Origin of the sequence: Alistipes sp. Marseille-P5061, from assembly GCF_900290115.1 — a bacterium.
GTDB lineage: Bacteria > Bacteroidota > Bacteroidia > Bacteroidales > Rikenellaceae > Alistipes > Alistipes excrementigallinarum.
The window spans coordinates 62,900-120,570 of record NZ_LT985752.1 but is presented as its reverse complement, the minus strand read 5'-3'; the positions used below and the strand labels follow the sequence as shown (position 1 = coordinate 120,570).

The 57,671-nt window shown below is 64.6% G+C and carries 39 protein-coding genes; 24 read left to right on the top strand and 15 right to left on the bottom strand.

Features of this window, described 5'->3' with window-relative positions:
• The first annotated feature begins 211 nt into the window (after nucleotides 1–211).
• From C8267_RS10575 to C8267_RS10565, 3 genes are all read left to right on the top strand, one after another.
• Nucleotides 212–454 carry a DNA-binding protein gene (locus C8267_RS10575; protein ID WP_087362716.1) on the top strand — a complete coding sequence of 81 codons (243 nt, stop codon included), beginning with the start codon at nucleotides 212–214 and terminating at the stop codon, nucleotides 452–454.
• A gap of 290 nt (nucleotides 455–744) precedes the next feature.
• Complete coding sequence (gene dnaK / locus C8267_RS10570; protein WP_087362717.1) at nucleotides 745–2,667, top strand: molecular chaperone DnaK; 1,923 nt, start codon at nucleotides 745–747, stop codon at nucleotides 2,665–2,667.
• A 689-nt stretch (nucleotides 2,668–3,356) separates the two neighbouring features.
• The gene (locus C8267_RS10565; RefSeq protein ID WP_106634575.1) at nucleotides 3,357–3,677 is read left to right on the top strand and encodes an SMR family transporter; all 321 of its coding nucleotides are present in this window, start codon (nucleotides 3,357–3,359) and stop codon (nucleotides 3,675–3,677) included.
• Nucleotides 3,678–4,030: 353 nt separating this feature from the next.
• Here C8267_RS10565 and C8267_RS10560 read toward each other — a convergent pair whose 3' ends face one another.
• The 3 genes from C8267_RS10560 to C8267_RS10550 form a co-directional block, all read right to left on the bottom strand.
• Nucleotides 4,031–4,630, bottom strand: a complete 600-nt coding sequence (locus C8267_RS10560; protein WP_106634574.1) for a hypothetical protein — start codon at nucleotides 4,628–4,630, stop codon at nucleotides 4,031–4,033.
• Between the two features lie 119 nt (nucleotides 4,631–4,749).
• Nucleotides 4,750–6,060, bottom strand: a complete 1,311-nt coding sequence (locus C8267_RS10555) for an alpha-L-fucosidase (RefSeq protein ID WP_106634573.1) — start codon at nucleotides 6,058–6,060, stop codon at nucleotides 4,750–4,752.
• A 568-nt stretch (nucleotides 6,061–6,628) separates the two neighbouring features.
• Nucleotides 6,629–7,582 carry a DMT family transporter gene (locus C8267_RS10550; RefSeq protein ID WP_442778185.1) on the bottom strand — a complete coding sequence of 318 codons (954 nt, stop codon included), beginning with the start codon at nucleotides 7,580–7,582 and terminating at the stop codon, nucleotides 6,629–6,631.
• Nucleotides 7,583–7,728: 146 nt separating this feature from the next.
• Here C8267_RS10550 and secDF point away from each other — a divergent pair, with 146 nt between their 5' ends.
• The 9 genes from secDF (at nucleotide 7,729) to C8267_RS10505 (ending at nucleotide 17,579) form a co-directional block, all read left to right on the top strand.
• Nucleotides 7,729–10,761, top strand: coding sequence for a protein translocase subunit SecDF (secDF, locus tag C8267_RS10545; protein WP_106634571.1), 3,033 nt, complete (start codon nucleotides 7,729–7,731; stop codon nucleotides 10,759–10,761).
• A gap of 105 nt (nucleotides 10,762–10,866) precedes the next feature.
• Nucleotides 10,867–11,271 carry a hypothetical protein gene (locus C8267_RS10540; RefSeq protein WP_106634570.1) on the top strand — a complete coding sequence of 135 codons (405 nt, stop codon included), beginning with the start codon at nucleotides 10,867–10,869 and terminating at the stop codon, nucleotides 11,269–11,271.
• Nucleotides 11,268–11,861, top strand: a complete 594-nt coding sequence (gene coaE, locus C8267_RS10535; protein WP_374045521.1) for a dephospho-CoA kinase — start codon at nucleotides 11,268–11,270, stop codon at nucleotides 11,859–11,861. The genes C8267_RS10540 and coaE overlap by 4 nt, the downstream gene beginning before the upstream one ends.
• Nucleotides 11,851–12,675: a dihydropteroate synthase gene (folP, locus tag C8267_RS10530; protein ID WP_442778184.1), complete on the top strand. Its 825-nt coding sequence runs from the start codon at nucleotides 11,851–11,853 to the stop codon at nucleotides 12,673–12,675. Before coaE ends, folP begins: the two co-directional genes overlap by 11 nt.
• A 200-nt stretch (nucleotides 12,676–12,875) precedes the next feature.
• Entirely contained in the window at nucleotides 12,876–13,535 is a 660-nt protein-coding gene (locus tag C8267_RS10525; protein ID WP_087362416.1) for an ABC transporter ATP-binding protein, read from the top strand.
• Nucleotides 13,532–14,479 (top strand): TIGR02757 family protein, encoded by a 948-nt coding sequence (locus tag C8267_RS10520; protein WP_106634569.1) that lies wholly within the window; start codon nucleotides 13,532–13,534, stop codon nucleotides 14,477–14,479. Before C8267_RS10525 ends, C8267_RS10520 begins: the two co-directional genes overlap by 4 nt.
• A gap of 21 nt (nucleotides 14,480–14,500) precedes the next feature.
• On the top strand, nucleotides 14,501–15,214 hold the full coding sequence (locus tag C8267_RS10515) for a tRNA1(Val) (adenine(37)-N6)-methyltransferase (RefSeq protein WP_087362467.1): 714 nt from the start codon (nucleotides 14,501–14,503) through the stop codon (nucleotides 15,212–15,214).
• Between the two features lie 809 nt (nucleotides 15,215–16,023).
• Nucleotides 16,024–16,923 (top strand): DUF4831 family protein, encoded by a 900-nt coding sequence (locus C8267_RS10510; protein WP_106634568.1) that lies wholly within the window; start codon nucleotides 16,024–16,026, stop codon nucleotides 16,921–16,923.
• Nucleotides 16,923–17,579 (top strand): DNA alkylation repair protein, encoded by a 657-nt coding sequence (locus C8267_RS10505; RefSeq protein WP_106634567.1) that lies wholly within the window; start codon nucleotides 16,923–16,925, stop codon nucleotides 17,577–17,579. The genes C8267_RS10510 and C8267_RS10505 overlap by 1 nt, the downstream gene beginning before the upstream one ends.
• Nucleotides 17,580–17,880: 301 nt before the next feature.
• On the opposite strand, the gene radA is transcribed toward C8267_RS10505, so the two are convergent.
• The 6 genes from radA to C8267_RS10475 form a co-directional block, all read right to left on the bottom strand.
• The gene (gene radA / locus C8267_RS10500) at nucleotides 17,881–19,248 is read right to left on the bottom strand and encodes a DNA repair protein RadA (protein WP_087362420.1); all 1,368 of its coding nucleotides are present in this window, start codon (nucleotides 19,246–19,248) and stop codon (nucleotides 17,881–17,883) included.
• Between the two features lie 46 nt (nucleotides 19,249–19,294).
• Nucleotides 19,295–20,035 carry a hypothetical protein gene (locus C8267_RS10495; RefSeq protein ID WP_106634566.1) on the bottom strand — a complete coding sequence of 247 codons (741 nt, stop codon included), beginning with the start codon at nucleotides 20,033–20,035 and terminating at the stop codon, nucleotides 19,295–19,297.
• 18 nt (nucleotides 20,036–20,053) lie between these two features.
• Complete coding sequence (locus tag C8267_RS10490) at nucleotides 20,054–20,719, bottom strand: lactate utilization protein (RefSeq protein ID WP_106634565.1); 666 nt, start codon at nucleotides 20,717–20,719, stop codon at nucleotides 20,054–20,056.
• Between the two features lie 94 nt (nucleotides 20,720–20,813).
• Nucleotides 20,814–22,133, bottom strand: a complete 1,320-nt coding sequence (gene rseP / locus C8267_RS10485) for an RIP metalloprotease RseP (RefSeq protein ID WP_087362423.1) — start codon at nucleotides 22,131–22,133, stop codon at nucleotides 20,814–20,816.
• A gap of 16 nt (nucleotides 22,134–22,149) precedes the next feature.
• Complete coding sequence (gene dxr, locus C8267_RS10480; protein WP_106634564.1) at nucleotides 22,150–23,301, bottom strand: 1-deoxy-D-xylulose-5-phosphate reductoisomerase; 1,152 nt, start codon at nucleotides 23,299–23,301, stop codon at nucleotides 22,150–22,152.
• 5 nt (nucleotides 23,302–23,306) lie between these two features.
• Nucleotides 23,307–24,176 (bottom strand): murein hydrolase activator EnvC family protein, encoded by an 870-nt coding sequence (locus tag C8267_RS10475; protein WP_234025758.1) that lies wholly within the window; start codon nucleotides 24,174–24,176, stop codon nucleotides 23,307–23,309.
• A gap of 468 nt (nucleotides 24,177–24,644) precedes the next feature.
• On the opposite strand from C8267_RS10475, the gene C8267_RS10470 reads away from it, so the two are divergent.
• The gene (locus tag C8267_RS10470) at nucleotides 24,645–25,556 is read left to right on the top strand and encodes a nucleotidyltransferase family protein (protein ID WP_199792101.1); all 912 of its coding nucleotides are present in this window, start codon (nucleotides 24,645–24,647) and stop codon (nucleotides 25,554–25,556) included.
• A 427-nt stretch (nucleotides 25,557–25,983) separates the two neighbouring features.
• On the opposite strand, the gene C8267_RS10465 is transcribed toward C8267_RS10470, so the two are convergent.
• The 3 genes from C8267_RS10465 to C8267_RS10455 are packed head-to-tail and all read right to left on the bottom strand — an operon-like array spanning nucleotide 25,984 to nucleotide 29,749.
• The gene (locus tag C8267_RS10465; protein ID WP_087362425.1) at nucleotides 25,984–26,373 is read right to left on the bottom strand and encodes a hypothetical protein; all 390 of its coding nucleotides are present in this window, start codon (nucleotides 26,371–26,373) and stop codon (nucleotides 25,984–25,986) included.
• Nucleotides 26,374–26,404: 31 nt separating this feature from the next.
• On the bottom strand, nucleotides 26,405–28,924 hold the full coding sequence (locus tag C8267_RS10460; protein ID WP_199792100.1) for a GumC family protein: 2,520 nt from the start codon (nucleotides 28,922–28,924) through the stop codon (nucleotides 26,405–26,407).
• 9 nt (nucleotides 28,925–28,933) lie between these two features.
• A complete protein-coding gene (locus C8267_RS10455; RefSeq protein ID WP_106634562.1) occupies nucleotides 28,934–29,749 on the bottom strand; it encodes a polysaccharide biosynthesis/export family protein in 816 nt (271 codons plus the stop codon).
• A 482-nt stretch (nucleotides 29,750–30,231) separates the two neighbouring features.
• Here C8267_RS10455 and C8267_RS10450 point away from each other — a divergent pair, with 482 nt between their 5' ends.
• Nucleotides 30,232–31,518, top strand: a complete 1,287-nt coding sequence (locus C8267_RS10450) for an alpha-amylase family glycosyl hydrolase (RefSeq protein ID WP_087362427.1) — start codon at nucleotides 30,232–30,234, stop codon at nucleotides 31,516–31,518.
• A gap of 259 nt (nucleotides 31,519–31,777) precedes the next feature.
• Entirely contained in the window at nucleotides 31,778–33,691 is a 1,914-nt protein-coding gene (locus C8267_RS10445) for a glycoside hydrolase family 13 protein (RefSeq protein ID WP_234025757.1), read from the top strand.
• 333 nt (nucleotides 33,692–34,024) lie between these two features.
• Here C8267_RS10445 and C8267_RS10440 read toward each other — a convergent pair whose 3' ends face one another.
• The 3 genes from C8267_RS10440 to C8267_RS10430 all read right to left on the bottom strand — a co-directional run bounded on the left by C8267_RS10440 (nucleotide 34,025) and on the right by C8267_RS10430 (nucleotide 38,722).
• The gene (locus C8267_RS10440) at nucleotides 34,025–34,606 is read right to left on the bottom strand and encodes a LemA family protein (RefSeq protein ID WP_106634560.1); all 582 of its coding nucleotides are present in this window, start codon (nucleotides 34,604–34,606) and stop codon (nucleotides 34,025–34,027) included.
• Between the two features lie 350 nt (nucleotides 34,607–34,956).
• Nucleotides 34,957–35,886 carry a TPM domain-containing protein gene (locus tag C8267_RS10435; protein ID WP_106634559.1) on the bottom strand — a complete coding sequence of 310 codons (930 nt, stop codon included), beginning with the start codon at nucleotides 35,884–35,886 and terminating at the stop codon, nucleotides 34,957–34,959.
• 466 nt (nucleotides 35,887–36,352) lie between these two features.
• A complete protein-coding gene (locus C8267_RS10430) occupies nucleotides 36,353–38,722 on the bottom strand; it encodes an outer membrane beta-barrel protein (protein WP_106634558.1) in 2,370 nt (789 codons plus the stop codon).
• A gap of 1,669 nt (nucleotides 38,723–40,391) precedes the next feature.
• Between C8267_RS10430 and C8267_RS10425 the strand changes: the two genes are divergently transcribed.
• The 9 genes from C8267_RS10425 to C8267_RS10385 all read left to right on the top strand — a co-directional run bounded on the left by C8267_RS10425 (nucleotide 40,392) and on the right by C8267_RS10385 (nucleotide 57,503).
• Complete coding sequence (locus C8267_RS10425; protein WP_087362431.1) at nucleotides 40,392–41,117, top strand: lysophospholipid acyltransferase family protein; 726 nt, start codon at nucleotides 40,392–40,394, stop codon at nucleotides 41,115–41,117.
• Nucleotides 41,118–41,243: 126 nt separating this feature from the next.
• Nucleotides 41,244–43,118 carry a DNA topoisomerase IV subunit B gene (locus C8267_RS10420; protein ID WP_087362432.1) on the top strand — a complete coding sequence of 625 codons (1,875 nt, stop codon included), beginning with the start codon at nucleotides 41,244–41,246 and terminating at the stop codon, nucleotides 43,116–43,118.
• A gap of 75 nt (nucleotides 43,119–43,193) precedes the next feature.
• A complete protein-coding gene (locus C8267_RS10415; protein ID WP_106634557.1) occupies nucleotides 43,194–46,250 on the top strand; it encodes a DNA gyrase/topoisomerase IV subunit A in 3,057 nt (1,018 codons plus the stop codon).
• A 384-nt stretch (nucleotides 46,251–46,634) separates the two neighbouring features.
• Nucleotides 46,635–47,171, top strand: coding sequence for a shikimate kinase (locus C8267_RS10410; RefSeq protein WP_106634600.1), 537 nt, complete (start codon nucleotides 46,635–46,637; stop codon nucleotides 47,169–47,171).
• A gap of 25 nt (nucleotides 47,172–47,196) precedes the next feature.
• Complete coding sequence (murI, locus tag C8267_RS10405; protein WP_106634556.1) at nucleotides 47,197–47,988, top strand: glutamate racemase; 792 nt, start codon at nucleotides 47,197–47,199, stop codon at nucleotides 47,986–47,988.
• Nucleotides 47,989–48,572: 584 nt separating this feature from the next.
• Nucleotides 48,573–51,659, top strand: coding sequence for a DNA translocase FtsK (locus C8267_RS10400; RefSeq protein WP_106634555.1), 3,087 nt, complete (start codon nucleotides 48,573–48,575; stop codon nucleotides 51,657–51,659).
• 530 nt (nucleotides 51,660–52,189) lie between these two features.
• Complete coding sequence (locus tag C8267_RS10395) at nucleotides 52,190–52,882, top strand: hypothetical protein (RefSeq protein WP_234025756.1); 693 nt, start codon at nucleotides 52,190–52,192, stop codon at nucleotides 52,880–52,882.
• Between the two features lie 533 nt (nucleotides 52,883–53,415).
• Nucleotides 53,416–56,007 carry a DNA gyrase subunit A gene (gyrA, locus tag C8267_RS10390; protein WP_106634554.1) on the top strand — a complete coding sequence of 864 codons (2,592 nt, stop codon included), beginning with the start codon at nucleotides 53,416–53,418 and terminating at the stop codon, nucleotides 56,005–56,007.
• A 149-nt stretch (nucleotides 56,008–56,156) separates the two neighbouring features.
• Nucleotides 56,157–57,503, top strand: coding sequence for a tetratricopeptide repeat protein (locus C8267_RS10385; RefSeq protein ID WP_106634553.1), 1,347 nt, complete (start codon nucleotides 56,157–56,159; stop codon nucleotides 57,501–57,503).
• The last annotated feature ends 168 nt before the right edge of the window (nucleotides 57,504–57,671 follow it).

Sequence of the window (57,671 nt, the reverse complement as noted above, 5' to 3'; positions counted from 1 at the left end):
CACGGACCACCCGTACCACTCGCACCGCCCGAGGCCCCTTCGGCACGACTTTGGCAGTGTCGCGAGTCGGTCCGGATGCCGCAGGTCCGGCCGCTTTGCTTTGTTGCGCTTTTATGACACTTCAATTACATTTTTTGAAAGGGAAATTTTGGATTTATCCAAAAAAGTTGTAACTTAGTTGTGTAGAAATATCAACTTAAAACCAACTGATATGATAATCACATTTAACGAGCTGCGCCGAATCAAAGACAAACTGCCCAGCGGCAGCTCGCAGCGCATTGCAGATGAATTAGGACTCGACGTGGAGACGATTCGCAATTATTTCGGCGGCAAGCACGAGGCGAAGGAGTGCGTTGGCGTTCATTTCGAACCCGGACCCGACGGTGGCATCGTGACGTTGGACGATACGACGATTCTCGAACATGCAATGCGCATTCTGAACGAGAACAAATAGCCGCGCTGCGGATTTGTCATTGAGAGATGATTCAGGCCCCTCCCTGCGGAGGGGCTTCTTTTTTGCCTGCCGTTTGGTGAAGTGCCGGAGGGCTGCCGCGGCGCACGGTTTTCTGCCAAAATAACACGCTCCGGCAGACCCTTTCCCCGCGGTGCATTCACAGCCTGCCAATATTCTGCCAATTTGGCAGGACGTGTCGTTTGGTACAACCTTTGTTCAAGAAGGGGGCGTAACGCGCCGGTTGAGGCCGGCAGAGAAACCGAATAATAACAATTAAAACATATACGACTATGGCAAAGATTATTGGTATTGACTTAGGTACGACGAACTCCTGCGTAGCAGTGATGGAGGGCAACGAGCCCGTGGTGATTCCCAACTCCGAGGGACACCGCACGACCCCTTCCGTCGTAGCCTTCACGAATGACGGAGAGCGCAAGGTGGGTGACCCCGCAAAGCGTCAGGCCATCACCAACCCGAAGCGCACGGTCTTTTCGATTAAACGTTTCATGGGCGAGACCTTCGACCAGGTTACGGCCGATGTGGCCCGCGCGCCCTATTCGATTGTCCGCGGCGACAACAACACGCCCCGTGTCGACATCGACGGACGTCTCTACACGCCTCAGGAGATTTCGGCCATCATTCTGCAGAAGATGAAGAAGACGGCCGAGGACTATCTGGGCCAGGAGGTAACCGAGGCGGTCATCACCGTGCCGGCCTACTTCTCCGACTCACAGCGTCAGGCCACGAAGGAGGCGGGCGAGATTGCCGGTCTGAAGGTTCGCCGAATCATCAACGAGCCTACGGCCGCAGCGCTTGCCTACGGTCTGGACAAGAAGGGCAAGGATATGAAGATTGCCGTATACGACCTCGGTGGCGGTACGTTCGATATCTCCATCCTGGAGCTGGGCGACGGTGTCTTCGAGGTTAAGTCGACCAACGGCGATACGCACCTGGGAGGTGATGACTTCGACCACGTGCTTATCGACTACATGGCCGAGGCGTTCAAGGCCGAGCACAACATCGACCTGCGTCAGGACCCGATGGCTCTGCAGCGCCTGAAGGAGGCTGCCGAGAAGGCCAAGATTGAACTTTCGTCGTCGACTTCGACCGAAATCAACCTGCCCTACATCATGCCTGTAAACGGCATTCCGCAGCACCTGGTCATGACGCTTACGCGTGCCAAGTTCGAGCAGCTGTGCGACCATCTGATTCAGAAGACGGTCGAGCCCTGCAAGCTTGCGCTGCGTGACGCCGGTCTGCAGGCCAGCGATATCGACGAGGTGATTCTGGTCGGCGGTTCGACCCGTATCCCCGCCGTGCAGAAGATTGTCGAGCAGTTCTTCGGCAAGACGCCCAACAAGAGCGTAAACCCCGACGAGGTGGTTGCCGTGGGCGCCGCTATCCAGGGCGGTGTGCTGACGGGCGAAGTGAAGGACGTGCTGCTGCTTGATGTGACGCCGCTGTCGCTCGGTATCGAGACGCTGGGCGGTGTGATGACCAAGCTCATCGACGCCAACACGACGATTCCTACCCGCAAGAGCGAGGTCTTCTCGACGGCAGCCGACAACCAGCCTTCGGTAGAAATTAACGTATGCCAGGGCGAGCGTCCGCTGGCCCGCGACAACAAGTCGATTGGCCGCTTCCACCTCGACGGCATTCCGGCCGCTCCGCGTGGCGTGCCTCAGATTGAGGTGACGTTCGATATCGATGCCAACGGTATCCTGAACGTATCGGCCAAGGACAAGGGCACGGGCAAGGAGCAGAAGATTCGCATCGAGGCATCGTCGGGTCTGACCGAGCAGGAGATTCAGCGCATGCGTGACGAGGCGAAGGCCAACGAGGAGAAGGACCGTCAGGAGAAGGAGCGTATCGACAAGATTAACGCTGCCGACTCGAACATCTTCGCCACCGAGAAGCAGCTCAAGGAGTACGGCGACAAGCTGCCTGCCGACAAGAAGGCAGCCATCGAGTCGGCCCTCGGCAAGCTGAAGGAGGCGCACAAGAACGCCGACGTTGCGGCTATCGACACGGCCATCGCCGAGCTGAACGCCGCATGGCAGGCCGCTTCGCAGGACATCTACTCGCAGCAGCAGGCTCAGGGTGCTGCCGGTGCTCAGCAGAATGCCGGCCAGCAGGCTCAGGGCAATGCAGGCGCACAGGGCGGTGCCAACAACGGCCAGCCCGAGGACGTAGAGTTCGAAGAGGTGAAATAGTTCACGGCCTTGCATAAAGGCTGACGACGGGTCGGGTCCGGATTTCCGGGCCCGACCTTTTTATGCCCCTCCGAAGCCGCATGCGCGGCGCCTCACGCAGGGAGGCGTGCGTGCGGCGGAGGGGGAGACGACGAAGCGGTTCGAACCGGAGGTCGAACGGGTTGTGGAGCGAACAGGTTCGGACCGGAGCCCCCTCGGGGGCGGGTGGGATGGTGGGTTATGACGAGCGACGGACGACCGGGAGTGTACCATGGGTACGGACTTCCGGCCGCCCGTCGTTTTTTTTGTGCCGGGGAGCGGGGAGGGCGCGGAACGAATCGGCGGCTGTGCGGCTGGCGCGGAGGAGCGGAGGAGCGCGGCTGGAGCGTGACGGCGTGTGACGGAGTGCGGCAGGGAGCGGTCGGGGTGGGCGGCGTCGTGCGCGGTGTGCGTCCGGTCCCGGAGCCTTGACGGGTGGCGGCCGGCTGCTCGGCCGATGCTTTGGCCGGGGTGCTCGGCCGATGCGGTGGCCCGGCGTGGCCGGGCAGCGGGGGCGCGGCGGCGTGCAATCCGGTATTTTGCCGGGGCCGGAGGGGCCGGAGGGACTGGAGGGGCCGGGCGTTGTGCTGTCCTGCAATTTGCCGGGGCAGGCGATGCAGCGAATCCCGCCGGTGTATTATCTTTGCCGGTGAAACGGAACAAGATTGCTTATGGCGTGGTTGCTGCTTCTGCTGGCCGGCCTCTTCGAGATGGGCTGGCCGCTCGGATTCAAGCTCGCGGGGAGTTCTCCCCGCTATCACGGACTCTTTCTGGTCCTCTCGGTGGTGTCGATGGCGCTGAGCGGATGGCTGCTCTATCTGGCCCAGCGGAGTATCCCCATGGGTACGGCCTATGTCGTCTGGACCGGCATCGGCGGCGTCGGCACGGTGGTGCTCGGGGTCCTCTTTTTCGGCGATGCGCTCACGGTCGGCCGGATGTGCTGTCTGACCCTCATCCTCGTCGGTATCGTCGGGCTGAAGCTGCTGCATTGAGGCGCCGCAGCGCCGCGGGGGGAAGGCCTCTGCCGGAGGCACGGCCCGGCGGGGCCGATGCGGGCCGGCGTGGCTGACGCAGCCCGAAAGGTCCGGGCGCGGGGCGATGGGGCCGGCGCGGCCCGAAAGGACCGGACGCAGAGCGAAGGGACCGACGCGGCCCGAAAAGTCCGGGCGCGGAGCAATGGGGCCGACGCAGCCCGAAAGGTCCGGGCGCGGAGCAATGGGGCTGACGCGGTTCGAAAAGTCCGGGCGCGGAGCGTAGAACGCAAAAGGAAAAGCGAAAAAAGAGGCCGTTCCTTCCGCAAGGGAGGGAACGGCCTCTTTTTCTTTGTCCGGCGGCGGAAGAGCCGCTACAACCCTCCGGCCAGCTCGAAGCGAAGCCCCTGGCGCAGCGTGCGCAGGGCGCTCTCCAGCTGCAGCAGCTGGGCGAATTCCCGCTTCTTGACGGCAAAGGGTACTCCGGCGTCGTCCCGGAAGGGGAAGCACTCGGTCGGGCGTTTCACCTCGTTGTTGAACTGCACCTCCGTGCAGCGGAGCTCGACCTCGGCGGCCGCCTCCTCGCGCAGCATCCGCACGCGGCATTCGAATCTGTAGCCGAAGAGCTGGTTCGAGGCCGTGTGGGTGAGCAGCATGCGGGCGTGGAGCCGGTTCTCCTCCTCGGTGAGGAGCTCCTCGCTGCCGGGCGAACGCCACGTGTCGTGCAGGATAGTGTGGATTTTGCGGTAGAGCTCCCCGGCCGTGCGGACGCTGTCGGTCCCCTCGAAGCGGGCCCGCCACACGAGGTCGCCCTCTTCGGGGAGGCATTCGCTCTCGCGACGGAGTTCGCGCATGAGCGCCGTTTCGCGCAGTTCGTCGGCCAGGACCGTCGAATCGGCGGGAGGCTGGGGCGATGCCGCCGCGGTTGCAACGGCGAGCCACGGCAGCAGCAGAAGCAGGGTTAACTTGTTCATGGGTCGATGGGTTTTTGCGGCCGGGAAGCGCCCCGCCCGTGCGGTGGGCGCCTCTTCGGCGGCGTGAAAAAAAAGCTCCGGGGCCGACGAAAGCCGCCGCCCCCGGAGCAAGGGGCCGCCTATCGGGCGGTGGTGAGTTCGATGATGCAGTCGGGCGTCTCGGGCCGCTCGGGGAGGCGGAGCGTGATGCCCGTGTTGTCCTGGTGGTAGCGCACCTTCGTTCCGTCGGCGAAGCGCACGGCGCCCGTCACGCGCAGCTGCGAGGCCGGCAGCGGCAGAAAGAGCTCCGTGTCGGGCCAGTCGAGGATGTGGACATAGACCTTCTCCCCCTTGCGCGTGGTGACGCCCCAGCTGCGGGGCTCGACCGGTCCGGCCTGCGTGCCGTAGATGGTCTGCCCGTTGGTGCGGAGCCACGAGCCCATCTCCTCGAGCCGCTCGAGCGCCGCCGCGGGCAGCTCGCCGTCGGGCTGCGGGCCGATGTTGAGCAGCAGGTTGGCGCCGCGTCCGGCCGCCCCCGCCAGGTAGCGAATCAGCTCGTCGGAGGATTTGTAGTTCTGGTCCGTAATCTTGTAGCCCCACATGCCGTTCATCGTCTGGCAGGTCTCGAGGGGCAGCTGGCTGATTCCCTGCTCGGAGTAGCCCGCCGTATTCTCGCCCGGCAGGTCGCGTTCGAAGACCTGGGCGTCCTCACCCTCGAAGGGGTCCAGATGGTGGTTGTTGATAATCAGGCAGGCGGGCTGCAGGCGGTGAATCAACGCGTAGAGCTCGTCGAGCCGCCAGTCGAAGTCGGGGTTGCGGTCCTGGTCCCAGACGCCGTCGAACCAGATGGCCCCCACCTCGCCGTAGTTGGTCAGCAGCTCGGTGAGCTGCGCCTTCATGAAGGCGAAGTAGCTGTCGGCGTCCTCCGTCCCTTCGGGGCGTCCCGTGCCGAGCCCCGTGCGGCCGCGCGGGGCATCCTCGCGCCACCAGTCGATGAGCGAGTAGTAGAAGTGGATGCGGATGCCCTGACGGTGGCACTCGTCGCAGAGCTCCTTCAGCACGTCGCGGGCAAAGGGCGTCGCGTCGACGATGTTGTAGGGCGACTGCGCGGTGTGGAACATCGAGAATCCGTCGTGGTGGCGCGTCGTGAAGCAGATGTAGCGCGCCCCGCCTTCGCGGATGGCCGTCACCCAGGCTTGGGCGTCGAATCTGGCCGGATAGAAGCCTCCGGCGAGCTTTTCGTATTCGCGGTAGTTCAGGTCGAGGTTGGTCATCGCCCACTCGCCCTGCGCCAGCATGGCGTAGAGCCCCCAGTGGAGGAAGATGCCGAAACGGGCGTCGGCGAACTGCTGCCGCGAGGCAAGGTTTTCCGGAGTCGGACGGTAGCCGGGCTGGGCTGCGGCCGAGAGCGCGAGCAGCGCGGCGCAGCACAAGGTGCAGAGATGCTTCATTGTCTTGTTCGTTGAGTCGTGACAAGACAAATTTATAAAGATTTTCCCGGATTTCCGCCTCCGGCCGCGAAAGAATTTCCCCGGCGGGGGCCTCGGAGGGGCCTTCCGGGGCCCTTCTGAGGGGCTTCGGGGGTGGGAGCGAGGCGCGCTGGCAGGAATGGAGTGGGGCGGTGTGCTGGGCGGAATGGGGTGGGGTGGACGGGCGTGCGGGTGGAGTGCTTCGGCCGGGTTGGCCGGGATGGAGGGGGACGGACTGACGTGCGGGCGGTGAACCTCGGCTGAGGGGATATGGCGGGAGGGGCTTCGGGCGGGATGGACGGGGTGGGATAGGTGCTGGCAGGAATGAAACAGGGCGGCGGGGCGTGCGGGCGAGGCGTTCCGGCTCGGCTGGAATAAGTGGGACGAGGCGCTTCGGCCGCCTCCGGGACCGTTACCGGCCTTTTTGGCCGCCGCTTCGGGCCGCCCCTCGCCGCCTCCGGGCCGTTCCCTGCGCCCTTTGCCGCCGCCTCGGACCTCTTGCCGCCTCGGACCTCTTGCCGCCTCGGGCCTCTCGCTGCCGCCGGGGCCGTTACCGGCCTTCCTGGCCGCCGCTTCGGGCCGCCCCCTGGGGACGGAGTCCGCGGGTCCGTGCGGCGCGCCGCTCGGCAAGCCACATCCCGCAGAGTATCAGCGCCGCGCCGGCAAGCGCCGCGCCGGTGATGCGCTCCCCGATGAAGAGCGCCGCCGTGAGCATCGTCACCAGCGGATTGAGGTAGATGTAGTTGGTCATCTTGACCATCCCGATGTGTCGGGCCGAGGCGTTCCAGAGCAGGTAGCAGAGCATCGAGGCGACGATGCCCAGAAAGAGCAGGTTGCCCCAGACGGCCGGCCGTGCCAGAATCTCCCACGTGACGGCAAACGGCCGCAGCAGGAAGACCGGCAGGATGGTCACCACACCGTAGAAGAAGACCTTGCGGGTGATGAAGAGCGCCGGGTAGCGCCCGCCGATGCGCTTGAGCAGCAGCGAGTAGCAGACCCACGAGAGCGAGGCGCCCAGCGCCAGCAGGTCGCCCTTCGGCTCTAGGTGGAGGATGAAACGCCCGTTGAGCACCACCAGCGTCATCCCGGCAAAGGCGATGAGCGACCCGACGGCCTGCCGGCGCGACATCCGCTCGCTGCGGTAGAGCGAGCGGAGCAGCAGGGCGGTCCACAGCGGCGCCGTGCAGACTATCAGCGAGACGTTCGATGCCGGCGAGAACTCCAGCGCCATGTTCTCGGTCAGGAAGTAGAGCGAGCCCCCCGTGACGCCGGCCGCGGCGAGCATCGCCTCGTCGCGCAGGCTGTCGGCCCGGAGCTTCGCGTGCGACAGGGCCAGCAGCAGGATGTAGGCCGCGGCAAAGCGCATGAAAAAGATTTCGGCCGGGGTGAGCGAGTTGGCTATCAGCACCTTGGTCGACACGAAGGTGGCCCCCCACACCGTGACGCAGAAGAGCGCCGCGAGGTGGTAGCGGTATCGGGTCGTGAGCTTCATTCGGGGTTTCATGCGGGGCCAAAATTACGGTTTTTCGCGACAGAGTGCAATTCTTGAGGGGGAAATCCCCTTTTTTTATTTCTTTTTTTCTATCTTTGCGTGCTATTGTGTGTAATGACAATAATTACAACAAATAACAACAAATTTTTTTCAACCAAATGCAAAGTAAAGGCTTTATTAAACTCATCGCGGTCCTTCTGGCGCTCGCGTGCGTTTACCAGCTCTCGTTTACGTTCAAGACACGTAGCGTAGAGAAGAAGGCGGCCGAGTATGCCGCCTCGTTCGACCTCGACCACCAGGCCGAGGCCGAGCAGCACTATCTGGATTCGGTGCAGAACCAGCCCGTCTTCAACATGGGATTCAAGTCCTTCACCTACAAGGAGTGCAAGGAGAAGGAGCTCAACCTGGGTCTCGACCTCAAGGGCGGTATGAACGTCATGCTGGAGGTGCAGGTCGAGGATGTGGTCAAGGCTCTGGCCGGCGACAGCCAGAACGACCCCGCCTTCAAGGAGGCCATCGCCGAGGCGAACAAGGCGCTCCACGACGGTTCGTCGAAGGACTACATCGGTGACTTCGTCAAGGCCTACCAGCGCCTCTCGAACGGTGCGCCGCTGGCCGCCATCTTCGTGAGCCCCGACTGCAAGGACATCACGCTCGAAAGCTCCGATGCCGACGTGGAGAAGATGCTCAAGTCGGAGACCGACGCCGCCATCGCCGCCTCGTTCAACGTGCTGCGCAGCCGTATCGACCACTTCGGCGTGACGCAGCCCAACATCATGCGTCTGCCCAACTCGCACCGCATTCTGGTCGAGCTGCCGGGCGTGAAGGAGCCGCAGCGCGTGCGTAACCTGCTGCAGGGTACCGCCTCGCTCGAGTTCTGGACCACGTACGACGCCAACGAGGTATTCCCCGCGCTGAACGCCGCCGACCAGCTGCTGCGCAAGGAGCTGACCGCTGCCGCCCAGAGCACCGGGGCTGCCGAGGCAACCGAGACGACCGAGCCGGCCGCCGCCGCCGATACCACCGCCGCAAACGAGGGCCTGCTGGCCCAGGTGGCCGCCGCCGACTCGACGGCCCAGAGCGACGCCGCCGTTGCCCGCAGCCGCTTCACGGCCGAGGAGCACCCGCTCTTCGCGGTGCTCGACCCGACCTATGCGGGCGGTGCCGTCGTTGGCTCGGCCTACAAGGCCGACATGGCGACCGTCAACCAGTATCTGGCCATGCCCGCCGTACGCGAGCTGCTCCCGGCCGACATCATGTTCAAGTGGGGCGTCAAGGGCGACCCGCAGAAGGATGGCCGCTATGACCTCTACGCCATCAAGGTGGCTACGGCCGACGGCAAGGCTCCGCTCGACGGCAGCGTCGTTGTGGATGCCGTCGAGCAGTATGCTCAGCGCGGCGCCGAGGCCGAGGTTTCGATGACCATGAACGGCGAGGGCGCCCGCGAGTGGGCCCGCCTGACGGGTGAGAACATCGGCAAGTGCATCGCCATCGTCCTCGACGGATATGTCTATTCGGCACCCGTTGTCCGCACCAAAATCGACAAGGGTACCTCCTCCATCACGGGCGGCTTCTCGATTCAGGAGGCCAAGGACCTTGCCAACGTCCTCAAGTCGGGCAAGGTGCCCGCTCCGGCCAAAATCATCCAGGATACGGTCGTAGGTCCGTCGCTGGGTCAGGCCTCGATTAACGCGGGTATGCTCTCGTTCGTCGTCGCCTTCATCCTCGTGCTGCTCTACATGGGCCTCTTCTACAAGACGGCCGGCTGGATGGCCGACATCGCACTGCTCTGCAACGTCTTCCTGCTGATGGGCGTGCTCGTCTCGTTCGGCGCCGTGCTGACGCTGCCCGGTATCGCCGGTATCGTGCTGACGATGGGTATGGCCGTCGACGCCAACGTCATCATCTACGAGCGCATCAAGGAGGAGCTGCGCGGCGGCAAGGGGCTCTCGCTGGCCATCAAGGAGGGATTCTCGAAGGCCTACTCGGCCATCATCGACGGTCAGCTGACCACCATCATCACCGGTATCGTCCTCTTCATCTTCGGTAACGGTCCCGTGCAGGGCTTCGCCACGACGCTTATCATCGGTATCATCACCTCGGTATTCTGCGCCATCTTCATCACGCGCATGCTCATCGAGTGGGTGGTTGCCAAGTGGGGCTCGATTTCCTTCTCGCACAAGTGGTCGGAAAACTTCCTCAACAATACCCACTTCGACTTCCTCCGCGTGCGTAAAATCAGTTACGTGGTTACCATCGTGCTGATGCTCCTCTCGTGCATCTCGTTCTTCGTCCGCGGTCTGAACCTCGGCGCCGAGTTCACCGGCGGCCGCGCCTATGTGGTCCGCTTCGACAAGGCCGTTTCGGCCGAAGAGGTGCGCAAGAACCTCGGTGAGGTCTTCGCCCGCCAGGCCGATGCCGACGCCGCCTCCATCAGCTTCGAGGTGAAGCAGTACGGCAACGAGAACCAGATGCGCATCGTGACGCAGTACCGCTACGACGATACGTCGGACGAGGCTACGGCCGAGGTAGAGAAGATTATCTACGAGGCCATGAAGCCGCTCTACTCCTACGACATCACCTTCGAGCAGTTCCGCAACACGCAGACCGACCTGAACGGTATCCTGACGGCCGACAAGATTGGCCCCTCGATTGCCCAGGACATGACGTGGAACGCCATCTATTCGGTGCTCTTCTCGCTCATCGCCATCGGTCTCTACATCACCTTCCGCTTCAAGCGCTGGCAGTGGGCCACGGGCGCCACGGTCGCTCTGGCCGTCAATGCGCTCTTCATCGTCGGCCTCTTCTCGATGTTCTACGGCATCCTGCCCTTCAACCTTGAGGTGAACCAGGCCTTCATCGCGGCCATCCTGACCATCATCGGTTACGCCATCAACGACACGGTGGTCGTCTTCGACCGAATCCGCGAGTACATGGGCCTCTACCCGAAGCGCAACCTGAAGGAGAATGTCAACAACTCCATCAACTCGACGCTGTCGCGTACCATCAACACCTCGGGTACGACGCTCGTCACGCTGATTGCCATCTTCCTCTTCGGCGGTGAGACCATCCGCGGCTTCATCTTCGCCCTCATTGTGGGCGTGGTAGTCGGTACGGTCGCCACCATCTTCATCGCTACGCCGATGGCCTACGACCTGATGCGCAAGCGTGCCAAGATTGACAAGGAGTAACCTCCCGACCGCTCCGCGCGGCTGCAATAAAAAGGACTGTTCCCGTTTGGGGCAGTCCTTTTTATTTTTATCTTTGCAACGGGAATCCCTTTTTCGCGGAACGCTATGGAAAATTTGTGGAAACGTCTTCGCCGCTACGTCTCGCCGGTGTTTCTGGCGCTGCTCGTCGCGTCGTTCATCCTCTGGTACATCGCCAAGCTGAGCTATACCTATACCACCTCGCAGGTCGTCAGGGTCGATGTCGACGGGCAGACCTTCGACGTGACCTGCACGGTCGAGGGCGTGGGTACGAACCTCTTCGGCTACCGGGTCTACATGCGCAAGAAGTCGCGCATCCCCCTCTCGGAGCTCAAGTACGAACCCTCGCACGAGGAGGGCCACGAGGGGAAAATCATCATCGACCCCCAGTCGCTGCAGAACGCCCTGTCGGTGAAGTTCAGCGACATCAAGATTGTCTCCATCGACCACATTCCCGAAATCAACATGCCCGAAGAGGACAAGAAGCGATGATGAAGGTCGGCATAACGGGAGGAATCGGAAGCGGCAAGAGTACGGTCTGCCGCCTCTTTGCGGCGCGGGGCGTGGCGGTCTACGACAGCGATGCCGCCGCCAAAAGGCTGATGGCCGGGCCGCTGCGCGGGGCCGTCGAGGCGCGTTTCGGCGCGCAGGCCTACCGCGACGGGGTGCTCGACCGCCGCTATCTGGCCGGCATCGTCTTCCGTGACCGGGAGGCGCTGCAGGCGCTCGATGCGATTGTCCACCCCGCCGTGATGCGCGATTTCGAGGCGTGGGCCGAGGCGCAGCAGGGCGACTACGTCGTTCTGGAGAGCGCCATCCTCTTCGAGGCGGGGCTCGAGAAGTCGGTCGACCGCACAGTGGCCGTGCTGGCCCCCGAGGCCCTGCGCATCCAGCGGACCTGCCGCCGCGACGGCACCGATGCCGAGTCGGTGCGGCGCCGCATCGCCGCCCAGATGAGCGACGACGAGCTCCACGCACGTGCCGACCATACGATTGTCAACATCCGCGAAGAGGAGCTGGCGCCTGCCGTCGAGCAGCTCGACCGCCTCTTCCGCCTCGAAGCACGACACCATGACGCTTGACCTTTCGCGCCCCCGGGTGATGGCCATCCTGAACGTCACCCCCGACTCCTTCTTTGCGGGCAGCCGCATGAGCTGCGCGGAGGCCGTCGAGGCCCGCATCCGCGAGGCCGTGGCCGAGGGGTGCGACCTGCTCGACGTGGGGGGCTACTCCTCGCGTCCGGGCGCCGACGAGGTCGACGTCGGGGAGGAGTGGCGGCGCGTGGAGCTGGGCCTTGCCGCCGCGCGGCGGCTGGCGCCCGACCTTCCGCTCTCGGTCGACACCTTCCGCAGCGAGGTGGCCGCCCGTGCGCTGGAGCAGTTCGGACCTCTGATAATCAACGATATATCGGCCGGTGAGCTCGACCACGGAATGTTTGCCGTCGTCGCCGCCCACGATGCGCCCTACATCGCCATGCACATGAAGGGCGACCCCAAGAGCATGCAGTCGCTGACCGACTACCGGCGCGACATCGTCACCGAGGTGGTCGACTACCTCCGCCGGCGGGTCGGGGAGATGGAGCGGGCGGGCATCCGCGCCGAGCGGATTGTGCTCGACCCGGGCTTCGGCTTTGCGAAGACCGCCGGGCAGAACTTCGAGCTGCTGGCCGGGCTGCACCGCCTCTGCGCCGAGGGTTATCCCGTGCTGGCGGGGCTGTCGCGCAAGTCGATGATATACCGCACGCTCGGCACGACGCCCGACGAGGCGCTGCCGGGGACCATCGCCCTGGGGTGGGAGTGCCTGCGCCAGGGAGCCTCCATCCTGCGCGTGCACGACGTCCGTGAGGCGGTCGATACGGTGCGTCTCTTCGAGGTCTTCGAGCGCTGCCGGGGCTGACGCTCCGTCCGGGACCGGGGGCCGCTGCGGGGCTGCCGGGCAGCGGGGCAGTGAAGGGGAGCGAGGCCGGGGGACCGCCGCGGGGCAGTGAGGCCTGTGGAGGCAGCGGAGCCAGTGGGGCCGTGGAACTTGAGAGGCCGGCGTGGCCGACGGGGCTGTGGGGCTGCCGCTTGCCGAGAATCAGAACAGAATTTGAAACGATGATACGGGTAACGGACATACACAAGCGTTACGGAACGCTCGAGGTGCTGCGGGGCGTCTCGCTCGAGGTGCACCGCGGCGAGGTGGTGACCATCGTCGGGGCCAGCGGCGCCGGCAAGACCACGTTGCTGCAGATTATGGGAACCCTCTCGCGTCCCGACTCGGGACGGGTCGAAATCGACGGCACGGACCTCTTCGCGCTGGGCGACAAGGCCCTGTCGCGCTTCCGCAACGAGCGCATCGGCTTCGTCTTCCAGTTCCACCACCTGCTGCCCGAATTCACCGCCTTCGAGAATGTCTGCATCCCGGGCTTCATCGGCCACCGCCCCCGACCCGAGGTCGAGCGGCGCGCCGACGAGCTGCTGGCGATGATGGGCCTTGCGGAGCGTCGCGACCACAAGCCGTCGCAGCTCTCGGGCGGCGAGCAGCAGCGCGTGGCCATCGCCCGGGCACTCATCAACTCCCCGGCCGTGCTGCTGGCCGACGAACCCTCGGGCAATCTCGACAGCCGCAACCGCGAGGAGATTCACCGCCTCTTCTTCGACCTGCGCGACCATCTGGGACAGACGGTCGTCATCGTCACCCACGACGAGCATCTGGCCGAGATGTCCGACCGCCGCATCGTCATGAGCGACGGACTCATCTCCGAGGCGCTATGACCCCTTCCGACACCCCTTCCAACGCTTGCTCCGGCGCCCCGACGGGCAGCCGGCAGGAGACCGTGTCCGCCCGTCAGCCGGTTCCGGCGGCGGCTTCCGTACGGAAGGCGACCCGCGGCGATGCCCCGCAGACGGCTGCCGAGCGGCCCCTCGGCGCGGCGGAGGAGGAGCTCCGTGAGCTGCTCGAACGGCTCGCCGACCGCTACAACCGTCCCGAATTCATCGACGACGACCCCATCTCGGTGCCGCACCGCTTCACAGGGCGGCACGACCGCGAGATTGCCGGCCTGCTGGCTGCGACGATTGCCTGGGGCAACCGCCCGACGATTGTGCGCAACGGACACCGGATGATGCACCTGATGGACGACGCCCCGGCCGACTTCGTGCGCAACGCCTCGGAGCGGGAGCTCGCCGGGCTCGGCGCCTTCGTCCACCGCACCTTCAACGGCAGCGATTTGCGCGACTTTGTCCTCGCCATCCGGCGGATGGAGGAGCTCCACGGCGGCATCGGCGCCTTCTTCGAGGCACGCTACGCGGCGACCGGCGACCTTCCGACGGTACTCGCGGAGTTCCGCCGCGAGTTCTTCGCCGCGGAGCATGCGCCGCGCTGCGAGAAGCACCTCTCGTCGATTGAACGCGGGGCGGCCTGCAAACGCCTCTGCATGTATCTGCGCTGGATGGTGCGCCGCGACGCGCGCGGGGTCGACTTCGGCCTGTGGAGCACCATCCCGATGTCGGCGCTGCGCATTCCGCTCGATGTCCACGTGGGCGAGACGGCCCGCGCGCTGGGGCTCCTCACGCGGCGGCAGAACGACTGGCGCGCCGTCGAGGAGACGACCGCAGCGCTGCGCCGCTTCGATGCCGCCGACCCCGTGCGTTTCGACTTTGCGCTCTTCGGCATCGGCGTCGATGCGAAGCGCTCCCTTCACGACCTGCTGCGTTAAACCCCACCGCCGACCATGAGCATCTTCCGATTCAAACAGTTTGCCGTCCGGCAAGAGCAGTGCCCCATGAAGGTGGGCACCGACGGGGTGCTTCTGGGCGCCTGGGCGCGGGTCGGGGACGACGACCGCCGCATCCTCGACATCGGCACCGGAACGGGCCTCATTGCGCTGATGATGGCGCAGCGCGCCCCCGAGGCGGCAATCGAGGGGGTCGACATCGCCGACGTTGCGGAGGCGCGCGCCAATGCCGACGCCTCGCCCTGGGCGGCGCGGCTGAGCTTCCACCGCATGCCGGTTCAGCAGTTCCGTCCCGCGGACGGACGCCCCTATGACCTCATCCTTGCGAATCCGCCCTACTTTGTCGACTCGCTCACCTGTCCCGACGAGGGGCGGACGCGCGTGCGGCATGCCGTGGCGCTCCCCTTCGACGAGCTGCGCGACGCCGTGGTGCGGCTGCTCGCACCCGGGGGGCGCTTTGCGCTGATTCTGCCCCTGGAGGAGGCGCACGCCTTCGACGAACTCTGCCGCGGCCTGCTTGTCCCCGTGCGCCGCACCGGGGTGAGGACCACGCCGCGGCGCCCGCTCCGTCGCCTGCTGACGGAGTACCGCCATGTGGAGGCGGGGGAGCTCCCGTCCGAGCCCGAGTGCGACGAGCTGGTCATCGGCACGGGCGAGCACGAGTGCTATACGGAGTCCTACCGCGCCCTGACGCGCGACTTCTACCTCAAGTTCTGAGTCCGCACCCGGCCCCGCACCCCGGCCCCCGCACCCGGCCTCGCGCTTCGGCCCCGCACCCCGGCTCGCACTCTGGTTCTCTCGCTCCGGTCCTCGCATCCGGTCCTCGCACTCCTGTCTCCGCACTCCTGCCTCCGCACCCCGGCCCGCACTCCGGTCCCGTGTTCCGGGCGGTGCACTCCGGTCTCGCGCTCCGACCCAGACCTGCCCCCACATTCTGCCCCGCGCTTTGGGTGGCGGATTTGAAGGGCGGATTTTGGAAGGAGGCTTTCGCGTTCCGGGCTCAAGCTCCGGTCCCCGCGTTCTGGCCCTGTGTTCCGGCCCTCACAACCCGGTCCTCGCGCCCCGGCTCCTCGCATTCCGCCCTGCGTCGGCCTCGCACTTCGACCCACGCACCCCGGCTCGCACTCCGGTCCCGTGTTCCGGGCGGCGTACCCCGGTCCCGTGCTCCGACCCAGACCTGCCCCCCCACATTCCTCCCCCTTCTCTTATACACATCTCCGAGACTCCTCTCCCAGCCCCCGCGACCGGACTAGATTTCGTATGCGGTTTTCTGCTAAAAATNCGTTCCGCGTTCCCGCCCTCGCGCCCCGGCTCCTGCATTCCCGCCCCGCATTTCGGGCGGCGGTTTTGAAGGAGGGTTTTCGGGCAACATTCTGGAACGTCGCATTCCGGGCGGCTGTTTTGAAGGAGGGGGGTTACGCAGCGGTTCCTGTGTGAGGCCCCGGTGGTGTGTTTCTGAGCTCCGAATTTTGGCAAACCGACAAAATAAGGTATATTTGTAGATTGATTCTAACTTCTTACAGACAATGAAAACCAAATTGCTGGCGCTTGCCATGCTGCTTGGCAGCATGAGCGTCGTGGCTCAGAACCCCTATATCGCACTCGAAGGGGCGACCGAAGGGGCCGAGGGTGTGGTCGTGTCGCTGCCGCGTACGATTCTGGCGGTCGACGTGACGGTGGAGCATGACGTAACCCTCGCGGGTCCCTATGCGCGTTATGCCCAGAAGTTCCTGGGTGTGCGCGCCCCGCTGACCGACAAGTCGGTCTATGCGGTCAAGAGCGCCCGCGTCTCGCTGCTCGACGACGAGGAGTTCCTCGCCGCACCCCAGCTTCCCGCAGCGGCGCAGCTCAGCGAGCAGCTCTACGCCCGGGCCGAGGGTGAATTCCCGCGGCTGCAGGCCGACAAGAACTCCTCCACCGTGCGGACGCTCGAGGAGGCTGCCGAGGAGGCCGCATCGACGATTTTCTCGCTGCGCCGCCACCGCCTCGAGCTCATCACGGGCGAGGCGGGCGAGAATGTCTTCGGCGAGGGGCTCAACGCCGCCCTCGAGGAGATTGCCCGCCAGGAGCAGCTCTACCTCGAACTCTTCCTGGGCAAGCACGTGGTCACCACCTCGACCAGCCGCTTCGTGGTCTATCCCGATGCCGGCAACCGGCAGTACATCGTCTGCCGCTTCAGCGAGGGGAGCGGCCTGCTGCCCGAAAACGACCTCTCGGGCGACATCGTGCTGCTGCAGATTGAGCCTACGGGAGCCTCGATTGCCGTGCCCGAGACCTCGCCCAAGGAGAGCAATGCGGTCAGCTGCCGCGTAGCCGCTCCCGCCACCTGTGCCGTCATATGCGGCGGCCGCGAGTATTCGCGCTCGGTGCTTCCGCTCTTCGAATTCGGACGTACGGTCAAAATCGCGCTTCCGCGCCGCAAGTAATGGCCGACTTCACCTCCCGCATGGTCGCCCTTCTGGGGGCGATGCGCCGTGAGCGCAACGGCGCCGTGGCCGATGCCATGCGCTACTACGGCGCCGACTACGGCCTGAACTACGGCGTCAGTCTGCCGACCGTGCGCACGCTGGCCCGCGCCTGCGGCCGCGACCACGAATTTGCCCGCTACCTCTACGCCCAGGAGGTGCGCGAACTGCGCCTCGCGGCGCTCCACATCGCCGAGCCCGAGCGGCTCACGGCCGACGAGTTCGCCTTCTGGGGCGGCGGCATCTGCAACTCGGAGGTGGCCGAGGAGGCCGCCTTTGCGCTGCTGGGACGGATTGACGCCTTCGACGAACTCTTCCGCAGCTGGTGCAACGGCGGAACGCTGCTTGAGGGCTACGCCGCCGTGATGGCGGCCGCCCGCCGCGAGGATTCGCTCAACCACATCGATACCGCTGCCGCATGGCTGCGCCGCGTGGCGGCCTCGGAGGAGCATTCGGCCGCCCGGCTTGCCGGCCGCGGCGTGGCGACCCTCTTCGTAGCCTGCGGCTCACGAAACGAGGAGAACCGGCTGGCGGTGTTCCGCGTGACCGGTTCTCTGGGGACCTCTCCTGCCGAAGACTGCGTCCACGAGGAGGTCACCGCAATGTTGGGCGAATAGCGCCGCAGCCGTTCGGGCTGCCGTTCGTCCGTATCTCTGTCTGGCGACGGTTCCGGCATCGCTTCCCCGCTGCCCAACGGCCCCTGCGTCCCGGGCGGGCGGCAGGGGAGCGGTGAGCGTGGAACGGGGCGCGGTGAGCGGGGATGTCGGCCGTCGGTTCGGCCCCTTTGCTGCAAAGATTGTTCCGCAGCGGGGCGTCGCGCCCGAAAATATCTGAAAAACAGCCATCCGGAAGGATTGGGACCCGTGAGTCCGCTCCTTCCGGATGGCTGTTTTGTGTGTGGGGGGCTCAGCGTGCCGTCTACTCCACGAAGAGCGCCTTGGGCAGCTGCGCGACGTTGTTGATTTCGACCACCTCGATGCCTTTCGGTCGGCGGGCCGAGCGGCTCAGATAGCCCGAGACGACGATGCGGCGGAAGCCCAGACGCGCCGCCTCGCTGATGCGCTGCTCGGTGCGCGGCGCCGGCCGCACCTCGCCCGAAAGCCCGATTTCACCGGCGCAGCAGACCCCCTCGGCAATGGGCCGGTCGTAGTACGACGAGATGACCGCCGCAACGACCGCCAGGTCGAGCCCCGGGTCGGCCACCTTGAAGCCGCCGGCGAAGTTCAGGAAGACATCCTTCTGGAACATCTTCATCCCGAGCCGCTTTTCGAGCACGGCCAGCAGCATGCTCATCCGCTTGGTGTCGAATCCCGTCGCCGTGCGCTGCGGCGTTCCGTACGCCGCGCCGCTCACCAGCGCCTGAACCTCAATCAGATAGGGACGTATGCCGTCGGCCGAGGCCCCGACGGCGATGCCGCTCAGCGGCTCGTCGTAGTGCGTGAGCAGAATCTCCGAGGGGTTGTCCACCTCGCGCAGCCCCGAGTCGAGCATCTCGAAGACGCCGATTTCGAACGTGGCGCCGAAGCGGTTCTTGATGCCCCGCAGGATGCGGTAGACGTTGTTGCTGTCTCCCTCGAACTGCAGCACCACGTCGACGATGTGCTCCAGCACCTTCGGCCCGGCGATGGTGCCGTCCTTGGTGATGTGGCCGATGATGAAGATGGAGGTGCCGGTGCTCTTGGCATACTTGAGCAGCGTGGCGGCGCACTCGCGAATCTGCGAGATGCTCCCCGCCGAGGAGTCGAGCAGCTCGGTGTAGATGGTCTGAATCGAGTCGATAATCACCAGGTCGGGGCGCTGCTCCTCGATTTGCGCCACGATGTTTTCGAGCAGCGTCTCGGCGTAGACCAGGCAGTCGTCGTTGCCGATGCCGATGCGCGTGGCGCGCATCTTGATTTGCTCGGCCGACTCCTCGCCCGAGACGTAGAGCGTCTTGAGCGAGTTGGCCGCCAGGGCAATCTGCAGCGAGAGGGTCGACTTGCCGATGCCGGGCTCGCCGCCCAGCAGTATGAGCGAGCCGGGGACCAGTCCGCCGCCCAGCACGCGGTTCACCTCGCTGTTGCCCAGGTCGATGCGCCGGTGGTCGCTCTCGCGGATGTCGCGGACCCGCTGCGGGCGCGAGGCGGGGAGCCCGCCGGCCAGCGCCGAGGCGGGCGACGAGCTCTCGCGGGCGATGAGCTCCTCGGTGAAGGTGTTCCATTCGCCGCACGAGGGGCAGCGGCCGAGCCACTTCGGGGCTTCGAAGCCGCAATTCTTGCAGAAGTATGCTTTCTTGACCTTGGCCATGGTTGAGGTGTGTGATGCCTGGGTTGGGGCGTGTGATGCTTTCGCTTTAGTAGTAGATATGCGACGTCTGCTCGTAGCGCACCACCGACTGGATGTCGGCGTCGGGGTAGAGCGCGCGGAACTGCTCCGTGAGGTCCTCGCCGAAGCGCGCAAGGCGCTGACCCTCCGCGTCGGTGTAGTAGGAGAGCGTGCAGCGGCGCTCCTGGTCGCCGCCGTAGTAGAGGGTGATATCCGTCGAGCCGGGCAGCTTGACGAAGGCGCCGCTCAGCGCCTCGCCGTCGGCCGTGGGCCGCACGGTCAGCCGGCCGCCGTTGTACTCCACGTAGTCGAGCGTGTAGGAGCCTCCGACCTGAACGGGTGCCGAGGCCAGCACCGCCGCGCGGATTGCGTCGGCCAGCGGCGTGGCGCTGCCTTCGCCGCCCTCCGTGCCTTCGCCGCCCTCCGTGCCTTCGCCGCCTTCGCTGCCTTCGGAGCCGTCACTCCCGTCGCTGCCCGAGCCGCCGCCGGTTCTTGCGGACCCCTCCGAGCCGTCGCTCCCGCCGCTGCCCGAGCCGCTGCCGGTGTTGTCCGAGCCGCCGGTTCCCTCACCGTCGGAGCCGTCTCCGAGCTCGGTGCCGGGATTTTCGGGGTCGGTGGGCTCGGTCGGCGTCTCCTCGGTCACCGAGACCGCAGCCTCGATGGCCGTCACCTCGTAGCGGGTCGTGTAGTAGACCTCCGAAGGCTCCGAGCAGGCCGCTAGCGCGGCCGTCAGCAGCGCCAGCAGGCGGCAGATTGATTTGCTGTTCATGGCGTTCCGTTCGTTAGCTTAGAGCCCCATCTCCCGGTCGATGAGGATGACCTTGATGCGCCCCCGCGGGTGGCAGCGCAGCATCTCCATGCGCGTGTTGCAGATGCGGTCGGGCGAGTTGCAGTCGGCGCAGACGCCCGTTTTGGCGCAGGGGGTGCGGAAGCCGGGATGGCGGGCGATGTTGCGCGGCGCGGCGATGTCGCGGATGCGCTGCTCGGCCTCCTCGCGGCTCTCGGTGAGCTTGTTGCGCCCGGCCACGAGCAGCACCTTGCGCGGTCCGAAGGCTACGGGGGCGATGCGGTTGCCGACCATGTCGAGCCAGTGGAGCGTGCCGGCCGTCGTGACGGCGTTGATGCCCGTGATGAAGAGGTCCGACATGAGTGCCCGGCGGCGGATTTCGAGCCGTTCGGGACGCGGCATCGAGGCGTCGAATCCGTCGAGCAGCGTGAAGCGTTCGTCGCCGCGCAGCCACTCGATGATGCCCGTCTCGCGCATGGTCATCGAGTCGCCGAACGAGACCAGGCCCGGCGCTTCGCGCTCGATTTCCTCCTTCATGCAGGTGAAGGCCTCTTCGGGCGTTGCGACGACTACAGCGTCGAATCCATGGCGGCGCAGCGCCTCGGCGCAGCGTTCGAGTCGTTCGGCGGCTGCCGGTGCAGTGTTCTGTGGGGTCGTTGTGTTCATGGTTCGATGGATGTTTTTTGGGTGTTGGGCGCAGCGCTGCGGCCGTCTTGCCGGCCCGCGGTGCGGGCGGAGGCAGGGACGGCAGCGTGCGCGGTTACTTGATGAAGAAGCGGTAGATGTCGTTGCCGTTGGCGTAGAGGACGAGCGCCAGGATGATGATGAGCCCGACGTACTGGGCCGTCTCAAGCACCCGTTCGCTCACCTTGCGCCCCGTGAGCATCTCCCAGAAGGTGAAGATGGCGTGGCCGCCGTCGAGCCCCGGGATGGGGAGGATGTTCATGACGGCCAGCATGATGGAGAGGAAGGCGGTCGTCAGCCAGAAGCCCTCCCAGTTCCAGCTGCCGGGGAAGATGCTGCCGATGGCGATGAAGCCGCCGAGCTCCTCGTAGAGCTTCGTCTTGGGCTGCACGATGAGCTTCAGCTGCTCCCAGTAGGAGGAGAGCATCCGTCCCGCCTTGCGGAAGCCGGCGGGGATGGACTCCCAGAAGGTGTACTCCTGCGTGCGGAGCGTGTAGGGCGCCAGAGCCAGCACGCCCAGCTTGCCCTCCGCCGTGACGGGCAGCGTGAAGTGCAGCAGCGAGTCGCACCCCGCACGCTTGACGGCGAGCCTTACCTCGCCTCCGGCGTGGCTCTTGAGCAGCGCCTGGTAGCCCGGGAATTCGAGCCCCGTGGAGTCCTCCATTGCGACAATCTCATCGCCGTGCCGCAGCGCCGAGGCCCCCGGAACGACGACGCTGTCGACGAGGAAGGGGTGGCGCAGCGTGAAGAGGTCCTCGTAGGCCCTCTCGCGGCGCATGTCAATCAGCTCCTGGAGCGGCAGCGTCAGCGTGACCTGCTCGCCGTCGCGTTCGACGACCACCTCGCGGTCGCCCTTGGTGATGAGCAGCCCGTTGAGCAGCGTCTGGATGTTGTCCACGGGCTCGCCGTCGAGCGAGACGAAGCGGTCGCCGTCGCGGAAGCCGAGCCGGTGGCCCGTCTCGTTGAAGTTGTAGCCCCAGCGGGCATCCTCGTTCGAGAGGTAGCTGTCGCCCCAGACGTAGCAGATGCCGCAGTAGATGACGATGGCCAGCAGGACGTTCATCACAACGCCGGCAATCATCACCAGGAAGCGCTGCCAGGCCGGTTTGGCGCGGAACTCGTCCGGCTTGACCGGCTGTTTCATCTGCTCCTTGTCCATCGACTCGTCAATCATGCCGGCAATCTTCACGTAGCCGCCCAGCGGCAGCCAGCCCAGACCGTACTCCGTGTCGCCGCGCCTGAACTTGAAGAGCGAGAACCAGGGGTCGAAAAAGATGTAGAACTTCTCGACGCGGATGCGGAAGACGCGGGCCATGATGAAATGGCCCAGCTCGTGGATGCCGACCAGAATCGTGAAGCAGAGGAAGAATTGAAGCGCTTTAATCAGAATATCCATTGTGTGTCGTACTTGTTCAGAGTTTGAGGTATTCGGCGGCCAGACGGCGGGCCTCGTCATCGGCCGCGGCGTAGTCGTCGAGCGTCGGGCGGAGGGTGAATGCGGCGTGTTCGAGCGCATACTCGATGGCGCGGACAATCTCCAGCCAGGGGCACTTCCCGGCCAGGAAGGCCGCCACGGCCCGTTCGTTGGCGCCGTTCATCGTGCAGGCGGCCGTGCCGCCCCGCCGCAGGCATTCGTAGGCAATGTCGAGTGCCGGATACTTGCGCCGGTCGACCGCCTCGAAGGTGAGCTGCGGATGGTCGAGGAAGTTGAAATGCTCCTGCGGGCGGCTGGCCCGGCGGGGGTAGAAGAGCGCATAGCTGATGGGCATCCGCATGTCGGGGGTCCCCAACTGCGCCTTGATGGCCCCGTCGTCGAACTCGACCATCGAGTGGACAATCGACTGCGGGTGGAGGATGACGTCAATGCGGTCGGCCGGCATGTCGAAGAGCCAGCGCGCCTCGATGACCTCGAAGCCCTTGTTGACGAGCGTCGAGGAGTCAATCGTGATTTTGGCACCCATGTGCCACTGGGGGTGGTGGAGCGCCTGCTCGACGGTGACGTCGGCGAGCGCCTCGGCGGGCAGGTCGCGGAACGAACCGCCGCTGCAGGTGACGATGAGCCGCCGCGGCCGCGAGCTCTCGCCCGCCAGACACTGGAAGATGGCCGAATGCTCCGAGTCGACGGGCAGAATCGGCGCCCGCTTCTCGGCCGCCAGGCGCATGACCACCTCGCCGCCCACCACGAGCGACTCCTTGTTGGCCAGCGCCAGCTTCTTGCCTGCGCCCAATGCGGCGACGGTGGGGTGGAGCCCCGCGTAGCCCACCAGCGCATTGACGACCACCTGCGTGTCGCCTCCTGCGGCAACCTGACGGACGGCATCCTCGCCCGCGTAGACCTTCACGTCGGTGTCGCTCAGCGCGTCGCGCAGCGGGGCATAGCAGCTCTCGTCGGCGATGACGACCGTGTCGGCGTCGAATTCACGGGCCTGAAGGGCCAGCTGCCGCCAGTTGCGGTGGGCCGTCAGGATGCGGGCTTCGAAGAGTTCGGGATTTTCGCGGACGATGTCGAGGGTCTGCGTACCGATGGAGCCGGTCGACCCCAGAATGGCAAGGCGTTGTCTCATGAGGTTCAGAATACGATGTAGTTTTCGGGGTTGACCGGCTTGCCGTTGTTCCACAGCTCGAAGCCGAAGAGCCGCACCTGTCCGTCGACCGGTTCGGCGTTGTAGCCGATTTGCGCACCGCCGCGCACGGCCTGTCCCGTCGTGACGAGCGACTGCGAGAGGTTGCGGTAGACCGAGAGCAGGTTGTTGGCGTGCTGGATGATGATGGTGTACCCCGACTCGGGGCTCCAGAGGCTCTGGATGACCGTGCCGCTCTCGACGGCCGAGACGGGGGCGTCCGACGTGGCGACAATCCCGACGCCCAGACGACCCTGCGCCACGTCGAAGCTCTGGGTGATGATGCCCTCGATGGGGGCGAGCAGCTCCATCGATTCGCGCAGCGCGCGCCGCGAGGCCTTCTGCGAGGCGCTCAGCGAGTAGGGTCCGTCACCCTCCATCTGGGCGCGCAGCAGCGAGTCCTCGTGCGAGGGCATGACCAGCACCTTGCTCAGCCGCGAGGAGTCGCTCGAGGCGATGGTCCTCATGACGGGGGTCTTGCCCTCCATGATGAGGGCGATGTTCTGGTTGTAGGTCATCATCTGGTTCATCACGCGCTCCATCGAGTCGAGGCGGATGATGTTCTGCACGAGGCTTTCGCGCGAGCGGTCGGCCTCGGTCCGGTAGCCGGGCAGGAACTCCAGCACGGGGGAGTAGGCCACCAGCGAGAGAATCAGGATGAAGAGCAGCAGCACGAAGGCCACCAGTGCGGCGAAGATGCTTGCCGGCGAGAGGTGCAGGTGCCACTCCTCGCTGTTGTCGGTGGCGTTGAGCATGCTGAAGCGCCGCTTGCGGAAGAAGTTCCGCCACCAGGAACCTATTTTTTTCTGAATGTCCATCTTCTGCGGAGTGATAATCCCGACAAAGATACGAATTTTACGCGAAAACCCTGCGCCTGCGGCTCAATTCGCGCCTTGAGTTCGCAGCGGTCGCCTTCGCCGCCCCTGCCCCTGCCGCGCGGGTCGGTCCTGTGACGCTGCCGCGCCGCCGCCTCTGCCGTTTCCGCAGCGCCGAGCCGCGTTCCGGGAGGACCGCATGTCCGGCGCGACATTGCCTTTCGGGCGGGCCGTCGTTCCTGCCTCTGCAGCGCCGCTGCCCTTGCCTCTGCCGCGCCGCCGCTCTTGCCTTTGCCGTGCCGCCGCTCTTGTCGCGCCTGCCGCGCGGAGCCGTATTCCGGGCGGTGGCGGGCCAACCGTTTGACACCTGGCGGCTTTTCGATGCCCCGATGCGGACCGGGAAGCAAAGGTTCGCTTATTTTTATTACCTTTGCGGTGTCCATAGGATAACGATTCAAATTCGATGATATTATGGTGAAACCTACTTTATTGGTCCTCGCTGCCGGCATGGGCTCGCGCTACGGCTCGCTCAAGCAGATGGACGGGGTCGGCCCCAACCGGGAGGCCATTATCGACTATTCGGTCTACGACGCCATCCGCGCCGGATTCGGCAAGGTCGTATTCGTCATTCGGCACTCGTTTGCCAAGGAGTTCCAGGAGGTCTTCTCCGCCGAGCGGTTCGGCGGCCGCATCGCTGTCGAGTATGTCTTCCAGGAGCTCGACTACCTGCCCGAGGGGCTGACGGTGCCCGAGGGCCGCGTCAAGCCGTGGGGCACGAACCACGCCGTGATGATGGCGGCCAAGGCCATCCACGAGCCCTTTGCGGTCATCAATGCCGACGACTTCTACGGCGCGGAGGCCTACCGGACCATCGGCGACTACCTCGCACAGCTCGACGGCAGCCGCAACCGCTACTGCATGGTGGCCTACGACCTGAACCGCACCCTCTCGGAGAACGGCACCGTCTCGCGCGGCATCTGCTCGGTCGACGGCGAAGGCAACCTGACGGCGATGGTCGAGCGGACGCAGATTGAGCGCGTGGCCGACGGCCGCATCCTCTTCCACGACGGCGGGGCCGACGAACCGCTGGCCGAGGATACCCCCGTCTCGATGAACCTCTTCGGCTTCACGCCCGACTACTTCGACTACTCGGCCGCCTACTTCAAGGAGTGGTTTGCGGCCAACCGCGAGAACCTCAAGGCCGAGTTCTACATCCCGACGATGGTCAACAAGCTCATCGGCGAGGGGACGGCTTCGCTGCGGGTGCTGCGCAGCACGGCGCAGTGGCACGGCGTGACCTACAAGGAGGACAAGCCGGCGCTGATGGCCAGCATCGAACGGATGATTGCCGAGGGCAAGTATCCGCGCAACCTTTGGAAATAACGGCCGGCAGCGGCGGCGGAGGTTGGCGGCCGGGAACTGTGTACGGAGATAACGGCCGGAAGCAGGGACCGGAGCGGCTGATGCTGCGGCCGGAACAGCCGCCGGAAGCAGGAACCGGAGTTGACAGCCGGGCACGGCGGCCGGAGATAAGGGTCGGCTGCAGGGACCGGAAACGGCTGATGCAGCGACCGGCAACAATGGCCGGAAACAACGGCACATACAGCGGCGCTCTGCCGCACATCGGAAGAAAGAGTCCATCCACCAGTCGGTGGATGGACTCTTTGTTTTGTGTCGGTTCCCGGAGCTCCTTGCCAAGGGGGAGGGTGATGGGGGAGGGTGATGGGGGCGTCGGGCATGCGGAGGACAGGCTCGCAGGTGTCGGGCGTACGGATGTCGGGCGTGCGGAGAATGGGCGTGCGTGCGGCGGTCAGTCGAGATAGCCCGCGCGGACCAGCTCCTCGCGGATTTTTACCCAGTCGGCCACGGGGCGCTTCACCCCGTCGATGAAGCGGATGGGGCACCCCAGCGCGCTGTCGTCGATGTAGAGGTCCGCATGGATTTTGGGCGACTGCGTCCAGCGGTGCTGCTCGGGATTCTCGTTGACGGCGTAGAGCGGAATATCCCGCTCGGCAAACCAGGCAAGCGCCTTGTCGAGCAGCCGGCCGCTGCGCATCGTGCAGAGGATGAGCCGGCATCCGTTGTCGGTCAGCTCGCGGAGCACGGGCACGGCGCCGGCATCCTCGCCCACGTGGGGGTACTCGTGGGTGACGACCGTGCCGTCGAAATCGACGGCGATGACTGCATCGTGTATGGCCATGGCTTGAGGTCTTTGTGTGTCGGCGGGTTACTTACGCCCTGTCGTGCTTGCGGTGGTGATGGTGGCGGTGGCTCTGCTCCTCCCCGCTGCGCGTCAGAAGCCGGCGCAGGAAGTTCAGAATCCGCTTGCGGTAGCTCGTCTCCTGGTAGTCGTCGCCGTAGCCGTACCCGTAGGTGTAGCCATATCCGTACCCGTATCCATAACCGTACCCGTATCCGTATCCGTGGCGGCGGCTGCGGGCGCCGTTGAGGACGATGCACATGTTGCGGAGCTTCTTTTCGCGGTAGAGCCGTTCGATGTCGGGCAGCTGGCGGCGGTCCAGAACCCCCTCGCGGATGATGTAGATGCAGAGGTCGCACAGACGGTCGGTGCTGATGGCGTCGGCTACCGACATGGCCGGCGTCGAGTCGATGAAGATGTAGTCGTAGCGCGTGCGGAGCTCGGCTATGAGCGTATCGAGCCGGTCCGAAAGCAGCATCTCGGCCGGGTTGGGCGGCTGGATGCCGGCATAGACGACATCCAGATTGTCGTGAACGCCGGAGCGGGAGATTATCTGGTCTGCGTCGGTGATGGAGCCCGAAAGGTAGGCGGAGATGCCTCGCGAATCCTTGCCGTGGCCGAATTCGCTCGAGAGGGCGTGGCGGCGCAGGTCGAGGTCGAGCAGCACCACCTTTTTCCCGGCCATGGCCAGCGTGACGGCGAGGTTGACGGCCACGAAGGTCTTGCCGGCGTGGGGGTTCGACGAGGTGAAGAGGACGCACTGCAGGCGGCTCTGGCTCGACACGTTCATGAAGTTCATGTTCGAGCGCAGCATGCGGAAGGCCTCCGAGAGGGCGTCGCGGCCCGCCTCGCGCACGGCGACGATGCCCTTCGTGGTCTCACCCTCGTAGAGGGGAACATCACCCAGGAAGGGGGCGCTCAGATTCTCCTCGATGTCCCTGCGGCCGCGGATGGTCGTGTCGAGCATGCTCAGCAGGAAGAGCAGGCCGAAGGGAATGGCCAGTCCGACGATGAGCGCAATGCCGAGAATCATCGACGATTTGGGGGCGATGGGGGCTCCCGAGCCGTATGCCAGGTCGATGACGCGGGCGTTGCTCTCCGCCACGGCCAGGTTGAGCTGCGTCTCCTCCTGCTTGTTGAGCAGGTAGAGGTAGAGCTCCTCCTTGATTTTCTGCTGGCGGGCGATGCCGAGCATCTCCTTCTCCTGCGAGGGGACCGTCGAGATGCGGCGGTTGGCCTGCTCCTCCTCCGAGCGCAGGGCGTTGCGCTGGATTTCGAGCGCGCGGATGTGCGAGTCGAGCGAGGCGATGATGGAGCGGCGTACGGCCGCCAGGTTGTTGTCCAGCTCCTGCATCACGGGGTTGTTGGCCGAGCTGTTCTCGCTGAGCTTCTCGCGGCGGAGAATCCCCTCGTTGTAGGCCGAAATCTGCTCGGTGATGCCCGAGTTGGCGATGGCGGCCATGGCGGGAATCAGGTCGCCGGCATGCTCCCTGTCGAGCAGGTAGGAGCGGATGAACTCCGCCACGTTGATTTGGTTCTCGAGTGAGAGCCCCTCGGCCTTGAACTGCGAGCTCTCCTCGACGTTGCGCGTCGCCTCGCTCGCGAGGTCCACCATGCGGTTGTCCCTCTTGAAGTTCTCGATGTCGCGGTCCACGTCGTTCAGCTCGCTGCCGATGATTTCGAGGCGCGAGTGGATGAAGTCGGCCGTCTCTTCGGAGATGCGCCGCTTGTCGGCGATGGCGTCGTTGTTGTAGACCGTGATGAGGGTGTTGATGACATCCTCGGCCCGCTTGGGCACCGCGTCGTTCATCGCGATGCCGACCACCGAGGTCTGCTTGTCCTCCACGGCGCACTTGACGGCGGCCCGGTAGGCCGACGTGGCCGCCTCGAGCGAGCTTTTCGCAACCTGGATGGCCGTTCCCTCGTCGGCGGGCGAGAGGTAGAGCGTCTTGCGGATAATCATCCGCCCCAGCGGGGTGGAGACCGTATCGCCGTAGGCGGCCGTTACGACGCGGCCGCGCTCCTCGTCGGAGATGTAGCCGTCGTCGAAGTCGGTGAGTTTGACCTGCTCGCCGCCGGCCAGCGGACGGGCCCGGAACGAGAAGGACTGGTTCTCGCCCTCGTCCACGAAGTCGGCCTCGATGGGCGACCGTCCATAGAGGTCCTGCGTGCGGAGTCCGCTGCGCTTCGAGTAGCCGGTCGTCAGACGGAGCGTGCGGACCACCTCCTGCATCAGCCGGCGCGACTGGAGGATGTAAATTTCGTTGTCGACGCTGTTGCGGCTCTGGAAGCCCGAGATGTCGCTGAAGGCCGAAATATCCATGTTGGCCCCCTTGCGGTCGTCCTTGACCAGGATGGTGGCCTTGCGGCTGTAGACCTTCGGCGTGCGGGCCAGATAGAGGTAGCCTGCCCCCAGGCAGACGATGACCGATATGGCGAACCAGTACCAGTTGGCCAGTATCATCTGGATGAGGTCGTGCAGCGAGAACATCCCCGCTTCGGAGGTCTCGTTCTGGGGTGCGTGTTGCGTATTGGGTGTCTGTTCAATCATGGTCGCGGATTATTTTCTGGAAAGGGTTACGACGAGCGTCGCAATCGAGATGGCGGTGCTCACCAGCGAGATGTAGAACGAGCGGTCCTGGCTGATTTGACCCGAGCGGGCCTTCTTCTTGTTGGGCTTGACGTAGACCACGTCGTTCTGCTGGAGGTAGAAGGCCGGCGAGTCGAAGATATCCTTCGAGCGCAGGTCGAGGTACTCGATGGTGCGCACGCCGTTCGTCTCGCGGATGACGGCCACCTCGTCGCGCATGCCGTAGACCGTCAGGTCGCCGGCCATCGCCAGCGCATCGAAAATCGAGACGCGGTCGTTCTTGATTTCGTACTCGCCCGGATGGGCCACCTCGCCGATGACCGAGAACTTCATGTCGGCGAACTCCACGTTCACCGTCGGGTCGTTCAGATACCCGCCCTCGACAATCCTGTCGGCGATGGCCTTGGCCAGTTCGCTGCGGGTCATGCCGCGGCAGTCGATTTTCCCGATGATGGGCATGTCGAACATGCCGTGCTCGTCCACCGTGCGGACCTGAAGCGAGGAGGCGTTGCTCGAAGAACTTGTTCCGGTAGTTGACAGCGCGTTGTAGCCCGAAGCCGTATTGAAGGGGACGGCCAGTTCGGGGTCCTTGCTGTTGACCACGACGGTGAGCCGGTCGAGCGGCTGGATGCGGATTTGACCCTTGAGGGCTGTCTGTTCCGGAGTGTATGGGGTGGCATCCTGGAGGTACCAGGTCTTTTTGGCGGCTCTTTGCGTTGCACACGACGTGAAGGCAAGCGCCGCGAAGCAAGCGACGGAGAGCAGGAGAAAACGGAAAAATCTCATCTGTTTCAGGATAATTGTATACGCCCCGCAAAGGTAGTAAAGTTTTCCGAAAAATCCAGCGGTGCAATTTGCTATTTGTGCCGCAGTTGGACCGATTGAGCGTCCGTCGGGGCAGGGTGCGGGATGCGGCGCCGGAGTTGAGGTGTTGCGGCGGCGGAGCTCCCTCTGGGGACGCTCAGGGCCGGTGCCGCGCGCTCTTTTGCGGGATTCGGCGTTCAGCCGTATCAAAATTGCCGGAAAAAGTGTATTTTTGGTCCTCCGAAGCGTCGCCGGACGCTCTGGATGCCGGCTTCCGGCCGTGCCAATCCCTCCCGACGCCCTCCCCGATTCGTTCGGCGGGGCATTCCTCCGGCGGACTTCGCTCTGGACCGCAACGTCGGCGAGCGATGCAGTGAACGGCGCGGCGCGACGCGGGTGCGGCAGGGAGGCGGAGCAAAATGTGAACAGTTTGATTTGAAAGGTAATAAGAGACAATGGATGCGATGAATCATCCCGAATGGAGCTATCAGGCCGTCATCTACGAAATGAACGTCCGCCAGCTCACCCCCGAAGGGTCGCTTCGGGCCGCAGCCGCGCGGCTGCCGATGCTGCGCGACATGGGCATCGATGCCGTATGGCTCATGCCCGTCTATCCCATCGGCGTCGAGGGGCGCAAGGGCTCGCTGGGCTCCTACTATTCGATTCGCGACTACTGCGCCATCAACCCCGAGATGGGGACGATGGCCGATTTCGACGCCTTCGTGGCCGAGGCGCACCGCCTGGGCATGAAGGTGCTGCTGGACTGGGTGGCCAACCATACGGCGCGCGACGCCCGCTGGATTGTCGAAAAGCCCGCCGACTGGTACGAACGCGACGCCTCGGGCGCACCCGCCGTGCCGTGGGACTGGACCGACACGGCGAAGCTCAACTACGCCAACCGCGCCGTCTGGGAGGGTGAGGCCGAGGCGATGGAGTTCTGGCTCCGCGAGCACGGCGTCGACGGCTTCCGCTGCGACATGGCGATGCTCGTGCCGGTGGAGTTCTGGCATGAGACGGTCCGCCGCCTGCGCCTTATGAAGCCCGACCTCTTCATGCTGGCCGAGGCCGAGGAGACGAACCTCTTCGAGCACGGCACCTTCGATGCCTGCTACGCCTGGCAGATGCACCACCTGATGAACGACGTGGCGCAGGGTCGGGTGCGGGTCACGGCGCTGCGCGACTACATCTACGCCGACCGCGGCCGCTACCCCGAGTCGGCCATGCGGCTCACCTTCACCTCGAACCACGACGAGAATTCGTGGAGCGGCTCGGAGTTCACCCGCATGGGGGCCGCCCGTGAAATCATGGCGGCCTTCACCTTCGTCGTGCCGCGCGGCCTGCCCCTCGTCTATACGGGACAGGAGGTGGGCTACGACCACAGCTTCGCCTTCTTCGACCGCGACCCCCTGCCCGATGCCGCTCCCAACGCCTTCACGGAGTTCTACCGCCGGCTCACCGCACTGCGCCACAACCACCCGGCCCTCGCCTCGGGCGGCCGCGGCGGCGGGATGGTCGAAATCCGCAACAACGCCGAGGATTGCCTGATGACCTTCGTGCGCGAAGCGGGCGACGACCGCGTCGTGGCGGTGATGAACCTCTCGCCCTACGCCATCCATGCCGACTACCGCACGGGCATCTACGCCGGGCGCTACATCGACGCGATGACGGGCCTGCCGTTGCTGCTTGCGGAGCATGTCGAGGAGGATATGGCTCCGTGGAGCTACCGGATTCTGACCCGCTCCCGCGAATAGCGCCGCCGGAGGAGCCGATGTCAACCTTTTTTCCGCTTTCCTGCCCATGACCACCGAATCCGAACCCATGCTCCGTACCGCTTCCGGGTGCGATGCCCCGTCGGGGAAGGCCTCCTGCGCCGGGGTTGCCGACCAACCCTCCGCCGGAACGGCCGCCGATGGGTCTGCCTCTGTCGGAGTTGCCGCCGGCAAACCCTCAATTCGAGACGGGCGCCCCGCCTACGGAACTGCCGACGGGACTGCCGACGGGGCCGCCGCCGTGCCTTCCGCCGACGACCGCCCGGCTGCCGGCGGAGCGTGTCCCCTCGGTGCCGGGGCCGGGGAGGGCGGGAGCCGCATCGAGCGCATCGAGCCGCCGTCGTGGTGGGTCGGCATGCAAACGCCGCTCCAGCTGCTGGTCAAGGGGCGGGGGATTGCCTCGTGGCAGGTCGCGGTTGATGGCTGCGAGGGGGTCCGCGTCACGGCGCTCCATCCCGGCACGAGCCCCAATTACCTCTTCGTCGACGTGGCCATAGCGCCGACGGCCCGCCCCGGCCGCATCCGCCTCCGCTTCACCCGCGGCGGCGAGCACTTCGGGGTCGATTACGAGCTGGCGGCCCGTCCGCAGCGTCCGCAGCGCGCGAGCTTCTCGACGGCCGACGTCCTCTACCTGGTGATGCCCGACCGCTTCGCCGACGGCGACCCCTCGACGGACAACGACCCCTCGACGGCCGAGCGCTGCGACCGCCGCGACCCCTTCGGCCGCCACGGAGGCGACCTGCCCGGCCTTACGCGGCATCTGGACTACATCGCCCGGCTCGGCGCCACGGCCGTCTGGTGCACCCCCGTGCTGCTCGACAACGAGCCGCACCAGTCGTACCACGGCTATGCCACGGCCGACTACTACCGGGTCGACCCCCGCATGGGCGGCAACGAGGCCTACTTCACCTTTGTCGGGGAGTGCCACCGCCGGGGGCTGAAGGTGGTGATGGATGTGGTGACGAACCACTGCGGCAGCGCCCACTGGTGGATGGAGGAGCCTCCGTTCGACGACTGGGTCCACCGCCACCGAAGCTATACGCCCACCAACAACCTCTTCTCGACCCACATGGACCCCAACGCCTCGCGCTACGACCTGGAGGTGTTGCAGAGCGGCTGGTTCGACCGCTCGATGCCCGACATGAATCTCGACAACCCGTTCGTGCTGAACTACTTCCGGCAGTGGGCCGTCTGGTGGATTGAGCGGGCCGGCATCGACGGCCTGCGCGTGGACACCTACCCCTACAACGAGAAGGGGCCGATGAGCGCCTGGTGCGCCTCGGTGCGGCGCGAATATCCGTGGCTCAACATCGTCGGCGAGTGCTGGACGACCGACATCCCGCGTCTGGCCTACTGGCAGAGCGGCCAGATGAACCGCGACGGCTTCGATTCGCACCTGCCCGCCCTGATGGACTTCCCGCTGCAGGAGGCGCTCTGCTCGGCGCTGCGGCCCGAGCGGCGGGGCGGCGGGATGATGCGCCTCTACGACTGCCTCGCGGACGACTTCGTCTACCACAATCCGTCGAATCTGGTCACCTTCTTCGGCAACCACGACACGGAGCGGCTGGCCGACGTCGTCGGTGGCAGCTGGCGGCGGATGAAAATCGCCTTTGCACTGCTGGCCACCCTGCGGGGCATTCCCCAAATCTTCGCCGGGGACGAGCTGGGGCTGCGCACGACCGATGCGGCGCAGGGCCACGGCGCTCTGCGCCGTGACTTCCCGGGCGGCTGGGCGGGCGATGCGCGCAACTGCTTCGAGGAGTCGGGACGGCTGGGCGAGGCGGGTGACCTCTGCGCCTACGTGCAGCGGCTCTTCACCTGGCGCCGGCAGTGCCGCGTCCTCCACACGGGGCGGACGATGCACTTTGCACCCGAGGATGAGTGCTACGCCTTTTTCCGCTACGACCGCAACGCCTGCGTCTTTGTCTTTGTCAACAACTCGCGGCGCCGCGTGCGCATTCCCTGGTCGCACTATGCCGAAATCGCCGCGCCGCTCCGTGAGGGGCGCAACGTGGTGACGGGCGAGCGGGTCACGCTCTCGGAGCGGAGCCGCGTGGCACCGCTCACGGCGCTGGTGGTCGAGTTCGACCGGGGCGTCGCGCCGACCGGCCGCGTGGTGTGTGACGCCGGGGATAAATCCGCAGCGGAGCGATAACCGGTTGCCTGCCCCCTGTCTGCCCGCCTTTCTGTCTGCTGCCCTGTTTTTAGTCTCACCTCTTTCCTCGCGCCTTGCGCTTTCTGCCTCCCGACTTAGAACGCCTTTCGCCGTCCGGCAGACGGTACGCGCCGGCGGGTGCTGAATTCCCCTTCCGGAACCCTCCGGGCACAATGCCGCAAATAGAAAAGGGACGGAGCTCACGGCTCCGTCCCTCTTTTCTGCACTCCGCCCTCCGGGGCGACCCCTTTCTCGTGTTTGCACTCCGCCCTCCGGGGCGACTCCTTTCGCGTGCTTGCGCTCCGCCCTTCGGAGCGACCCCTCCCGCGTGGGTCAGAACTCCACCTTGGGGGCTACGTCGCTCCCTTCGGCCGCCTCGAAGTAGGGCTTCTTCTCGAAGCCGCAGAGCGAGGCCACGATGTTGGTCGGGAAGCGGCGCACGGCGACGTTGTAGCCGCGGGCCGTCTCGTTGAAGTCGCGCCGCGCCACGGCGATGCGGTTCTCGGTCCCCTCGAGCTGCGCCTGAAGCTCCCGGAAGTTCTCGTTGGCCTTCAGGTCGGGGTAGTTCTCGGCCACGGCCAGCAGCCGTCCCAGCGCCGTGCGCACCTCGGCCTGCGCCGCCTGGTAGCGCTCCAGCTGCTCGGGCGTCAGCTCGTCGACCGAGAGGTTGATGGAGGTTGCGCGCGTGCGGGCGTCGGTCACCTCCTCGAGCGTCGTGCGCTCGTGCTCGGCGTAGCCCTTGACCGTGTTCACCAGATTGGGAATGAGGTCCGAACGGCGCTGATACTGCGTCTCGACGTTGGCCCAGGCGCCGTTGACCGCCTCTTCACGGCTCACCAGCCGGTTGTAGCTCGAGTAGAAGAAGAATCCTCCGATGACGAGGATGGCCAGTACAATCCAAATCCATTTTTTCATTGTTCGCTCTCTTGATTGGTTTATTCTGTTGTCTCAGTAGGTTGCTGTTGCCTTTTCCGTTGCCTTTTCTGCTGCCTCGGCCCGCTCTCAGCGGCTTGCCTCGTCCTTGCTCTCCGCGGCGCCTTGCCCGGTGGGGGGGGGAAGGTGCCGGCCGGGGGGCTGCGCCTGTGTTCTGCCGGGGCGCTGCGTCTGTGTTCTGCCGGGGCGGTCCCGGGCTGCGGTTCGCCGCGGCGCTGTTCCGCCGGGCTTCGTTTTGCCGCCCTTGCTCGCCGGCCGGGGGCGCTGCATTGCGCGTCCCTTTCTGCACTTCTTGCGTGCTTCTTTTTCCGCTCCTTTGGGCATCCTCGGGGCTACCAGCGCGAGCCGGCGCCGCCGCCTCCGAAGCTGCCTCCGCCGAAGCCTCCGCCCATGGAGCCCCCTCCGCCGCCGAAGCCGCCCAGTCCGCCGAAGCCGCCGATGATGGGCCCTCCGCCGCGCCCTCCGAAGCCGTTGTCGCGCCATTCGCGCTCCTGGCGCCGCACCACATGGCCGCAGTGCGTGCAGACGAAGGTGTACTCGACGATGCGGTGCTGGGGGGTGAGCCCCAACACGCGCCGCTCCTCACGGACGAGCGTATGCTTGTGGCAGCGCGGGCAGCGCTTCTCCTGCCGCCGGCGGTGGAGCGCCAGCAGCGAGGTGGCGAGGAAGAAGAGGATGACCGCGCCGAAGATGTAGAGCACCGGCAGCGGCCCGTCGTCCGGCTCCTCCTCCCCGAATGCGATGCCGCTGCCCGTCAGGGCGCCCGCCACGGCCTCGACACCGGCCACCATGCCGCCGCTGTAGTCCCCCGTGCGGAAGCGGGGCAGCATCAGCTGCGTCTGAATCCGCTTGCAGAGGGCGTCGGTCAGAACCCCCTCGACGCCGTATCCCGTCACGAAGCGGATTTCGCGCCGGTCGCGGACCAGCAGGATGCCCACGCCGTTGTCGTCGCCGGCGCGCCCCACGCCCCAGCGGCGGAAGAGGTCGATGGCGAAGGTGAAGAGATCGTCGCCGGCAATCTCGTCGACGGCCACCACCGCCACCTGGGCGATGCCCTGCCGGCGCAGCGAGCCGCAGAGCGAGTCGATGCGGGCGACGGCTGCCTCGGAGAGAATCCGGTCGGGATTCGAGACGTAGCGGTTGCGGTCCGTCAGCTGGACGTTGGGAATCTCCTCCACGCGGTAGCCGGCCGCCCGTGCGGGTGTGGCCGCAAGGAGCGGGAGCATCAGGCTCAGGAGGATGGTGGTCAGCAGGGTGCGCATGGTTGAAAACAGGGGGTTGTGTGGTGCAAACATACGAAAAAAACGGCAAATCGCCCAATGGTGCAGGGGGCCTTTCGTCGCTTTTTTTCGTCGGCCGGTCGGGCGGCCCGGGGCGGGGGAGGGACTGTCTCTTATACCCGTCTGACGCTGCCGCCGGGTACGGGGGGGNGGGGAGGGAGGTGCCCCGGGGCCGCGGGCGGGGCCGGGCCGATGGAGGGTCCGGTCCGGGAGGCGGTTCCGTGTGTGGGTCCGGGCTGGTTGTGGCTTCGAGACGGTCCGGGAGGCGGTTCCGCGGGCGGGGCCGGGAATGGTTCCGCAGAGGGGGCCGGGTTGGGGGAGATGCAGGAGCGGTCCAGCGGTCCGGTGGTTGGTCCGGGGCTGTGCGGCGCAGGGTGGAGCGGCGTTCCGGCTCCGTGGAAGGTCCGGGCCGGGAGGTGGTTCCGCTCATCGCCCGCTCATCGCCCGCTCAGAGGCGGCTGCGGTCCTCGGCGGCCCCCGCCTCGATGCTCTTCTTCTGGAAGGCCTTGCCTGCCTTGAAGTTGTAGGTTATGCCCACCTGGAACCGGATGGAGCTCCAATTCTGGCGAACCTGCTGGTGGCGTACGAAGTCGTCGCCGCGTGCGCCGAGCGTCTGTGCCCGGTTCAGCAGGTTGTAGGCCGAGAAGGTGCAGGTCAGACGGTCGCCGAAGAAGCTCTTCTTGATGCTGGCGTTGAGGAAGTGCATCGCGTCGACCCAGCACGAACCCAGATAGAGCCGGTTGTTGTAGCGGTACGAGAGGTCGAGGTAGACCTTGCCCGGCAGCGTGAAGGTGGTCTGCGCGTTGGCGAAGAGGTAGTGGTGGTACCGGATTGAGCCGTGGCTCGAGAGGCGCATGCCGTTGTAGACGTAGTTGGCGTTGAGGTTGAGCGTCCACCACTTGGTGAGCTGGAACGGCAGGCTTGCGGCCAGGTAGTAGCTCGCCGTGCGGTCGTAGTTGAGCCAGAGGATGCCCAGCACGTCGGGATTCTCGGCGTCGGGAACCATGTCCTGGTTGATTTCGTCGTCGACGATGCTGATGCCGGCCGTCAGCGTGTACTTGTGGGCGAGCACCGCCGTGAGGCTCACGTCGCTCGTGTAGCTGGGGAGCAGGTCGGGGTTGCCCGTCTGGTAGGTGTAGTCCGAAATCTGCGAGCGGTTGGGCATGAGCGTCCAGAAGCTCGGGCGGCGGATGGTCCGCGCATACTGCGCCACGAGCGAGTAGGCTCCGTCGCTGCTCAGCGAGTAGGAGACGTTGGCGTTGGGGAAGAGGCTGAAGTAGTTCTGCTCGACGCCGTTGCGCCGCCCGTCGGTGCGGGTGTACTCGCCGCGCAGACCCGCCGTGACGCCCCAGCGGCCGAGCCGGGCCGTCACGACGCCGTAGGCGGCAGCGATGTGTTCGGTGTAGTCGACGCGGAGACTCTGGTCGTCGTTGCGCACCCACTCCTCCTCCTTGAGGTACTGGTAGAGGGAGTTGTTGTAGGTGTGGTTGCGCGTATACTTGGCGCCGGTTTGGAGGCTCCATTTCGGCGAGAACTTCTTGTCGAGGGCCAGCGTCAGCGCGGCAACCTCGAACGAGTTGTCCGTGTGGTCGCGGTAGGTCGAGTCGACGGAGGGCAGTCCTTCGGGCTGTATGTGGCTGAAGTTGTCGTTGTGCGACGAGGCTTCGCGGCGGGCGTAGTCGCCCAGCACCTTGAACTGCGACCCCAGCGTGTCGATTTTCCAGATGTAGTTGAAGGTCCCCTCGTAGCCGTTCGTGGTGCTTGTCGGACGGAACCGGCTGTCGGTCTCGGAAGTGGTGCCGTTGCCCATCATCGAGTGGGTCTGCGTCGTGCCGCTCTCCGTCATGCGGAGGTAGGAGAACTCGGCGCCCACGCTGTGGCGGTCGTTGATTTCGTAGATGGCCCCGAGCCGGCCGCCTCCCGATGTGTCGTCGTTCTTCATGGTCGATTCGGCATTGAGCCGCTTGCTGCTGGTCGTGTAGTCGGTCTTTTCGGTCGAGCGGGCCTCAGAGGGCCCGAACGAGGCCCAGGCCGAAGCGTTGATGTCGAACTGCCCCGTATGGATGCTGATGTTGGCTGCCGGCATGTACGAGCTGCCCATCTTGCCCTGTGTCGTGCGCATCGAGACCGAGCCGTTCAGGCCGTTCTCGCGCCGCTTGCGGAGCGTGATTTTGATGACGCCGCCCGACGAGTCGGCATCGTAGTCGGCGCCGGTGACGGGCACCACCTCGATTTTCTGAATCTCCTCGGCCCGCAGCGAGCGCAGGTAGGTGAGCAGCTGCTCGGGCTCCATGCGCAGTTCGCGGTCGTTGATGAAGACCTTCGAGCCGCTCTTGCCGTTGATGGATATCTTGTCGTCGCTCACCCAGACGCCCGGCGCCTGTTCGAGCAGCTCGACGCCGTCGCGCCCGATGGCCGAGGGGGTGTTGGCCACGTCGACCACGAAGCGGTCGGCTTCGCGGCGGATGAGCTGCGCCTTGACGGTCACCCCTTCGATTTGGGTCGCCGCGGTGCGGAGCGTCAGGTTGCCCAGTTCGCCGTCGGCGGCGAGCTGCACGTCGCGGTCGATGGGTTCGTAGCCGACATACTGGATGCGGAGGTGGTACTTGCCCGCCGGGACGCGCAGTTCGAAGCGACCCTCCTCGTCGGAGGCCATCCCCGCCACCTGCTTTTCGTCGCGCAGCAGCACGACGGTGGCGTATGCCACGGCGTTGCCCTGTTCGTCGACCACGCGGCCGCGGGTCGGGAGCATGCGGGCCGCGAAGAGCTCCGTGAGGGAGAGCATCAGTGCAAGTGAGAGAAGAACCAGTTTCTTCATGGCTTTATTGTGTTTTATTATTGTTTGCGTTGCTTGTTATTTGATAATGCAAATATAAATAAATTTCGTTGTATTATGCAATACAAAGTACTAAATTTTCGCATAATTTTTTGATACATATATTTATTAAAAAGAAATAGAGCCTCTTTTAAGAGGTAGCGAGGTGCTTGTGGTATGAGAATGTGTAGTTAAAGGAGAGGGGATTTAGCATTCGTAGTAGAGGTAAAAAGGAACTGACTATTGAAATCAATTGCAAGCACGGATAACGGTGGTATGTATTGAGTGGTAAAAGTTTCGGAATAATAAAAGTATTTTATTTGCTTAAGATTCAAACTTTATTTTTACCTTTGTAGTGTATCGAGAATATCGATACGCTTTTTTGATGGCATTTAGGCTATTGGTTTTGCAACGAAAACGACCAATTTTTAATCGCAAAAACACCAATAGGCACAATGAATGCCCTCGCTGTATGGCGTGGGTTGTGCTTATGTTTTTGCAGGCGCTTGGTCGTGCCTCGTTGCAATAAGCATGACCTGCGTTTCTTTTTTATGGTTAAGCGTATGCCCCATCTTTGGCATAGACTATAATGTTTAACGATTAAAATAATACAGCGTTATGAAAAAGAAATCTTTTTTCTCCTGCTGTTTGTCTCGGCCTTGTTATCCATGGTGTCATGTATGCCAAAAATGTATCCGCTGAGGGGGCAATACAAAGTCGAAAATACTATTGAAACTACATCGTCATACGAGGATGTTTGGAATAAAGTAATAAATTTTTTGCGTCAAACAATATTGCAATTTCGACAATCGATAAATCAAGCGGCATTGTGGCTGCGAATGATGTCGTTTTTTGGAAGACATGCCTTACAATGGAAGATAAAAGGGGTGTAATTGAAAATCCCCAGGCTTGGTTTGTCATGCCGTATGAAAAGAATACCAAGCCGGTATCAGTGCAATGTTCGCTTAATGTTCATGTGATAGACACGAATGATGGGCGTGTTTCTATAACAATAAATATTGGTAATATTAGGGGAAAAGAGATTACATCTAATTTTACGGGATTAGCCATATATCCATCCTATAATTTTTCGTCTACGGGAAAATTCGAGAAAACATTATTAGATATATTTAGATGAGCCGCATGTATTAATGTGTTGATATGATTGTCTTACTTAAGTTTGGATTGGATGTTTATCCAATCCTTTTTGTTTAAATTGGATAAACTGTTAAAGCAAAACGATTTGTAATATTTTCAAGAGAAGGTTTTTCAGCTCTTTACGACTGATGTATAGACGAACAGTGTCTTTGTAGTTTGTTTTGAGCGCAATCCATGGTGCCGAGACAGATTATCTGGAGAATCCAGCCGTCATGCCGGAAACAGCCGCGGTGGTCGCCGACTCGGAACGCAGTACTCCTGCCGCGCCGAGTCCCGGTATTGCAGGATGCCGCCGCGCTGCGGAGCGGCTTCTGCATGAGGCGGTTCCGGTGCTGCGGCCGGCCGAGGCGCCCCGCCCCGTGGCTCTGCCGGCCGGCCGCGCTTCCCGCGCCGGAGCGCACAGCGCACTTCGGCCGCGTTTTTCGAAAAAAATCGGCGGCACGCCCTCGGGAATCCCGGGAATAATTCCTAAATTTGCAGGATGAATTACGATGACTGATTACGCCCCGAACCTATGCTGAGCCTGATTTTCTTTATCTTCCTCGTCCTCCTCTGCACCCTCTTCATGGTGCTCTCGGCCCTGGCCCTCGTCCTGTGCTGGCCCTTCGACCGCGCGCGCCGCACGGTGCACGAACTCTCGCGCATTCTCGTGCGCATCTTCTTCGCCATCCCGCCCCTGTGGCGGCAGCGCGTCATCGGACGGGAGCTCATCGACCGGCATCAGCGCTACGTGATTGTCATCAACCACCGTACGGTCATCGACATCCCGACGCTCTACTACCTGCCGCTCAACTTCCGCTGGGTCTCCAAGCGCGAGGTCTACAAGGTTCCCTTCTTCGGGCAGTACCTCTTCCTGCACGGCGACATCTGCATCAACCGCGGCCGCGCCACGGAGGCGATGGAGCAGCTGCTGCGCGAAGGCAAGCTCTGGCTCTCGCGCGGGGCTTCGGTGGCCATCTTCCCCGAAGGGACCCGCTCGAAGGACGGCGAGATTCACCGCTTCAAGGCGGGCGCCTTCCTGCTGGCCAGGGAGGCGGGCGTGGCGATTCTCCCGGTGGTCACCGAGGGAACCAACACGCTGATTCGCCCCAACGGCCTCTTCAACTGGGGCAACCGCATCACGATTCGGGTGCTGCCGCCGGTTCCGGCCGAGCGCGTGGCGGCCGAAGACCCCCACGTGCTGATGCAGGAGGTGCACGACGCGATGTGCTCTGCGCTGGAGGAGATTCGTCGCAAATAGGACCGCCGGGGTCCGACAGCCGCATCCCGCCTCGCGTGCGCGGGTGCGCCCTTCGTGCCGGAGGACGAACGGACCGCGGACCGCGGGCGTCCTGCGGCGCTTCCGGTTATGGACTGAACATGAATTATGGCTGACTTATTGAATAATATTCCTACGGACAACTACGGCGACGACGCCATCGTCACCCTCACGCCCCGCGAGCATATCCGCCTGCGCCCGGGCATGTACATCGGCAAGCTGGGCGACGGCTCGCAGGCCGACGACGGCATCTACGTCCTCATCAAGGAGGTGGTGGACAACTCGGTCGACGAGTTCATCATGGGCGCCGGACGCCAAATCGACATCACGGTCGAGGGGCAGCTGGTCACCGTGCGCGACTACGGCCGCGGCATCCCGCTCAACTCGCTCACGGCGGCCGTCTCGGAGATGAACACCGGCGGCAAGTACGGCGGCTCGGCCTTCAAGAAGACGGTGGGTCTGAACGGCGTGGGCGTCAAGGCGGTGAACATGCTCTCGAGCGAGTTCACGGCCCGCTCGGTGCGCGACGGCCGGGCCCACGAGGTGACCTTCGCCAAGGGGCTCGAGCAGGGCGAGCGCTGGGAGGAGCACACCGACGAGAAGAACGGAACCTTCATCTCCTTCCGCGTCGACGAGGAGGTCTTTGGCCCCTATGCCTACAACATGGAGTATGTCGAGCAGATGGTGAAGAACTACACCTATCTGAACCTCGGGCTGACCATCCGGCTCAACGGCCGGAGCTACGTCTCGAAGAACGGCCTGCTCGACCTGCTCAACGAGAACATGACCGACGAGCCGCTCTATCCGCCCATCCACCTCTCGGGCGACGACATCGAGGTGGCCATCACCCACGGTACGGGCTACGGCGAGAGCTACTACTCGTTCGTCAACGGACAGTACACCTCGCAGGGCGGTACGCACCAGGCCGCCTTCCGCGAGGCCATCGCCAAGACCATCAAGGAGTTCTACCACAAGGACTACGACCCGTCGGACATCCGCACGTCGATTATCGCCGCCATCTCGGTCAAGGTGACCGACCCGGTCTTCGAGTCGCAGACCAAAATCAAGCTGGGCTCGAAGGAGATTGAGCCGGGCGTCTCGATGCGCAACTTCGTGATGGACTTCCTGGGCAAGCATCTGGACGACTACCTGCACAAGCATGCCGACACGGCGCAGGTGCTCCAGAAGAAAATCGTCGAGAACGAGAAGGAGCGCAAGGCCATCTCGGGGGTCCAGAAGAAGGCCCGCGAGACGGCCCGCAAGGTCTCGCTCAACAACCGCAAGCTGCGCGACTGCAAGATTCACCGCACGGACCGCAACGAGCTGGCCGAGCAGTCGATGATATTCATCACGGAGGGAAACTCCGCCTCGGGCTCCATCACCAAGAGCCGCGACGTGCGCACGCAGGCGGTCTTCTCGCTGCGCGGAAAGCCGCTCAACTGCTTCGGACTGACGAAGAAGGTGGTCTACGAGAACGAGGAGTTCTACCAGTTGCAGTCGGCGCTCAACATCGAGGAGGAGATGGAGAACCTCCGCTACGAGAAGGTGATTATCGCCACCGATGCCGATGTCGACGGCATGCACATCCGGCTGCTGCTGATGACCTTCTTCCTGCAGTTCTTCCCCGAGGTCATCCGCGAGGGGCACCTCTACGTGCTGCAGACGCCGCTCTTCCGCGTGCGCAACAAGAAGGAGACCCACTACTGCTACTCGGAGGAGGAGCGTCTGCGGGCCATCGCGCGCTGCGGGGCCAATGCCGAAATCACCCGATTCAAGGGTCTGGGCGAAATCTCGCCCGAGGAGTTCCGCGAATTCATCGGCGAGCGGATGCGTCTGGACCGGGTCCGCATCACGAAGGACGACCCGATTCACGACCTGCTGGAGTTCTACATGGGCAAGAACACCTACGAACGCCAGGGCTTCATCATCGACAACCTCCGCATCGAGGAGGACCTCGTCGAGGAGGACCTGCGTCTGAGCTGAACGTAACACGCCGCCGGCGGCCGGCGCCCCCGTCCGGGGTGCGTGCCGCAGGGCCGGTCAACCAAGCAACGGATTATGTCTGAAGAGAAAGATAAACGCGAGCAGGAAGAGCTGCTCAACGAAGAGGATGCCTCGACGCCCGAAACCGATGCCGGCAGCGAGGAGGAGGCTCCCGTCGACGCCCCCGCCTCCGCACAGTCGGGCCGGCCGAGCCGCTTCGGCCGCCTGATGCAGGAGGAGGCCGGCGTGCGCAAGCTGGCGGGCATGTACAAGAACTGGTTCCTCGACTACGCCTCCTACGTGATTCTGGAGCGCGCCGTGCCCCACGTCGAGGATGGCCTCAAACCCGTGCAGCGACGCATCCTCCACGCCATGAAGGCGGTCGACGACGGCCGCTTCAACAAGGTGGCCAACATCGTCGGCCAGACCATGCAGTACCACCCCCACGGCGACGCCTCCATCAAGGATGCGCTCGTGCAGCTGGGGCAGAAGGAGCTGCTCATCGACTGCCAGGGCAACTGGGGCAACATCCTCACGGGCGACGAAGCCGCGGCGGGCCGTTACATCGAGGCGCGCCTCTCGAAATTCGCCCTCGAGGTGGTCTTCAACCGCAAGACCACCGAGTGGATGCGCTCCTACGACGGCCGCAACGAGGAGCCCGTCACGCTGCCCATCAAGTTCCCGCTGCTGCTGGCGCAGGGCTCCGACGGCATCGCCGTGGGTCTGGCCTCGAAGATTCTGCCCCACAACTTCGTGGAGCTCATCAACGCCTGCATCGCCCACCTCCAGGGGCGCGAGTTCCAGCTCTATCCCGACTTCCCGACGGGCGGCATGGCCGACGTGAGCCGCTACAACGACGGCCTGCGGGGCGGCACGGTGAAGGTGCGCGCCCGCATCTCGAAAATCGACAAACGGACGCTCGCCATCACGGAGATTCCCTACACGACCACCACCGAGTCCATCAAGGAGTCCATCATCAAGGCGAGCGACAAGGGCAAAATCAAAATCCGCAAGGTCGACGACAATACGGCCGAGAAGGCGGAAATCATCGTGCAGGTGGCCCCCGACGAGTCGTCGGACAAGACTATCGACGCCCTCTACGCCTTCACCGACTGCGAGGTCTCGATTGCTCCGAACGCCTGCGTCATCTGGGAGGACAAGCCCCACTTCCTGGGCGTGTCGGAGATTCTGCGCCGCTCGGCCGAGCATACGCGCTGGCTGCTGGGCCGCGAGCTGGAGATTCGCCTCGGCGAGCTGAACGAGGCGTGGCATGCCGCCTCGCTCGAGCGGATTTTCATCGAGAACAAGCTCTACCAGCTCATCGAGGGGTGCCGCAGCCGCGAGGAGGCCTACGCCGCCGTCGACAAGGGGCTGGAGCCCTTCAAGAAGCAGCTGCGCCGCGAGGTGACGCTCGAGGACGTGCAGCGCCTGACGGAGCTGAAGTTCATCCGCATCTCGCGCTACGATACCGAGAAGGCCGACAACGAAATCCGCCAGATTGAGGCCGACATCGACGAGACGCGCTACCACCTGGCCCACCTGACGGAGTATGCCGTGGCCTACTACGAGCACATCCGCGAGAAGTACGGCAAGGGGAAGGAGCGCCGCACCGAGCTGCGCGAGTTCGACTCGATTGAGGCGACGCGCGTGGCGGTGACCAACGCCAAGCTCTACGTCGACCGCGCCGAGGGATTCTTCGGCATCGGCAAGTCGATGAAGGATGCCGAGTTCGTCTGCGACTGCTCGGATATCGACGACGTGATTGTCTTCACGCGGGACGGCCGCTACGTCATCACGAAGGTCTCCGACAAGGCCTTCTTCGACAAGGGCATCTACTACATCGGCGTCTTCAAGCGCAACGACGAGCGGACCATCTACAACGTCCTCTACCGCGACGGCAAGAACGGCCCCATCATGATGAAGCGCTGCGCCATCAAGGGCATCACGCGCGACAAGGAGTACGACATCACGAAGGGGACGCCGCGGAGCGAAATCCTCTACATGTCGGTCAACCCCAACGGCGAGGCCGAGGTGCTGAAGGTCTACTTCAAACCGCGCCCGCGGTTGAAGAAGGTGATTGTCGACCTCGACTTCTCGACGCTGGCCATCAAGGGGCGCCAGAGCCAGGGCAACCTCTTCTCGCGCTACGGCATCCACAAAATCGTCCTCAAGGAGCGGGGCACCTCGACGCTCGGCGGCCAGAACATCTGGTACGACGACGACGTGCGCCGGCTCAACGCCGAGGGGCGCGGCCGCCTGCTGGGCGAGTTCAAGGGCGACGACAAGCTCATCGTCTGGACCTCGAAGAACCAGTACTACATCACGGGCTACGACCTGGCGCAGCACTTCCCCGACGATACGGTGCGGGTCGACCGCTTCGAGGCGGACCGCGTCTACAGCCTCTGCTACTACGACCGCGAGCAGCACTACTACTACCTCAAGCGCTTCACGGCCGAGATGAGCGACCGCCTGCAGTTCTTCCTCGAGGAGGGGCAGGCCGACTTCGTCTGCCTGACCGACAAGGCGGGGGCGAAGCTCGAAATCACCTACAAGGGGGCCCATGCGGCGCGCCCGGCCGATTTGGTGGATGTCGACGAGTTCGTCGGCGTGAAGAGCCACCGCGCCAAGGGCAAGCGTCTGACGACCTACGAGGTGGCGACGCTGCGCTTCATCGAGCCGGAGCTCCCGCCCGAGCCGGAACCCTCCGACGGCGAGGAGCCGCTGGAGGAGGACGATGCTGCCGGTGTTGAGGGAGCTGCCGGAATTTCCGCGGCAGCCGGGGCTGCCGCGGGTTCGAGTGCTGCCGGCGCGGAGCGGGGCGGCTCTTCGGAGGCTGCGGCGGAGGATGCTCCGGCGGCGGCATCCGCAGCCGGAAACGCCTCCCGGGATGCGGCCGCAGGCGCGGCCCCGAAGGGGGCGTCGGGTGCTCAGACGGGTGCTCAGACGGGTGCTCAGACGGGCGCCTCGACAGGTGCCCAGACGGGCAAGCGGCGTGCGGCGGAGCCGCGCGGCGGTGAAATCTCGACCACGGGCCTTCCCAAGACGGGAGGAGGCGGCGTCGACTTCGAAATCGAGCGGGCCAAAGGCGATGTGGACGAGGTGATTGACCCCGAGCAGCTCAACCTCTTCTGAAGCTGATTCCGGGGCCCTTCGGCGGCGGAGCCGAGGTCCGTGCGGCCGCTCTGGCTCGGGGCCTCTGCGGGGTGCCGGCGGTGCCGGAGAAGACGTGACGGCAGGTTCGGAGAAGAAGGAGCCTGCGGGGCGCCAAGCCCGAGATGAAGCCGGCGGAAGACGCCGGTGGCGTCGGCCGGGTACCTGCGGAGCGGCGGAAAAAATGCCGGAGCGGTGCCCGGAAAATGCCGGCGGAAGGAGCCCGAAACGGTGCCGGAAAGGTGTCTGCGGGGCGCCGGAAAATGCCGGCGGGGCGTCGGCGGGACGCCAAGCCCGAGAAGATGCCGGCGGAAGGCGCCGGAAAAGCCGAGGCAGAGCCGGTGCCGGCAAATGGAACATGCAACGATGAAACCTCTCTTTTTGATAGGATACATGGGGTGCGGCAAGAGCACCGTCGGGCGGAAGCTCTCGCGCCGCCTCGGGTGGCGCTTTGCCGACACCGACGCGCTGGTCGAGGAGGCCGAGGGGGCCTCCGTGGCCGACATCTTCCACTACGAGGGCGAGGAGCGCTTCCGTGAGGTGGAGCGTCAGGTGCTCGAGCGCCTCATTGCGGCGGCGGAGCCCGTCGTGGTCTCGACGGGCGGCGGCCTGCCTCTGTGGCACGACAACATGGAGCGCATGAATGGCTCGGGCGTGACGGTCTACCTGCAGCGCTCGGCGGCGGGAATCGCCCGCCGGCTGACCCCCTACGGCCGCCGCAAGCGCCCCCGCCTGCGCGGCCTGAGCGACGAGGAGCTGGTCCCCTTCATGGAGCGCGACATGGCTCTGCGCGCCCCCTTTTACGAGCGTGCACAGCTCACGCTGGCGTGCGATGCGCTGAGCGACGAGGCGGCGCTCGATGCCGTCGTGGCCCGGCTGCGGGCGGACGGCCTGGTGCGTTGAATCTTCAAACTGACGTCTGATTGCTATGGACAACCGTCCTGTCGGAGTATATGATTCGGGCCTCGGAGGCCTGACCGTGTGGCGCGAGCTGCGGCGTGCGCTGCCCGGGGAGTCGCTCCTCTATCTGGGCGACGGCAAGAACTGCCCCTATGGGGCGCGGCCGCGCGAGGAGGTGCGCCGTCTGGCCTGCCAGGCGGTCGACTACCTCATTGCGCAGGGGTGCAAGCTGGTGGTCGTCGCCTGCAATACGGCCACGGCCGCAGCCATCGACTTCCTGCGCGAGCGCTATCCCGACATCCCGCTCGTGGGCATGGAGCCGGCCGTCAAACCCGCCTGCCTGCATACGCGCAGCGGGGTGGTGGGGGTGCTGGCCACCGAGCGGAGCCTCGACGGCGAGCTCTTCCGGCGTACGGCGGCCCGCTACGGTCGCGGCATCGAGGTGGTGACCGCCCCTGGCAAGGGCTTCGTCGAGCTGGTGGAGTCCGACCGCGAAGCGACGCCCGAGGCCGAGGAGTGTGTGCGTCGGGCAATGGCCGGGATGCTGGAGCGCGGTGCCGACCAGATTGTCCTCGGCTGTACGCACTATCCCTTTTTGATGCCCGTCTTCGAGCGGATTGTCGCCGGGCGCGACGTGACCATCATCGACCCCTCGCCGGCCGTGGCGCGGCGCACGGCCCAGCTGCTCGACCAGTACGGTCTGCGGGCCGCCCCGGACCACCCTCCCACCTACGAATTCCGCACCTTTGCCGACGAGGCCTACCGGGAGCGCCTCCGCGCCAAGGCCTTTGCCGACGCCGATACGCCCGCTGCCCGATAAGCGGCGGCGGAGCGGCAGGGAGCGTTGCGGCGCCCGTCCGCCAAGCTGCGGCGGGGCAGGAAAACCGGTTGCAGCGGTCCGGGAATATGTTGCCGCCGCTTGCCGGGCGGTGGCGGGGCGGCATGGAGCGTTGCGGCGACAGTCTGCCAGGCGGCAGGGCGGAGAACCGGTTGCAGCGGTCCGGGAATATTTTGCCGCCGCTTGCCGGGCGGTGAAGTTCCGGGCCGAGTCGGGCGGCGGGCCGAAGCCGGGCGGCGGGGCTAAACCGGGAGACCGGGCCGAACCGGATGCCCGGGCCGACGCGGGGCGGTGAAGCTCCGGACCGGAACAGGTCGGCTGGGCGGAGAAGCTCCGGGCCGAAGCCGGGCGGCGGGGCGGAGACGTTCCGGGGCCGGCTGAGCCATGTCGCGGCGCACTCGCTTTCAGCCGGTTGCGCGCCGCCAGTTCGAGCGCAGCTCGATGCCGCTCGCGCAACGCGCTGAGCCGCCGCGGCTCCGCCGCATTCTTCCGACGGATTCGACCCTCCGATTTTTTAGTTTCGCAAAATTTCCGTAACTTCGCTTGATAAATCAAGCGCAAATTCCATGGCATCCAAAAATACCTCCTCCGGCAGTCGTCAGCAGACCACCCGTTCGAACCGCGACAGCGCCCGCTGGACGCTCGGCCTGCTGCTCTTTTTCACGGGGCTTTTCGCCACGGCGTCGGTCCTCTTCTCCTTCTTCTGCTGGTCGGCCGACCTGAGCGTGCTGCAGGGCGTCGGCAGCGACAGCCCGCTCTACGACGACACGGTAGAGAACCTCTGCGGGCGTGCGGGTGCCTGGCTGGGCGAGCAGCTCGTCGGCCGTTCGTTCGGCGTCTTCGGGGTGCTCATCCCCGTGATGCTGACGCTGGTGGGGGTGCGCATCATCCGCCAGCGCCCCATCCTGTTCAACCACTCGATTCTCTCGCTCTCGCTCATCATGATTCTCGGGTCGCTCACCCTCGGCTTCGCCTTCGGCGACAAGTGGAGCCTCTGCTCGAGCACGGGGTGGGGCGGCGCCTTCGGCATCGGGGGCGGCGAGTGGCTCGGCGCCCAGATTGGCTCGGTGGGGACCCTCATTCTGCTGCTGGGCGGCTGGATTCTGACCGGCGTCTTCATCAACCGCAACTTCATCAATACGGTCAATACGGCCGGCAACGCCATGGTGGACAAAGGGGGACGGATTGTCGACATGGTCTGCCACAAGATGGCTTCGGGCCATGCCCAGCAGGGTGAGCAGGAGGAGCAGGAGGCCGAAGCGGCCCCGTCCGAGCCCTCCTCGCCGCGTACGGCCGCTCAGGCCGCTCAGGCCGCACCGGCTGCGCAGCATGCCGCGCAGCGCCGTGATGCCGCCGCGGAGCGCCCGGCAACGACCTCCGAGCGTGAGAACCCCCGCGACGTGCCCGGCCGGACGGGTCGCGAGGTGCCGCACGACGAGCCGGCGACGCTCACCGTGCAGCGCCGTGCGGAGGAGCCCCGTCCGACGGCTGCGGCCGCTTCGGAGGAGAACCCCTTCCTCGAACTGGCCCCCGACGGCAAGCCCGTCGAGATGGAGATTGCCCGCCACACCGCCGAGGAGGAGGCGGAGCAGCCGCACGCGCCGCATGCCGACGCGTCGGATGACGCCTTTGAGGAGGTCGACCTCGCGTCGCGCGAGGGGCGTCTGGTGATGGGCCGCAGCGGGCTGGTCGAGCTCGAACGCCCCGCCGCCCCCGTGCGCCGTCCCGCCGTGGTGCAGAACGGCCCCTTCACCGAAATTACCGTCGGCGGAGAGCCTGCGCCGGAGTCCGCACCGGAAGCCTCCGGGGAGGCCGGCGCCGCACGGCAGGACTCCTCCGCCCGGCACGCGGCACCGGAGCCGGCCGCTGACCCCTCGTCGCCCTTCGTCGAGATTGCCCTCACCCCCGCCGCATCGCAGCACGAGGCGGAGACAGCCGCTCCGCACTACGGGGAGGAGGCGTCCGCCGCCCCGCAGTACGAAGCAGAAACGCCCGCCGCGCCCGCCGCGCCGCTGCATGCCGCCGCCGAACCTGTCGAATCGCTGCATGCGGCTGCCGCCGAGCCGGGCATCGTGGTGACGGTCGAGGCCAACAAGGCCCGCGAGGTCGACGACGCGCAGATTGCCACCGACGCCTACGACCCGCTCAAGGACCTGGTCAACTACCACCGCCCGCCCGTCTCGCTGCTCGAGGACTACATGTCCGACACGGAGGTGAGCGACGAGGAAATCTACGAGAACAAGTCGAAAATTGAGGAGACGCTCAAGAACTTCGGCATTCCGATTCAGCGCATCAAGGCGACGGTCGGCCCGACGGTGACGCTCTACGAGATTGTCCAGGCGCAGGGGGTCAAGATTTCGAAAATCCAGGGCCTCGAAAACGACATCGCCCAGAGCCTCAAGGCGCTGGGTATCCGCATCATCGCCCCCATCCCGGGCAAGGGCACCATCGGCATCGAGGTACCCAACCGCGACAAGCAGGTGGTCTCGATGTATTCGGCCATCCGCTCGCTGCGCTTCCAGGAGTCGAAGGCCGAGCTGCCGGTGGTCATCGGCCGCACGATTCAGAACGAGAACTACGTCTTCGACCTCACGAAGATGCCCCACCTGCTCGTGGCCGGCGCCACGGGTCAGGGCAAGTCGGTGGGTCTGAACGCCATCATCACCTCGCTGCTCTACCGCAAGCACCCCGCGCAGCTCAAGTTCGTGATGATTGACCCCAAGATGGTCGAATTCTCGCTCTACGCCAAAATCGAGAAGCACTTCCTGGCCAAGATGGAGTCCGAGGAGGAGGCCATCATCACCGACCCGCGCAAGGCGGTCTATACGCTCAACTCGCTCTGCATGGAGATGGACGCCCGCCTCGAGCTCTGCAAGAAGGCCGGGGCGCGCAACATCTCGGAGTACAACGAGAAGTTCGTCTCGCGGCGGTTGAATCCCCACAACGGCCACCGCTACCTGCCCTACATCGTGGTGGTGGTCGACGAGTTCGCCGACCTGATTATGACGGCGCGCGAGGTCGAGGGTCCCGTGATGCGTCTGGCGCAGAAGGCCCGCGCCATCGGCATCCACCTCATCATCGCCACGCAGCGACCCGACGTGAAGGTCATCACGGGCGGCATCAAGGCCAACTTCCCGGCCCGCATCGCCTTCCGCGTGATGCAGATGATTGACTCGCGCACCATCATCGACCAGCCGGGTGCCAACCAGCTCATCGGCCGCGGCGACATGCTCTTCTCGAAGGACGGTCAGCTGACCCGCATCCAGTGCGCGCTGGTCGAGACGCGGGAGGTCGAGCGCATTGTCGACTACATCTCCAAGCAGCAGGGCTACACGTCGGCCTACCTGCTGCCCGACTACGCCCCCGACTCGGGCGAGGGTGGCGGCGGCATGGGCAGCGAGGAGTCGTCGGCGCCCCAGAAGTACGACTCGCTCTTTGCCGAGATTGCCCGCGACGCCGTCTCGAGCGGGAGCATCTCCACCTCGATGATTCAGCGCAACTACGAGGTGGGCTTCAACCGTGCGGGCCGCATCATGATGCAGCTCGAGCGTGCCGGCATCGTCGGCCGCCAGCAGGGGGCCAAGCCGCGCGACATCCTCTTCCACGACATGCCCTCGCTCGAGGCCAAGCTGCAGGACCTGGGCCTCTTCTGAGGCCGGATGGCGGGGACCGGACGAGAGGGGAAGACGACCCCGGAGACGGGGCGGTTCCGGTGAGAGGGGGCGGGCCCGATGAGAGGTTGGACAGTGAAGGGGCGGTCCCGGAGCTGAAGCGGGCCGGTGAAAGGGCGGTCCGACGTGGATGCGCCCGCGAGGCTCCGATTGCGGGCGGCGGGGGCCGGACGGTGAAGGGGGGCGGTCCCGGTGAAGGGGTGGTCCGGAGAACCACGATTGCGGGCAGCGGGGGGCGGTCCCGGTGAAGGGACCGCCTTGTGTGGAAGCACCCCGGTGAAAGAGGCGGCCCGGTGTGGAAACATCCCGGTGAAAGAGGTGGCCCGGTGTGGAAGCGGCCCGGTGAAAGAGACGGCCCGGCGTGGAAGCGCCCGCGAGGCTCCGATTGCGGGCAAGGAACCCGAGGCCCGGTGAACTTCGATTGCGGACGGTTAACCCGAGGCCGGGAGGCGTCGATTCTGGCCGGGCAACCCGCCGGATGGCGCAATATGAACCGACAAATACCTTTGAAGATGATGAAATACGGAATCCATACATGGAGGTGGCCGCTCTGCAGCGCGCTGCTGCTCTTCGCTGCTCAGCCGCTCCGGGCGGCGCAGGCATTCCTCGGCGCTTCGACCGCCGCGGAGGTTCGCTCTGCGGCGCCCGCTTCGGAGCGTTCGCAGCGGGCCGAAGAGCTGCTCCGGCGGCTGGTGGCCTCCATCAAGGCGCTGGGCGACTACGGCGTTTCGTTTGCCGTCGAGAGCGGCGACCAGACGGTCGAGGGGCACTACAGCGTCTCGGGCAACCGTTACAGCATGACGCTGGGCGATGCCGAGGTCTTCTGCGACGGCAAGGTCCGCTACGAGGTGGACCACCGCCGGCGCGAGGTGGTCATCGACCGGGTCAACGAGTCGAGCCGCAACATCGTCGACAACCCGACGCGCGCCTTCGACTTCCTCGATGCGCAGTACCGTGCCTCGCTCGTCAGCGAGGTGGGCTCGTGCGCCGTGGTGCGCCTCACGCCGGCGGAGGGGGGTGCGCTGCCCGTGGGGAGCATCCTGCTCGAGGTGGATACCTCTGCCGCGAAGCCCCGTTCGCTGACCTACGACTTCGACGGCGAGCAGGTTGTGGTGCGGGTGAGCCGCATCGCTGCGGAGCATGCGGCCCTGCGCACGTTCGACGCCTCGGCCTGCAAGGGCTACGAGTTCATCGACTTCCGGTAGCCCGTCCTCGGCCAGCCATCCGGCGCGGCCAGCCTTCCGCCCACGACCTGCTGTCCGGCACGGCCCGCCTCCCTGTTGCGGCCAGCTTTCTGTTGTAACCCGCGGCCCGGCACGGCCCGTCATCCTGTTGCGGCCCGCCATCCGGCGCCGTCTGCCGGTCGTCTGCGGCCTGCCGTTCGGCACTTCCGGCTTTTCGGTGCTGCCGGTTTTTCTGCGTTGCCGGCCTTCCGTCCGCGGCGGCTCCGATGGGTGCGGCCGGTTGCGGCGAGCCTCCGGCCGCCATTGATTGCAGAGGCGGCGCCTGCGGCCGAAACCATCGCGCGGCGGTTACGACCCGCCGCGAAACCCCGTAAAAATCCCGACCCCCTGTCGGGATTTTTTTTTGAACGGCTCAAATCGCCCGAAAAGGGGCCTTGCGGGGACAAATCGCGCGAATTGCCCCGTCGCGGCCCCAGATTTCGGCGCCCAAAGTTGGCCATATCGAAAAAAAAACCTATTTTTGTCTGTTAAAACGAAGGTAATTCCAGAGAGAAATGCTAACTGAAGAAGAAAAGAATGCCGGTTTGGTGGGGCGTATCATCCCCATTAACATCGAGGAGCAGATGAAGACGGCCTACATCGACTATTCGATGTCGGTCATCGTGTCGCGTGCGCTTCCCGATGTGCGGGACGGTCTGAAGCCCGTGCATCGCCGTATCCTCTACGACATGAGCGCCGAGCTGAATCTCTATTCGGACAGACCCACGCGTAAGTCGGCACGTATCGTCGGCGACGTGCTCGGTAAGTTCCACCCCCACGGCGACGTGTCGGTCTACGACGCCATGGTGCGTCTGGCTCAGGACTGGTCGATGCGCTACCCGCTCGTGGACGGCCAGGGCAACTTCGGCTCGATGGACGGCGACTCGCCTGCCGCCATGCGTTACACCGAGGCCCGCATGAAGAAAATCACCGACGAGGTGATGGCCGACATCGACAAGGAGACGGTCGACTGGACGCTCAACTTCGACGATACGATTCCCGAACCCACGGTCCTCCCCACGAAGATTCCGCTGCTGCTGGTCAACGGCGCGAGCGGTATTGCCGTCGGCATGGCGACCAACATGGCCCCGCACAACCTGGGCGAGGTGGTCGACGCCTGCTGCGCCTATGTCGACAACCCCGACATCGAGTGCGAGGAGCTGCTCAAATACGTCAAGGCCCCCGACTTCCCGACGGGAGGCATCATCTACGGCTACGAGGGTGTGCGCGAGGCGCTGCTCACGGGCCGCGGCCGGGTGGTCATGCGCGCCCGCACCGAAATCGAGCATACGGCCAGCGGCCGCGAGTGCATCGTCATCACGGAGATTCCCTACATGGTCAACAAGGCGGAGATGATTAAGAAAATCGCCGACATGATTAACGAGAAGAAGATTGAGGGCATCTCCTACATCAACGACGAGTCGGACCGCAACGGACTGCGCATCATCGTGATTCTGAAGCACGATGCCGTGGCGAGCGTCGTGCTCAACACGCTCTACAAGAATACGCCGCTGCAGACGGTCTTCCCGGTGAACAACATCGCGCTGGTCAACGGCCGCCCGCAGCTGCTCAACCTGCGCGACCTGGTCAAGCACTTTGTCAACCACCGCCACGACGTGGTGGTGCGCCGCACGCGCTTCGAGCTGCGCAAGGCCGAGGAGCGCCTCCACATCGTGCTGGGTCTGCTCATCGCCCAGGACAACATCGACGAGATTGTCCACATCATCCGCTCGTCGCAGACCCCCGACGCCGCCAAGCAGACGATGATTCAGCGCTTCGGGCTGAGCGACATCCAGGCTTCGGCCATCATCGAGATGCGTCTGCGCGCCCTCACGGGGCTCGAGCACGGCAAGCTGGTGGCCGAGCGCGACGAGCTCGAGAAGCAGATTGCCCACCTGAAGGAGGTGCTGGCCAACGTCGGCATGCAGCTCGAGATTGTCAAGCAGGAGCTGCTCGAGGTCAAGGAGAAGTACGGCGACGAGCGCCGCACGGAGATTGTCTACGCCTCGGAGGAGTTTAACCCCGAGGACTTCTACGCCGACGACGACATGGTCATCACCATCTCGCACATGGGCTACATCAAGCGCACGCCGCTGGCCGAGTACCGTACGCAGAACCGCGGCGGCGTGGGTGCCAAGGGGAGCGCCACGCGCGACGAGGACTTCATCGAGCACATCTATACGGCCACGATGCACAACACGATGCTCTTCTTCACGGAGAAGGGCCGCTGCTACTGGCTCAAGGTCTACGAGATTCCCGAGGGCACGCGCAGCTCGAAGGGCCGCGCCATCCAGAACGTCATCCAGATTGAGCCCGACGACAAGGTGCGCGCCTACATCCACGTCAAGCGTCTGGACGATGCCGACTACGTGAACAGCCACTACATCGTCATGTGCACGAAGGAGGGCGTCATCAAGAAGACGCTGCTCGAGGCCTACTCGCGTCCGCGCCAGAACGGCGTCAACGCGATTGTCATCCGCGAGGGCGACCAGCTGCTCGAGGCGAAGCTCACGAGCGGCAGCGCCGAAATCATGATTGCGGCCCGCGGCGGCAAGGCGATTCGCTTCAACGAGACGACGGTGCGTCCCATCGGACGTGTGGGCGCCGGCGTGCGCGGCATTTCGCTCGAGGAGGGCGACAAGGTGGTCGGCATGATTTGCATCGAGCCCGACTCGAAGCAGGACGTGCTCGTGCTGAGCGAGAACGGCTACGGCAAGCGCACCGACCTGGAGGAGTACCGCATCACCAACCGCGGCGGCAAGGGCGTGAAGACGATTAACATCACGGAGAAGACCGGCGACCTGATTTCGATTCAGGCCGTGACCGACGACAACGACCTGATGATTATCAACCGCTCGGGCCTGACCATCCGCACGGCCGTGTCGCAAATCCGCATGGCGGGACGCGCCACGCAGGGCGTGCGCATCATCAACCTGCGCGAGGGCGACGCGATTGCTTCGGTCATGGCCGTGCCGCATGCCGACGAGGAGGAGACTTCTGCCGCAACGGACGAAACGGCGGGACAGACCGCAGTCGAGGCTCCGGATGCGGAGAACGGCGCTCAGGACGCAACGACCGAGACGACTGAGACGACCCCGGAGAAGTAGTTCCTCCGGGCCGTTTCGGCCGGAAAGGACATCTTTGGGGCAGTTTCATGCGGCGCATCTGTTGCAGTAGTGGATTTTATGCCTATATTTGCAGGTAGGAAACACCGCATGACGGAAACCAAATACAAACACCTAAAAATAAGTTCTTTATGAAAAAAACATGTGTAACGGCCCTCGCGGCGCTGCTTCTGGCAGTTCCCGCCGTGCAGGCTCAGAAGGTGAACAAGGATTCGTTCCTTTCGAAAATCGAGAAGAGCGACGCCGACATCGCCGACGTCAAGAAGGGAGCCAAGGCTGCAACGTGGGTAAATCGCGGCAAGCTCTTCTTCGAGGCCGTATCCGAACCGACGAAGGACCTGTTCCTCGAAATGGACCCCGTGATGCTCAAGTTCAACGACGGAGAGCCCCAGTCGACCTCCGAGGTGACCTTGCTCGACGTGCCCTACACGGCCTATGTATATCCCTACTACACGGCCTATGTCAAGGACAACAAGATTATGGCATGGACGCAGACCCAGGAGATTTACCCCGGCGCTCTGGAGCTCTCGCTCGAGGCCTACAACAAGGCCTACGACATGGACCACAAGACCGCATCGAAGGTCAAGGTCGGTCTGAAGCAAATCAGCGACTTCTGCGCACAGGCCGGTGACGTGAGCATCACCACGGGCAAGTATGCCGACGCGGCCAAGTACTACATGACGGCCTATGCCGCACAGAGCAGCCCCGCCTACGGCGAGAAGCCCAACCTGGCGCTGCTCTACTATGCGGGCTATCTGAAGACGGTCGAGGGTTCGACGAACCCCGAGGCCTATGCCGAGGGTGCCGACTACCTGAACCGTGCGCTCGAGCAGGGCTATACGGACGAGGATGGCAACATCTACTACTACCTCTTCCACTGCTACTACGGCCAGAAGGATAAGGACGCCGCCTTCGTCATGAAGAGCAAGGATGCGTTGCTGGAGGGTATCGAGAAGTTCCCGAAGAACGAGCGTATTCTCGACGGTCTGATGCAGCTCTACACGGCCGAGAAGGGCGTGGGCGACCCCGCCGACCTGGTGACGATGATTGACGCCGCCATTGCCGAGAATCCGACCAACACGGACCTCTGGTTCGGCCGCGGCCGTATCTTCTACGCGCTGAAGAACTACGACGAGAGCATCAAGTCGTTCGAGAAGATTGTCGAGCTGAAGCCCGACATGTACGAGGGCAACTACTACCTCGGCGTCTTCTATGCGCTCAAGGGCGATGCCATGAACAAGGAGATGAACGAGCGTCAGTACAGCAGCCAGGCCGACTACGATGCCGACCTGAAGACGGTCAATGCGGTCTACATGGCAGCAGTGCCCTGGTTCGAGAAGGTCCTCGAGCTGAAGCCCAACGACCCGGACGCCGTTGAGTTCCTCAAGTCGCTCTGCTTCCGTCTGCGTGACGAGGAGGGCATGATGGACAAGTACAAGAAGTACAACGACCTCTACAACCAAATCAAGGGTAACTAATCGCCCGGCGGTTTGAACGAAGCGCGGCAGCCTTTAGCGGGCTGCCGCTTTTTTTGTGCCTGCCGGGGAGGGGAGGCACTTGGAGGTGCGGGAATGTCGGTCTCTTATACCCATCTGACGCTGCCGACGAATAGAGAGGGTCTGCGGTGGCATAAGTCACGTCTCCAA

What these genes read in the sequence shown, in the direction of transcription:
- coaE (WP_374045521.1), top strand. Translation starts at nt 11,268, where the DNA reads ATGATGAAGGTCGGCATAACGGGAGGAATCGGAAGCGGCAAGAGTACG.
- C8267_RS10560 (WP_106634574.1), bottom strand. Translation starts at nt 4,630, where the DNA reads ATGAACAAGTTAACCCTGCTTCTGCTGCTGCCGTGGCTCGCCGTTGCA.
- rseP (WP_087362423.1), bottom strand. Translation starts at nt 22,133, where the DNA reads ATGGATATTCTGATTAAAGCGCTTCAATTCTTCCTCTGCTTCACGATT.
- C8267_RS10395 (WP_234025756.1), top strand. Translation starts at nt 52,190, where the DNA reads ATGATGAAATACGGAATCCATACATGGAGGTGGCCGCTCTGCAGCGCG.
- C8267_RS10440 (WP_106634560.1), bottom strand. Translation starts at nt 34,606, where the DNA reads ATGAAAAAATGGATTTGGATTGTACTGGCCATCCTCGTCATCGGAGGA.
- C8267_RS10565 (WP_106634575.1), top strand. Translation starts at nt 3,357, where the DNA reads ATGGCGTGGTTGCTGCTTCTGCTGGCCGGCCTCTTCGAGATGGGCTGG.
- C8267_RS10460 (WP_199792100.1), bottom strand. Translation starts at nt 28,924, where the DNA reads ATGATTGAACAGACACCCAATACGCAACACGCACCCCAGAACGAGACC.
- dxr (WP_106634564.1), bottom strand. Translation starts at nt 23,301, where the DNA reads ATGAGACAACGCCTTGCCATTCTGGGGTCGACCGGCTCCATCGGTACG.
- dnaK (WP_087362717.1), top strand. Translation starts at nt 745, where the DNA reads ATGGCAAAGATTATTGGTATTGACTTAGGTACGACGAACTCCTGCGTA.
- C8267_RS10540 (WP_106634570.1), top strand. Translation starts at nt 10,867, where the DNA reads ATGGAAAATTTGTGGAAACGTCTTCGCCGCTACGTCTCGCCGGTGTTT.
- C8267_RS10520 (WP_106634569.1), top strand. Translation starts at nt 13,532, where the DNA reads ATGACCCCTTCCGACACCCCTTCCAACGCTTGCTCCGGCGCCCCGACG.
- gyrA (WP_106634554.1), top strand. Translation starts at nt 53,416, where the DNA reads ATGCTAACTGAAGAAGAAAAGAATGCCGGTTTGGTGGGGCGTATCATC.
- C8267_RS10525 (WP_087362416.1), top strand. Translation starts at nt 12,876, where the DNA reads ATGATACGGGTAACGGACATACACAAGCGTTACGGAACGCTCGAGGTG.
- C8267_RS10505 (WP_106634567.1), top strand. Translation starts at nt 16,923, where the DNA reads ATGGCCGACTTCACCTCCCGCATGGTCGCCCTTCTGGGGGCGATGCGC.
- C8267_RS10495 (WP_106634566.1), bottom strand. Translation starts at nt 20,035, where the DNA reads ATGAACAGCAAATCAATCTGCCGCCTGCTGGCGCTGCTGACGGCCGCG.
- secDF (WP_106634571.1), top strand. Translation starts at nt 7,729, where the DNA reads ATGCAAAGTAAAGGCTTTATTAAACTCATCGCGGTCCTTCTGGCGCTC.
- C8267_RS10430 (WP_106634558.1), bottom strand. Translation starts at nt 38,722, where the DNA reads ATGAAGAAACTGGTTCTTCTCTCACTTGCACTGATGCTCTCCCTCACG.
- C8267_RS10400 (WP_106634555.1), top strand. Translation starts at nt 48,573, where the DNA reads ATGGCATCCAAAAATACCTCCTCCGGCAGTCGTCAGCAGACCACCCGT.
- C8267_RS10470 (WP_199792101.1), top strand. Translation starts at nt 24,645, where the DNA reads ATGGTGAAACCTACTTTATTGGTCCTCGCTGCCGGCATGGGCTCGCGC.
- C8267_RS10435 (WP_106634559.1), bottom strand. Translation starts at nt 35,886, where the DNA reads ATGCGCACCCTGCTGACCACCATCCTCCTGAGCCTGATGCTCCCGCTC.
- C8267_RS10575 (WP_087362716.1), top strand. Translation starts at nt 212, where the DNA reads ATGATAATCACATTTAACGAGCTGCGCCGAATCAAAGACAAACTGCCC.
- radA (WP_087362420.1), bottom strand. Translation starts at nt 19,248, where the DNA reads ATGGCCAAGGTCAAGAAAGCATACTTCTGCAAGAATTGCGGCTTCGAA.
- C8267_RS10450 (WP_087362427.1), top strand. Translation starts at nt 30,232, where the DNA reads ATGAATCATCCCGAATGGAGCTATCAGGCCGTCATCTACGAAATGAAC.
- C8267_RS10410 (WP_106634600.1), top strand. Translation starts at nt 46,635, where the DNA reads ATGAAACCTCTCTTTTTGATAGGATACATGGGGTGCGGCAAGAGCACC.
- C8267_RS10490 (WP_106634565.1), bottom strand. Translation starts at nt 20,719, where the DNA reads ATGAACACAACGACCCCACAGAACACTGCACCGGCAGCCGCCGAACGA.
- C8267_RS10425 (WP_087362431.1), top strand. Translation starts at nt 40,392, where the DNA reads ATGCTGAGCCTGATTTTCTTTATCTTCCTCGTCCTCCTCTGCACCCTC.
- C8267_RS10475 (WP_234025758.1), bottom strand. Translation starts at nt 24,176, where the DNA reads ATGGACATTCAGAAAAAAATAGGTTCCTGGTGGCGGAACTTCTTCCGC.
- C8267_RS10455 (WP_106634562.1), bottom strand. Translation starts at nt 29,749, where the DNA reads ATGAGATTTTTCCGTTTTCTCCTGCTCTCCGTCGCTTGCTTCGCGGCG.
- C8267_RS10550 (WP_442778185.1), bottom strand. Translation starts at nt 7,582, where the DNA reads ATGAAACCCCGAATGAAGCTCACGACCCGATACCGCTACCACCTCGCG.
- C8267_RS10465 (WP_087362425.1), bottom strand. Translation starts at nt 26,373, where the DNA reads ATGGCCATACACGATGCAGTCATCGCCGTCGATTTCGACGGCACGGTC.
- folP (WP_442778184.1), top strand. Translation starts at nt 11,851, where the DNA reads ATGACGCTTGACCTTTCGCGCCCCCGGGTGATGGCCATCCTGAACGTC.
- murI (WP_106634556.1), top strand. Translation starts at nt 47,197, where the DNA reads ATGGACAACCGTCCTGTCGGAGTATATGATTCGGGCCTCGGAGGCCTG.
- C8267_RS10555 (WP_106634573.1), bottom strand. Translation starts at nt 6,060, where the DNA reads ATGAAGCATCTCTGCACCTTGTGCTGCGCCGCGCTGCTCGCGCTCTCG.
- C8267_RS10415 (WP_106634557.1), top strand. Translation starts at nt 43,194, where the DNA reads ATGTCTGAAGAGAAAGATAAACGCGAGCAGGAAGAGCTGCTCAACGAA.
- C8267_RS10420 (WP_087362432.1), top strand. Translation starts at nt 41,244, where the DNA reads ATGGCTGACTTATTGAATAATATTCCTACGGACAACTACGGCGACGAC.
- C8267_RS10385 (WP_106634553.1), top strand. Translation starts at nt 56,157, where the DNA reads ATGAAAAAAACATGTGTAACGGCCCTCGCGGCGCTGCTTCTGGCAGTT.
- C8267_RS10510 (WP_106634568.1), top strand. Translation starts at nt 16,024, where the DNA reads ATGAAAACCAAATTGCTGGCGCTTGCCATGCTGCTTGGCAGCATGAGC.